The following is a 57,671-nucleotide window of genomic DNA, read 5'->3' on the forward strand; positions in this document are numbered from 1 at the left end:
CCGCCTTGCTGACAAATTTTTGCCGCCAGCTCTTCAGCGGGCTGCGCCTGGCTGTTGTAATTGATCACCACGCTGGCCCCGGCTTCCGCCAGCGCCTCTGCGCAGGCATAGCCAATTCCTGAACTGGCGCCCGTCACCAGCGCAACCTGATTTTTTAATGAAATCATCATAACTTTGACCTTCTTGTCGTGAACACGGGTGTCCTATAGTCTTGTTGAGGATCATGAACTCAGCAAATCATGCGGCAATTTTATCAGGAGAGAGCTATGCCAGAGATTAAGTCTGCCCAGTGCCACTGTGGGGCGGTCACCTTTAACGTCACGCTGCTGGACGGCTTCAACACCGTGCGCCGCTGCAACTGTTCTTTTTGCCGCATGCGCGGCGCGGTGGTGGCGTTTGCCAGTGAAATTAACATCACCCAGGGCGAGGATAAGCTGACCGAGTACCGCTTCAACAGCAAATCAGTGGCACACTATTTCTGCTCCGTCTGCGGGATTTACACCTTTCATCAGCCCCGCTCTAATCCGCAGCAGCGTGCCGTCAACGTGGCCTGCATCGACGGCATCTCGCCGTTTGATTTCTCGCCGCTGAACGTTACGGATGGTATCCATCATCCGAAAGATGGCGGCAAAGGCGGCGTGGCGGGAACGCTGAGCTATCAGCCTTCTGCCGATGAGTGCGCGCCTGAGTGAATATCCACGCGGTGTTCGCGCCCGTCATCAATCAGCTCAATATCGCCGTACGGCTGCGGCGTGCCGTCCAGGCACAGTGAAGACTCTCCGTCGCAGCGCCGCACGGTGATGCGGTAGTGGCTGCTGCCGTGCTGATAGGCGATCATCACTTCAGGCCAGGCGGCGGGCAGCAGCGGCCTGATGCTCAACTTATCGCCCTCACGGGTTATCCCCAGCAGCGATTCGGTCAGCAGGCGGTACGCCCAGCCCGCCGAACCGGTGTACCAGCTCCAGCCGCCGCGCCCGTTGTGCGGCGCCACGCTGTAGACGTCGGCGGCCATCACGTAAGGCTCGACCTTATAGCGCGCGACTGCGTCAGCATTCAGGCTGTGATTTACCGGGTTAATCATCGACCACAGCTGCCAGGCGCGCTCGCTGTTGCCCATCTGCGCAAAGGCCATCACCGCCCAGATAGCGCCGTGCGTATACTGCCCACCATTTTCCCGCACCCCCGGGACGTAGCCCTGAATATAGCCGGGGTTAGGGCCGAGACCGTCGAACGGCGGAGTGAGCAGTTTGATTAAGCCGTTATCGCCATCGACCAGCAGCTCGTCCAGGGAGCGCATCGCCTGAGCACAGCGATCCGCGCTGCCTGCACCCGACAGCACCGCCCAGCTCTGGGCTATAGCATCAATCTGGCAGGCGGGAGAGAGCTGGGAGCCGAGCGGCGCACCGTTATCAAAATAGCCGCGGCGATACCACTTGCCATCCCAGCCCGACGCGTGGAGATTTTTTTGCAGCAGGTCGGCCTGCTCGCGGCACAGCAGCGCCACGTCGGGCTGCTGTATCCGATCCGCCAGCGCGGCGAAGCGCTGTAGCACCGTGAACAGGAAGAAGCCGAGCCAGACGCTTTCGCCTTTGCCCTCAATACCGACCAGATTCATGCCGTCATTCCAGTCGCCCGCGCCCATCAGCGGCAGGCCGTGCGGACCGAAGCGCAGCCCGTGGCGAATTGCCTTCACGCCGTGCTGCCACAGCGTCTCCTCCAGCGGGGTGATGGTCGGCTGCTGGTAAACTGACTCCTCTTCCGGCCGCAGCGGGCGCGATTCGATATAGCTGACGGGCTGTTGCAGCAGCGCGCTGTCGCCCGTCACGCTCACGTAGTGGCACATGGCCAGCGGCAGCCAGAGATAATCATCGGAGCAGCGGGTACGCACCCCGTTGCCCAGCGGCGGGTGCCACCAGTGCTGCACATCGCCCGCCAGATACTGGCGTGAGGCGCACAGCACGATCTGCTGGCGCAGCCGCTCCGGCGCCGCATGCGCCAGCGCCAGCGTGTCCTGCAGCTGGTCGCGGAAGCCGTAAGCGCCGCCCGACTGGTAGTAGCCGCTGCGCGCCATGATGCGGCTGGAGAGGGTTTGGTACAGCAGCCAGCCGTTGACCAGCAGATCCACCGACGGGTCGGGGGTGGTCACGGTAATTTTGTCGAGCAGGCGGTGCCAGTGCTGATGGACGATTTCCAGCTCGTGCCGCGCCGCGCCTTCACTGATAAAGCGCGCAATCAGCCCTTCGGCCTCTGCCGGGGTTTGCCCGGTGCCGAGAACAAAAATAAAGGTGCGCTGGTCGCCATCAATCAGCGTGGTCGCTGACTGCACGGCCGCGCAGGGATCTAACCCCACGCCGGTGGTGCCCGACAGCATGTGCTGGGTCAGCGCCGCCGGGGCACGCTGCGTGCCATTACGGCCAAGAAAGGCACGCCGGTCGCCGGTCAGGGAGCAGTGGACGCCGCTGACGGCAAAGAAGGACGTGCGCTCTGAGCCGTTACTGCCGTAGAAGTTGGTGGCCAGCACGCCGCACCCGGCGGCAACGCCAGCGGGCTGCGTCATGATATGCATCGCCGATTTGCTGCGCGTCTCGCCCAGCGTCCATTCTACGTAGCCGGTGGCGGAAATTTTGCGGATCCGCCCTGAGTTATTGCTCACCGTGAGGATCGCCAGCTTGACTGGCGCATCAACGGCGACCAGTACGGTCAGCTCGCTGTCCAGCCCGGTTTCGCGGTGGTGAAATACGCTGTAGCCGAAACCATGGCGGCTCAGGTACAGCCCCTGGCCCCTGGCGGGTAGCGCCGTGGGTGACCAGAAGTGGCCGCTCTCTTCATCACGCAGATAGAAGGCTTCACCTGAACGGTCGCTGACCGGGTCATTTTCCCACGGCGTCAGGCGATATTCGTGTGCGTTCTCGAACCAGCTGTAGGCCTGCCCGGCCTCTGAAATTACCGAGCCGAAACTGTCATTGGCGATCACGTTGGACCATGGCGCAGGGGTCGGGTCCTGCTCATCAAGCAATATCTGGTATTCACGGCCATCAGGGGAGAAGCCTCCGCGCCCGTTGAAGAACAGCAAGTCATCCGTTTCAGGTTGCCACTGCAGGTGCTGATTAGCAGGCAAATCCGTCTGGATAACCAGCGGCTGTGCGGCCGCCGTCACGGGCTGCATGCGCAATTTAAGCTGTTCTTTCAGCCCACCGGCGCGATCGTCGATGACGACCCGCGCCACGCTGAGCAGCAGCAGGCGGTCCTCAGGGGAGAGATGCTGGCCGTCGCGCACAAAAATGCCCCCTGACTTATCGATCAGGCTGGCTTCGGCGCCCGCGGCAACCAGGCTCATTATCTGGTTTTGCAACAGCTGCTGATAGCCGCCGGGGCCGTCATTGAGGATCACCAAATCCATCAACAGACCTTTCATGCGCAGATATTGATGCGCCTGCACAAAGGTAGTGATCAGCGGCGTGTTTTCCGCGCGGGTGACGCTCAGGATCACAATCGGCAGATCGCCCGAAATAGCCCAGCCCCACAGACCGCTTTGCCCACGACGGTTGCGGCTGAGGATCTCCGCCCCGGCGCGTAGCTCGGGGCTGGGGAACAGCACGGCACTGGCGAGGCGGTTAAACAGTTTGGCGTCATCTTCGTTGGCGTTGATCTGCCGCAGCGCAATCTGGCTGTGCGACCAGGCCAGTTCAAAGACCCGATCGGCAATCGGCTGGTCGCGGTACTTTTCCAGCAGTTGAATACTGAGGGCGCGGCTTTCCGTCACCCCATAAACAATGTCTACCGTTACCGACTGGCCCGGTAGCAGGGTAACAGGCTGGCGCACCGCCATGATCGGGTCGAGCACCGCGCCCGCCGAGTTGCTGAGCGGCCCGCTATAACGGGACATTGCCGCATTGGCGGTATCGTTGCCGCGGCCAAGGAAGATGGCGCGGTCAGTTTCGAAGGAGGCGGTTTGCTGCGTTCTGCCATGCACCACCATCATATGAAACAGACAGGGGGTGACTTCATCCGGGGATCTCGGCCGGCGCTGGCAGAGAATGGCTTCATCCTCCGTGAGCAGTTCCGTCTGCACAAAAAGGTTACTGAAGGCCGGATGTGCCCGATCGCTGGCGGCCGGGGCCAGCACCACTTCTGCATAGGTGGTCAGCTCCACGCTGCGCGCCTTGCGGCCGCGATTGAGCAGCGTGACGCGGCGCAGTTCGATATCGTCTTCCGGCGAAACCACGATCTGGGTTTTGATCTCCAGCGTGCCCTGAGTACGGGTGAATACCACACCCGCGTCGGTAAACGATGCCCGGTAGCGATCGGCTGGCGCGCCCAGCGGCTGCCAGGTGGTGTTCCACAGCTCACCGCTCTCCACATCGCGAATATAGCAGCACGGCCCCGAGTTATCGCAGGTGCCGTCGCTGTGCCAGCGGGTCAGCGCCAGATCGCGCCAGCGGCTGTAGCCACCGCCGGCCTGCGTCAGCATCAGGTGATAGTGAGCATTCGACAGCAGCTGGACCTCCGGCAGCGGGCTGTTAACATCATTGAATTCTCGCGGCAGATAGTGAACCGGCAGTAATGCCCCTGCCTGGGCCTCAAAATGACGGCGCGGGCTGTACAGCTCAACGGCATCCGGCACCCGTTCCTGCAGCAGCAGGCGGCCGGACTGGAATGCGGCAACCGACATAAAGCGATCGGTCATGGGCGCGTTGTGCAGCAGGTGGGAGATCGCCTGAAAAGCCATCCCCTGGTGATGCGCCATCCATGAACGCACCACGGCAAAGCGCTGGCCGCTGGCCTGGCGCGAAGGGGTGAAATCCAGCGCCTCATAGAAACCGTATTCGCCGCGCGCGCCGCTTTTAGCCAGCAGCGCCAGATTCTCACAGGCTTTTTGCGGTGACACCATCAGCGCCAGGAACGTGGCATACGGGGCGATGACCATATCCTCCGCCAGCCCGCGCTTCAGCCCCAAACCGGGCACGCCAAAGGCGTGATACTGATAGTTTTGCGCCACGTCAAAGGCATAATATCCCGACTCAGAGATCCCCCAGGGCACCCCGCGCTTTTTGCCCCAGTCTATCTGTCCGTTCACCGCCGACAGGCTCATGGCGGCCAGCAGGCTGCCGGGGTAGATTGGCATCACCAGATTGGGCATCAGATATTCAAACATCGACCCGCTCCAGGACATCAGCGCGGTATTGTTATCGATAGTGGTGAACAGGCGGCCCAGCGCATACCAGCTTTTCAACGGCAGCTGGTTAGTGGCAATCGTCAGGAAGGTAGTCAGGCGGATCTCAGAGGGGAACAGGTCGTAATGGCTGTGGTCCAGCGTGCTGTTATCGCAGTGATAGCCCACGCTCAGCTGATGGTTAACGTCACTGTACAGGAAGACAAAGTCCATTCTGGCGTGCGCGTTCAGCCGCAGTTCCAGCTCGCTGATGATGGCGAGCTGCATGCGGGCCTGGACAATCGCCGAAAGGGGGGGAGAATCGGGCTGCAATGTATCAGCCTGGGAAAGCCACGCCAGCGAAGGCAGCCCGGCCGCACGCCAGTCGGGCGGCAGCCAGCCGAGCAGCGATGACCAGACCTGGCAGAAGCGCGTCAGCTGCGCGTGCAGCAGCCGCGTCCAGCGGCTGACCCCATTGTTCTCCTGCTGGCTCATTCCCTCAAGGCGAGCGCTCAGTTTGCGCATCTTCTTCAGCTCATCCTGTAACAGCGCCGGGGAGAGCTGCGCGGCGTCAACAAGATGCTTTTGCAGCAGCCGCAGCGTGGTGGGGGCATGAGCCCCCCAGCAGGTTTCCAGAATAGCCAGGGTATCTTTAAGCCCCGCCAGCATCTGGCCGATATCGATGATCGGCTGATGGCGCAGCTGACCTAAGCCCGCGCTGAGCGTCAGCAGGTGACCGGCCATATTGCCGCTGTCGACGCTGGAGACATAGCGCGGGTTAAGCGGCAGCAGCGTCAGGGTGTCGTACCAGTTGAACAGGTGACCGCGGTAGTGCTCCATTTTATCCAGGGTGTCCAGCGTCAGGGTGACGCGCCGCAGCACTTCGGTGCCGGGGATATAGCCGAAATCCATCGCGGTCAGATTAGCCATCAGCGACAGGCCGATATTGGTCGGCGAGGTGCGGTGGGCAATCATGGCGTGGGGCTGCTCCTGATAATTGTCCGGCGGCAGCCAGTTGTCGTCTGCGCAGGTAAATGTTTCGAAAAAGGCCCAAATTTCGCGGCTGCTCTGGCGCAGCAGCATTTGATGGTCGCTGCTCAGCGCGGGGGCAGAAAGTTCCGCAGGTCGGCTTAGCCAGCAGAGCAGCAGCGGGGCCAGGCACCAGAGTAATCCGGCGGGCAGGGCGAGGCTCAGCAGGGCGGGCGCCTGCAACGCGCTTAACAGAATCAATAGCAGGCCAGCCACCACGTTCAGCCACATGCTGCGGTAAAACGCCAGTGGGGAAGCCGGGTTGCCGACAGCCGAATGGTCGGCGCTGACCCACTGATTGAGGTTGCGCCGGGTAATCGCCAGCCGCCAGAGGGTGAGCGCAATGGCATGCAGGGAGTAGCCTGCCTCATGCGGCAGCGTGATGAAGTTCAGCCCGATGCGCAGCAGCCGTAGCCAGGTCCCCTTCAGGACAGCCGACACGCGGCTCAACAGAGGGCGGTTGCTCATCACCAGGTCCAGCACCACGGCCAGCACAGTGGGCAACAGCAGCACGATAGCCAGCACCGCAAGCCAGTACAGGGGGTTAGGTACCAGCAGGAAAGCGCAAAACAGCAGCGTAAGAAATGCCGGAGCTGCCAGGCTGCGGCGTAGATTATCGAATAACTTCCAGCGTGACAGGGTGGTGAGAGGGTTAGGCTCGCGCGAGCCATCGGCCCGGGTCACGCGCAGCTTCAGCCAGTTGAGGAGCTGCCAGTCGCCGCGGATCCAGCGCGTGCGCCTGGCGACATCCGTCAGGTAGTTGACCGGGTACTGCTCATACAGCAGCACCTCGCTCAGCAAGCCGGAGCGGGCGTAGCACCCCTCAAGCAGGTCATGGCTCAGCACCAGATTTTCCGGGCCAATGTTGCAGGTTGCCTGCGCGAAAACATCCACATCATAGATCCCTTTACCGACAAACGTCCCTTCGCCAAACAGATCCTGATAAATATCCGAGGACATCATCGAGTAGGGATCGTTGCCCGGTACGCTGCTGCAGATCGCCGCGTAGCGCCCCTGACCGTGGCGCGGCATCTCTTCCGCCAGCCCCGGCTGTAAAATGCCATAGCCTTTCACCACCCGGCGTTGCTGCGCATCGTAAACCGGGTGGTTGAGCGGGTGGGCCATGGTCGCGACCAGCTTGTGTGCGGTGTCGCGCGGCAGCACCGTATCGCTGTCCAGCGTGATGACATATTTGATCGGCGCGGGTAGCGCTTTTTCATTGCCGGTAATAGAGGAGAACTGCGTGCCGGGCTGCCGCAGCCAGCTGTTAAGCATCGCCAGCTTGCCGCGTTTGCGTTCATAGCCCATCCAGACGCCCTGCTGAGGGTTCCACGTGGGGGAGCGGTGCAGCAGGTAGAAAAGGGGCGTTTCACGCGCGTAGCGGCGGTTAAGATTTTGTAGCTGTGCGCTAGCCCACTGCAGCAGAGCGTCATTCTCCGGCGTGCTTTCAGACGGGGAATCGTGAAAATCGCTGAGCAGCGCAAAATAGAGGTTGGCGCTGGGATTACCGAGATAGCAGACCTCAAGGCTGCTGAGCAGCGCGTCAATCGATTTACGGCTGCCCAGCAGGCAGGGAATGGCTATCAGCGTACTGGCGGCAGGCGGGATGCCGCTGGCGTAGTCCATGCGCGGCAGTGGCATCGGGGTGCGAAAACGCGTGGTCATTTCGCCCAGCAGTTGCAGCACCAGCTGGCTGATTACCAGCGCCAGCGGCAGAGCCAGCAGCCATAGCGTCCAGCTCATTCCGTGCTGGGCAGTGCGCTGCAGCACCGCGGCGCTAACGGCCATGGTCAGCAGGCTGAGGCTACCGAGCCAGGAGAGCAGCGGCACCTGATTGAACCGATGGCGCAGCTGGGTGACTCCGCTGGTGTTGGCCGTCAGCACTTTTTCCAGCACCTGGCGTTCTTCGCCTATCAGATAGTGACCAATATGCTGCGGTGGCGAAGCGCCGCTGGCCGCCTGCGACAGCGCCAGCACCTGACGCGTGACGTCCAGCTCGCTGAAACGACTGTTGCGCGCCAGCCGCTCAATCACATGCCGGTAATGGTCGCGGGTATCAAAATGCATCTGGGGATAAATCGCGGCGGGATCCTGCCTGAGCAGCTGCTCCACCAGGCTGGCAGACTCGCAAAAATCTGCCCAGTCGGTTTCGCTCAGCAGGCGCAAACCGGCAATGCTGTTGCTGACCGAAAGCTGGCTGGTGGCCAGCTGCTGGTTGAAGCGGTTGATCATGACATCGGTCGTCATGCCACTTTCGGCCAGGCTCTGCTCGGCCCAGGTCAGCGGCAGCGCCAGTAAACTGCCGCGCCCCTGCAGCCTGCGCACCAGCTCGGCGACGAAAGCACTGCTCAACGGCGGGCGCGAGCGGGCCATATCGGCGATCACCAGCACCAGGTCAGCGGGGGTGGCCTCGGCGCAGGCAATCAGTTTATTCACCCACGAGTCTGCCAGGTTGCGCTCTTTTTGTGCCTGAGCAACCTCGCTGCTGATGCGGCGCAGGTTCTCAATCAGCGCCAGGCGCAGCATGCCGGGTAGCGCCCACAGCTCGCCCAGCGTCAGCGGCGTAACCCGCTGATAGGCCATAATATAGCCGGTTAAGCTGCCGACATCCCAGCGCCCGTCACCGTGAGCAATCGCTTCGGCGGCGATATCATAGATCCTGGGGCAGGAGTGCGGAGCTGAGAGCACGGGCAACCCTTTACCAAAATTCTTGGGTAAATGGTGGCGCACCATGCGGATCTGCTCCTCAATCAGATAGTAGTTATCCAGCAGCCATTCGCCCGCCGGGGCCATGCTGGCCTTCTCTGCGTCATTGAGTAAAAAGCAGTTGTGGGTAATCACCGCCTCGTTATTGCCCAGTCGTTTGAGCAAATAGTACGGCTGAGTTTTTGGCGACAATCGGTGTGAGCGGGCGAGCTTTTGCCCGTAAAGCTCCATTTGCAGCGCAGAAAAAATTTCCGCCTTCAGGGGAGGGTCATTGGCAGGGGAGACGTCTGCCTGCAAGGGTTTATTTGATCTGCTGGCTATGTTCGCAAACACGTTTGTCAGCCACGATTTAAAATTTATTTTCATAATTTTGCTCTTCAGGCGAAACAGACGCAGGGGAGCAGTGGTGAAAGAGGTAGAGAAACGTTTTTTGAAATGGGACGACGTTATAGTTTCAGCAGCTGCCGCAGCGAGAGGAGTAGTTAAGAATTAATGGGGTACGACAAAAAGCGATTTACAGGAGGGGCAGAGTAAGGTCTGATTCTGCCTGATTTTACTCGCCGCATGGGACGACTTATGCCCGCAAATGGGACAAATCGCTGTGGTGGTCGTGGCTTTATTTATGCGTTTCAACGCATCATCTAAAAAAGACATGGAATTGTTCCTCCGACGCGTTTATTTTCTGATGTTCAGAATGCTCTTTAATGACTTTCTATACTCTTTAGTCCAGCCGTTATAAATGTCAGTTAGCGACTCCAGATCGGTTCCTGCCGCCACATGGCGAATAAACAGTCTTGCCTCGCTCTCATTGCGATCGTAGACATAAAGGTTGGCCCATGAATCCACCATCGCTTTTTTCCCATCGACGACAATCTTAGCGTGGTCGAAATTAATCAATGGCCATTGTGCTAACTGCGAGAAAAAATGTTTCTTTTCCATAAGCCACCGTTAATTGTGTAGATATTAAGAAAGGAACAGGAAAGGTTATTTATTGTGCATAGCGACTATATACCTAACCATTGACACTGTCCTGCGTGGGGTCACCAGTTTACTAATAACCTCTGCAGACGAGGTAGATTCTGTCATTACCTCGTTTTAACCATGCTAAAGCTGCGGATTCAGCACAACTGCGAGGCCATAACCTGGCTGCCGTGCAAAATTCCAATCGGTTGATACACTTACAGGAAACGAACCGGGAGGAATAATGAAATTAGGCTTTGCCTGCAAATACCTTAATGCTGACTTACAGCAGCCGTACCCTTTTAAATCACCCACGCGCAAGCGTTTTCTTAGCCTGGATCAGGACAAGCGCCGTGAGCTGCTGCTGTCGTGTGCCAGCCATAACCTGTCGCAGCTGGCGCACATATTTAGCGAGCTGGCGCAGCTGCCGCACCAGTTAAGAATGATGCGTATCGGCAGCGATCTGCTGCCGCTGTTTACCGTTCCCGAAGCGCAGGAGCCGTACCAAAGCCTGCTGCCTGACTTATTGCCTCTGTTCGCGCATGCCGGTGCGCTGGCAAAAGAAGCGGATATCAGGCTGTCGTTTCATCCGGGCCAGTATACGGTTCTGGCTTCGGAAACGCCGGAGGTGGTGGACAGGGCGCTGGTGGACATTGAGTATCATGCGCTGTGCGCCAGATTGCTGGGTTATGGCCGTGAGTTTCAGGATTTCAAGATCAATATCCATATGAACGGGCGCGCCGGTTTTGCCGGGTTCAAAGCCGCCTTTGAGCGGCTCAGCCCGGAAGCCAGGCTGATGCTGACGGTGGAAAATGATGAGGTTTCCTGCTCGCTGGATGATGTTTTGCAGGCCAGAGATCTCTGCCCGATCGTGTTAGATATCCACCATCACTGGGTGAAGGAGAATCAGTTTATACAGCCCGACGATGCGCGCATCGCACTGGTCAAAGAGTCCTGGCGCGGGGTACGGCCGGTGCTGCACTACTCGATTTCTCAGGAGGGATTGATTCCCGAGCAGGGGTTCCCCGATCAGGAGTCGCTGGGGCTGTCAAAAATGAAGCTGCGGGCGCATTCAGACTACTACTTTAACGACACCCTGAACGACTGGGCATTGTCGTTTAGCGATTTCGATATTATGTGCGAAGTGAAAATGAAAAATATCGCCAGCGCAAAGCTGTTGCGGGTCGGGCATGCCCGACCCCTACGGGTAAATAGCGTTTAATCGTGACGTTCGCGCGCTTCCCACTCGGCAGGCGTGAGAGTTTTAATATCAAACTGATCGCGGGTGCGGGTGTAAGTATGCCCGCCCATTCGACCCACTGCGTCCATCAACTGCTGGTCGATGTGCAGGTTCTCCAGGTTGACCGCGTCACTACGCACGTAGACACCAAGCACTTCGCCAAGGATGATTTCGCGCGCCGGGCCAACCTGTAACGTAGTGTGGCGGCGGCACTCCAGGGCGGCAGGGGCCGAGAGAATACGCGGGCTGCGCACCATCTTGCCCGCAGTGGTTTCTAGCCCGGCGAGGCTCATTTCATCCACTTCCGGGCCGAATTTAATCGCGCAGACCTCCATCTGCTCAACCAGCGCATCGTCAACGATATGCACGGTAAACTCCCCGGTTTCGCGGATATTACGCGCGGTATCCTTAAAGCGCATATCCGCGTAGTTTTCCACACCAATCGCCACAATCGCCGGATCGTGGGTCAGCACGTTAAAAAAGCTGAATGGGCCGGCGCTGGGCTGGCCTTCCTTGCTCAGCGTCGTGACCAGCGCGATAGGGCGCGGGATCACAGTGCCGATCAATAGCTTGTAGCGGTCGCGCTCCCCCAGCTCGGCAAAGTCAAAATAGCTATGCCCTGGCATCGTTTTCATCTCAGGCTCCGGCGGCAATGCGGTGAGTTTCCAGCGGGGTGTGGCGGCTCAGGTTTTCAAAGCCCTCTTTGGTCACCACATACATATCGCCAATATTACAGCCTGCTGACAGCGGCTCCAGCCACTGGGTATGCATCACAAATACCATCCCTTCTTCCAGACGATCGTAGTTGTGCGAGGAGATATTAAAGCTGTTCTGCCCCCCCGCCATCCCCACGGAGTGACCGAGGTTCGGGTTATGCGGCCCGTGCGTTGCCGGGTAAACATGCATCAGTCTGCGGCCCTGAGCTTCATAATCCGCATCCGGCACATACTGCTGCGGGATGCGCCTGGCGGACCCGTCCGGCATTGGCGACCAGTTGTACGGCATGGTGCGCGCCTCCGGGGAGGCCAGCAACCCGGCTTCAATCATTGGCGCAAAAGCGGCGTTATTGATATCGCGCATCAGCGCGCCGGGCTTAATCAGCTTCTCGGCATTTTTCACCCCTGCAGTACAGGCATCCAGCACCAACTGCTGGCGCCCGGTGATCTCGCCGACGGCGATCATGCGTGCGGTCTGCGCAGTATAACCCCGCCAGGTGACGTTGGAGATATACAGGTTGATCAGGTCGCCCGGGCGCACCACATGGCCGTAAGGTTTGCCGCAGTGAGTGCCAAACTGGTTAATGCCAATCTGGTAGCCGTCGCCGGTTTCGCCGCCAAACGCCATCTGCGCCGCGGTGAAAGCCGCAAAGATTTCGTAATCGGTAACGCCCGGTTTGGCCACGTGCCAGGCGGCCTGTGTGCCGATGCCGATCAGCTGCGCGGCGGCGCGGAACATCTCAATTTCGCGCGGGGAGCGCACCTTCTGCAGGCGATCAAGGATGGCGTTATCGGCAATAAATTTGCTGCCCGGCAGCATCGACTCCACGGCAGCCCAGAAGGTCAATGAAGTGCGGTCGCCGATTTTTCCGATCTGCGCTTTTGCCAGACCAAGATCGCTCAGCAGCTGCGCGCACTTCTCGGCAGTTTTCATCACCGAGTCACCCGGGCGGTCGGCGTATTCACGTCCGATCGGACCAATCTGCCAAATCTCGTCAACCAGCAGCGGCTCGCCGCCCGGAGGCAGCAGCACCGACTGAGTGAAGAAGGAGAGCAGCACCAGCGCTTTGTCAGCATCGGTCGGGATAATCAGCACGCCTTCGCGCATCCAGTCACAGATATAGCGCAGATAGTGATTCGAGGCGTGGAACCAGCCCACGCTGCCGACATGAACGATAATCGCATCATGCCCGGCTTCCACCGCCTGGCGGCGGATTTTGCGCAGCCGCTCTTCAAACTCTTCAAGCGGCAGCGGCAGCGGAGCCGAGAAGTCGAAATCCGGTTTAAAGTCCGCCAGCAGGGCGCCGATACGATAGCCTGGCGCCTGAGTCGCATGAGTCTTCATAGTCATTCCTTGTGTTTCTTTTGATAAAGTTAAGATGCCTGCGGGCGCGGGGCCAGAACACGCCGGGCGACCAGCATGCCGAGCAGGGTTATCGCAATCAAAATGCCGGAGATAGCCGCGACGCGTACGTCAAGGGACTCCTCGATCATCGCGAACATGCGTAGCGGCAGAACCGTGGTGCTGGCATCAGCGAGGAACAGAGAAACGGTGACGTTATCCAGTGACTGGATAAACACCAGGAACGCCCCCGCCATAATGCCGGGCATCAGCAGCGGCAGCGTGACGCGGCGCAGGGTCATAAACCAGCTGGCCCCCATCGTGGTTGAGGCTTCTGCCAGCGACGGATTAATGCCCTGCGCCACCACCGATGCGGCGCGGTACATCAGCGGGCCAAATACCACTACGTGGCCAACCACGTTCAGCCACAGCGAAGGCTGGAAGCCGATAAAGTTGGCGACAATCAGCGCCGCCAGGCCATAAACCAGGCTCGGCAGCACCAGCGGGGCGAGCAGCAGTGGCTCGATGGTACTGACGCTGCGTCGCTTCATACGCGTCATACCGATGGTGGCAGGCACCGCAAACAGTATGGCGCCGAGTACCGCCAGCGCGGCGATTTTGAACGAGTTCCAGGCGGCAATTTGCTCGGTGGTCGAGCGCACCGGGTCAAGCAGCGCCTCATACCAGCGCAGCGAAAAGCCCTGCGGGGGATATTTCAGCGTCTGCCCGGAGGTAAACGACATCATCACCGCAATGACGATCGGCGCCACCAAATAGATCACACACAGCGTACCGAAGCCATAAACAAACAGCTTGTACAGCAGGGCCGGAAGCGGGTTTTCGCGACGTTCAAACATGGCCATTCAGCCTCCGGTGGCGTGAGATCATGGTAAGGGCAACCAGCAGGCAGCCTGTGGAGACCAGCAGGACCACGGCGATAGCAGAGGCCATTGGCCAGTCGAACAGGGTGCCGACTTCGCGATAAATCAGCTGCGGAACATAGACATTGCGCGCGCCGCCAATCACCGCCTGGGTAACAAATGAGCTGCTGGTACTGGCGAAGACCAGGATCCAGCCCGCCAGCAAGCCAGGCAGCATCAGCGGCAGCAGCACCGTCACCAGCACGCGCCACGGCCCGGCACCGGACACCTGCGCCGCCTCGGTCAGCTGATACGGCGTGCGAGACAGGATGGCGATCAGCGGCAGAATAATCAGCGGCAGATCAATCTGGCACATTGCCAGCAGCAGACCGGTTTCAGTAAACATCAGGCTGGTCGGCATGTTGGTCACCCCAAGGAACATCAGCGCCTCGCTGATCGGCCCCTGACGCCCGAGGATGACGATCCAGGCAAAAGTGCGCACCACGTTGCTGGTGAGCATTGGAATAAGGGTCAGAAAAATTAAAATCTGGCGCAGCGTGCGCCCGCCGTGCCAGTAAAGCAGGGCGATAGGCACCCCCAGCAGGGTGGTGCCTATCACGGTTTCAATCCCCAGTCGGGCGGTATTAACCAGTACCCGGAAGTTAAAAGCGTCGCCGAAGAAGTGGGCGTAGTGCTGTAACGTCACTCCGCCATCCCGGGTGAAACTGAAAACGATCAAAACAGCGAGCGGCGTCGCGAAGAACACCACGGAAAGTAACAACATGGGGATAACGTACGGAAAACCGCTCTGTTTCATGATTTACCTCAACTTGCGACCAGCGCATCAAACTGGCGGATCCAGCCGTCACGATTTTTATTGATAATGTTCCAGTCCGGGTAGACCAGCGATTTAACCTGCTCGCGGGTGATGTACGCCGCAATTGCCGGGGTCAACTCAACATTTTTGTTAGTCGGGAACATTTCGGTCGGCGGCTGCTCCAGTTTTGTTTGCACAAACTGTGAAATCGCGGCGTCCATATAGGCGTAAGCGGCGTCGAGATTTTTACTGCCTTTGGTCAGATGGATATTCACCGGGGCAGCAGGAGAGCCGGTTTCCGGATGGACAAACTCGGCCTTCAGACCCAGGCTTTTCAGGCGCGCCACGTTGTTGGTGCTACACATAAATACGGCGATGTTGCCCTGCTGGAACTGGGTCATCTGGCTGTTGGTGCTGTCAACAATGCTGGCCATCTGCTCAGGGTGCTTTTTAAACAGGTCAAACACTGCCTGCATATCGTCCGGACCTTTGCCGTAGATTTTTGCCAGTTCGGTGTAGGCCATCACCGCAGTGTTAGAGCCAAATCCGGTCCATGACACAAGGCCTTTATAGGCCGGGTTGTCAAACAGATCGCGATAGCCTTTCGGGCGCGGCACCAGCTCCGGGTTGTAGGCAATGCCGTTCACTTCTACCGTTACGGTCGGGCCATATTCGCCCTGAAATGCCGGGTCAAGCAGGTTCCAGTTTTTCAGGCGGGAAGGGTCGATCTTCTGAATCAGCCCCTTTTCTACTGCCACCGTCATTTGGCCAGGCGACATTAACAGCGTGTCGTACGGCGGGTTACCCGGGCTGGCCATCACTTTTGCCAGCTGATCCTGCGCCATTGCCGGGGAAATGGTCAGACTAAAACCCTGCTCTTTAAGGATCGGAGCTAGCGTATTGCGGTAAGCATCTTCCCAGTTACCGGGGAAGGTGGCCGCAACTGCCGTCCCGCCGCCGGCAGCGAACGCGCGCAGCGAGATGGGCAGCATGGCGGAAGCCGCAACGCCTGCCATGATCTGACCAAACCGACGACGACTGATTTCAAAATCTTTCATGGTGCTTACCTCTGTTTTTCATTCATGGGTTGCGGTTCAGCTGGGAAGGCGTGACAGCGTGCAGTATCAATCTCAGCGTAAAGTTGCGATCCGGGTTGCGGGATAAAGGTTGACGGTCCGCGCACTTCGGAGGCGCGTAGCGTGGTGCCATCATCCATCGCCAGATCATGGACCAGCGTAGGACCAAGCGGCAGTGAAACGGTCATCCGCACCGGCTGGGTGTTTTCACCCGACTGCTTTGCCAGCCGCACCTCTTCAGGGCGGAAGGTGATCGTGACCTTCGAGCCAGTAGTAAAGTTGAGACGGCGCGGCAGGCGCAGCGTGTGCTGACCCGCTAAACCAATCAGCGTGGTGTCGTTATCAAAACGCAGCACGGTGCCATGCAGTTGGTTGGTCTGGCCGATAAAGGTGTTAACGAACAGCGTTTTTGGTCGGTCATATACCGCCATCGGCGTGTCGATCTGCTCAACATTGCCTTTATTCATCAGCACCAGACGGTTCGCCAGGCTTTGCGCCTCTTCCTGATCGTGGGTGACGATCAGCGTGGTGATACCCAGCGTTTTTTGCAGGTGTAGAAGTTCCACCTGCAGGTCGAAACGCAGCGCCCGATCGAGTGCGCCAAATGGCTCATCCAGCAGCAGCAAAGAAGGGCGACCGGCAATGGCGCGCGCCACGGCAACGCGCTGCTGCTGACCGCCGGAAAGTTCACGCGGCAGGCGGTTACCGTATTCATCCAGCTGCACCAGATTCAGCATCTCGGCGACGCGCTGTTTCCGCTCAGCGCGGGAAACCTGCTGGCACGCCAGCGGATAAGCGATATTTTCGGCAACGGTCAGGTGCGGGAATAACGCATAGTTCTGGAACACCATGCCAATACCGCGCCCTCTGGCCGACACCGCGGCGAGATCCTGATTTCCCAGCACGATTTTTCCCGCTTTTGGCTGAATCAACCCCGCAATGGCACGCAGCACGGTCGATTTGCCGCATCCGCTCGGGCCGAGCAGTGCGACGATTTCGCCCGGATCAATGTTAAAGGAGACATCGCTGATAGCGTTGCTGCTGCCGTAGCTATGGGTCAGGCCCTGAACGCTGAGCCGCTTACTTTCAGCGGTGTTGTGCATATCTGGCATAAGGTGCTTCCCTGGTTTTGAGTAGCGGTCACAAGACGTTTAGAAACTTGTGAAGCATTCTGCAAGCCGCATGCCAGGTTAGTTATTCCTGGTTCGGATCCACTTCAATACATTGAAATTTATGCCATAAATATGAATTTATTATATTCGCAAATTTGTGCGAAATAACTTAATCCTTATCATCCGAAAGGAATTCCCACATTTAGACAAGCCATTTTGGTGCAGCAATATCGTCATTTTGGTGCAAAAAAGCGACTAAAAACCCTGTCAACGTGAATGTTCTTATGCCGCCAGACGTTCAATTTGTGAGTAACAATCTACGCCAGCGCCCGTGAGGGCGGACTCTTTTGGGAATATTCACTGCTTGAGCTATTTGCCATGACAGAAAGAGTAAAGTCGATTAGCATCGTTATTCGCAAATATATTCGACAATATATTATTTTAAATATTATTTATAAAAATCATATTGATAGGGAGGTTTTTCACGCTAAATTTTGCAACTGGCATGCGCCTTGCAACAGCGGCTGGTGCTCAAACAGCAAATCAGAAAGCAATTAAGGAACAGGTTATGAAATTAGGCATTGATGGGTTGAAGCTGCCCGAAGTGAAGAGACAGGGTCCGCTGGCCAGTCTCGATCGTGTAGGGGCGCTGGGATTGCAGGGGATCTTCTTCAGTACCGTGCTGGATATGAGCCCGACGCTCGACAGCGGCGAGCTGCGCGATATCCGCGCCAAAGCTGACGACCTGGGGCTTTACCTGGAAAGTGGCCTTGGCAAAATTAATCCTTACTGCAGTGCCGAAGCGCCGGAGCTGCGCGCCATCGGCAACGGCGACATTGTTGCCGGGCTGACCCGCATGATTGAGGCCAGCGCTGCTATCGACTGCCGCGAGATGTGGGTTTCGCCGGGCAACTTCAAGGCACAGTATCCGGGCCGACTGGCGGTGGACCGTTTTCGCACTGACGTCAGCTGGCAAGAGCAGCTGCTGGCGATGGAAAAGGTGCTGCACAAAATGGCCCCGGTGGCGCGTGCTCACGGAGTGCATATGAATATCGAAACCCATGATGAGATCACCTCGTTTGAGATCCTGCGATTGATTGAAGCGGTAGGTGAAGATTGCGTTGGCGTGGTACTGGATACCGCCAACATGGTGCAGCGCGGCGAACATCCGGTACTGGCCGCGCAGCGCCTGGCCCCGTGGGTGCGCCAGACGCATATCAAAGATGCCTATATCGGGCGGGCGCCCGGCGGCATTGATTTCCAGCCGCGTCCGTGCGGAACCGGCGTGGTCGACTTTGCCGCGATTCTGACGATGCTGGCGAAGGTTAACCCCGAGATGACGCTGTCGCTGGAGATTGCACAATCTACTGATGATAATCGCCGCCGCGCCAACCCGCGCCAGTGCATCGAGATTGATGATCCGATCTGGCGCGCGGGGCATCCCGACCTCAACGCAGGGGAACTGGAAGCCTACTTTACGCTGGTGGACAGCTATGCGCAGCGCGTGGCAGCAGGAGAGGTTGAGGACTGGGAAAGCTATGAGAGCTCACGCTATGGCTACCCAACATATCAGAAGCAGAATTATGGCTATAAAGAAGCGATCGACTTTATCCAGCAGTCGGCCAGCCACATTCGCGCCGTTTGCGCGCAGCAGGGCATCACTTTATCCTGACCGTTACGCAGAAAGATACGCACAAAGATAAATCACCCGTAAGAGTGCTGTTGCGGTAAATTATCAGGCAAGCGTCAACATTCACCAAAATGATACAGAGGACAGGGAGAGAGCCATGAAAAAAACGCGCGTCAGAGCGACGCCTGAAGCCAAAACCGAGGGCAGCAGTGCCGATCACAGTGAGGATGTTTCTGAGCGGATTCGCACCACGCTGGCTGCTGCTATTGGTGAAGGGGCGCTAAAACCCGGTAGTAAAATACTTGAAGAAGCCATCGCCGAGCATTTCGGCGTCAGTCGTACCGTGGTACGTGGCGCACTTGGCGTGCTGGAAAGCGACCATCTGCTGGAGAGAAAGCGAAATCGTGGCACTTTCGTGGCAGAGCCGAGCATTGAGCAGGCAAAGCACCTGTTTGAAGCGCGACGCCAGCTGGAAGGGGTTCTGCTGGAGTTCGTGGTGGTGCGAGCCAGCACCGAACAGCTGGATGCGCTGGCCCGTCTTGCCGACGAGGAGGAGCAGATCCATCATCACGGCGACGAGAAATCTAAAACGGTGCTTTCCGGTAAGTTTCATATTGTGCTGGCCGAGCTGGCGGGTAATCCCGTTCTGACCGAGATGCTGGCTAAAATTGTTGCTCGCCTGTCACTGGTAATGTCGCTTTACGAAGAGGAGCGCAAAGACGACTGCGGCGCCGATCACCACCGCCAGATTGTCAGCGCCCTGAAAGCGAAAGATCTGGCCACCGCCCGCCAGCTGATGGAGCACCATCTGGCCGATATTGAAGGGCGGGTTCGCCTGACGGAAGGCCACGGCGATCGGCATTCGTTTATTTCAATGCTGGAGAACTTCTCCTGAGGTCCTTTTCATCGCCATCCGGTGCCCCATGCGGAAGAACAGCAGGCCAGCAGCAGAGAAGGCGATTAAGGCAAAAAACATTACCGGCGGTGCCGTGTAGCTGAGCAGGAAGCCGCACAGCACAGGGTTAATGGCACCGCCGATGTTGCTCAGGTTCTGCATGCCGTAGTAGCTGCCTTTCATATGGTCCGGCGCAATAAAGTCGATAAACATATACTCCACCGGGATCACAATCAGCTCGCCAAAGCTGAAGATGGTCATCGCGATTATCCACAGCAGTACCGAAGTGCCGGCCAGCATAAAGCCGGCTAGCCCGAGGATGAAAAACAGCGTGCCGAAAAACAGCCACTTCAGCAGGTTATTCTGTTTCATGCCGCTGCTCATGACGTACTGAAAAGCGATAACAATTATTGCGTTGGTGATCATGATGGCGCCGATGATCTTATAAGCCTGTGCGGCGTCTGAGATAATGATCAGATACTGCGACAGATAGCCGGTGAACTGGCCAAACACAATCGCGCCAAAAGTGCTGCCGAGAGTGAAATAGACCAGGCAACGGTCGCGCATCAGGATAGCTAACGTCTGGCGCAGGTCAGGTTTTTCCAGCGGCTTTAGCTCAATATCGTTGCGTGCCGGGCTGTTGGGGATATGGCGTAAGCCCACCGTCAGAGCAATGACCGTGCCCAGCGCCAGGCTACCGGATATCATAAACGGTAGCTTAGGATCAAAGCCCGCCAGCCACACTCCCAGCGATGAACCAATGGCCCAGCCGACATTAATTAGCGTGTAGTTTATCGAAAATGCTTTTACCCGCTTCTCCACCGGCAGCCAGGCGGCAATGCAGGCTTTAATGGTAATACTCAAAAGTGCATAGGAAGCGTTAAGCAGGGCAATCACCATCACCACGCTACTGACCTGCGGCAGGACAGGCAGCAGAAAAAAGCTCAGCGCGAAGAGGCTGATAGAGAGGGTGATTAAGGTTCGGTGGTTAAATTTGTCGACCAGATAGCCGCCATACAGGCTGCTGAAAATACCGATAGCCAGGCTGGCGCCCATAATAATGCCGACGCTTTTCGGCAACAGCTGGTAATGCTCAGTCAGGTAGATAGTGAGGAACGGCAGAGTGACGCCACGCCCAATCGTCAGAACCAGTGAGCCAGCAAGCAGGGCGAGGATAATTGGCGGCATCCCTTTCATTTACGCTACATCCATCGATCAAGAAGTTAAAAATCAGACCGTTTACTCTATCCGCTTATTGGGGATTTTTTGTGTCGTAGAATCATCATGTTTCAAGGTGTTGTGATGAGAAAACGCTACAGAAAACTCTTATTATGGCAGGGAATACTGCGACAGCGGACTGTGACGCAAAGCGCGCTCAGATTAACCCTCGGGCAGCGTGGTGAAAATTTGTTTTTACCTTGTCTATATGAAAATTCTGTTTTTTGTCAAAAACAGTCAATAAAGGACGCAGACTACAGCTTAACCGGAGATGTCAGACTGAACATGTCCGATTCGTTAACGTCTGGGGCAGCCTTGGCCAGCAGGCTGGCAGTAGCCAGTACCGCGACAGCAGTGCGGCGGTGGGCGTTAAAATCAGTTTCTGATAACAGGCGCAGCCTGCTGTAGTGCAATATAAGTCATAAAAAACGGGCAGAGAATTCTGCCCGTTTTTATTTGCGCAAATAGCACTGGACAACACCGCAAGGGATTCTGTTAATGTAAGCCTTTAAAAGACCAGTATTGCGGAATTTTTATGTTATCTACCCTCATCTATCGCAGCCATCTTTCCGATAATGTTCCGCTAAGCTCGCTGGACAAAATTGTACAAAAGGCAAATAAAAACAACCAGTTAATTGGCGTTACCGGCATTTTGCTGTTTAACGGCACGCATTTCTTCCAAGTGCTGGAAGGCCCTGAACAAGCAGTCAGTACGCTTTATGAACATATCTGTCGCGATCCCCGTCATCATAATGTCGTGGAACTGATGCGTGACTACGCGCCATTCCGGCGATTTGGTAATGTCGGCATGGAGCTGTTCTCGCTTCATGAGTTTGATAAAGCATCGGTGCTGCAGGCAGTACTGGATAAAGGCACATCCGAATTTCTGCTGACCTGGGATGATCGCGCGCTTCAGTTTCTGCGCACCTTTGTCGAATCCTGGGAGAAAGAAAACTATTTCGAAATCCCACCTGCCGGTCAGTGGGAATTTATCGCCACGGACGATCTACCCTTAACCGATGCTGACTTTGCACCAGGCGAGGAGATTAGCTTTGCCTTCCAGCCGATTATCGACCCGCTGGCCGGAACCATCGTCTCCCTTGAAGCCCTGTTGCGCAGCGCACAGGGGCTTTCACCGCTGGATTATTTTGCCAGTTTGCCGCGTGAGGAGCTTTACCGCCGCGACCTGGAATCCAAGAGCCGGGCCCTGGCTCTGGCAAAAGAGCTGCAAATTGATGACATCACCTTCTCGATTAACCTGCTGCCGATGACGCTGGTTGAGATCCCGAATGCCGTGGATTACTTGCTGGGTGAGATTGCCCGACACGGACTGGTGCCTCAGCAGATCGTGGTAGAGGTGACTGAAACTGAGGTGATTTCGAATATCGAAGCATTCTCCAGTGCGTTGAAACATCTGAAAGCGGCGGGTATCAGTCTGGCAATAGATGACTTTGGTGCCGGCTCCGCCGGTCTGCTGCTGCTTTCACGCGTGCAGCCGGAGAAAATCAAGATCGATCGTAATATTATCAGTGATGTGCATAAAAGCGGCCCTAAACAGGCAATCGTCCAGGCCATTATTAAATGCTGTTCTTCGCTGGAAATAGCCGTTATTGCCGAAGGCGTGGAAAAACCAGAAGAGTGGATGTGGCTGGAAGCAGCAGGCATCTGCCAGTTCCAGGGGTTCCTATTTGCCAAACCGCTGCTCAAAGGCATCCCACCTGTTGCATGGCCTGAATTGAAATAACCGGTTTTTGCTACGAGGCGGTGAAGCTGGTGTTTAATAACCAGGGGGAATATGCCCCCTGACATTTATACGTCTTGCGGGGCAGGGTGCTGCTATCAATAGGCTGCAATATTTATACCTCTAAATCCCTCTTTAAGCGGAGCATTGCCCCATCAAACCCTCTCTTTACAGAATAATAACAACCTTTAAGAGCCGAAAATAATATTTTAAGACTTGCTATATTCGAAATGCGCATGCGACTTTTATTTAAAGTGATAAAGGTGAATACGCGCCGAAAATAACTCAATGTTTACGAACACTATAATATGAGTTAGCAACATATCTGTTAGCAAAAAAAACGAACAATCCAGTTAACCCAATCAAACATAATTATCTTTCGCTGTGTGCCAGGCTTATCGGGTTGCATACGTTTTTCGAAATAATTCTTATATGAGGTTAATTATGACAATTAAAACGCTGGAAGATCTCTTTATCCATGAATTATCAGATGTCTATAGTGCAGAAAAGCAAATCTCGAAAGCCCTGCCTAAAATGGCCAGAGCTGCAACTGATGAAAAGCTGGTGGCGGCCTTTCAGCAACATCTGGAAGAGACGCGTGGTCAAATTGAACGTATTGACCAGCTGGTTGAAAGCACTGACGGCGTGAAAATTAAAAGGATGAAATGCCACGCGCTGGAAGGCCTGGCGGAAGAAGCGCAGGAGATTATCGACTCCGTTGAAGCCGGGCCGGTGCGCGATGCTGGATTAATTGGCGCAGCTCAGAAAGTGGAGCATTACGAGATTGCCACTTACGGCACGCTGCATGCCCTGGCACAGAAACTGGGCTATAAGGCAGCCGCTAAACTGCTGGCCGAAACGCTGGATGAAGAGAAGGCCACGGACGAAAAACTGACGGCGATTGCCGGGCAGCAGTAAAGACCTCTTCTGGAAGATGCGCCCGGTCGCAAGCTTTAGTCCTCTCTAAGTACTGCTATAGCCTCCCGCAGGAGGCTATGTTACAGCAACTCAATCAGTTGAAACTCTTCTGCCACAAGATCCATTTCACTTCCTTATTTATCAGGGGGGATTATTTTTTCCGCGTCAGCGTGATGCGCGTCAGTTCTGACGGGCGTCCCACGCGTACCGCCATTCCCGGCCACAGCGCCGTGCCGTTATTCACATACAGCTGCATGCCATCAACATCATAAAGCCCGGATACAAAGCCGCCATTCGGTTTGGCAAACAGGCGGTCTAAGCCGACGATTAAGCCGCCGTGAGTATGGCCGGACAGCTGAATATCGACCCCGTGTTTCGCATTTTCACGAGCGTTCTTTGGCTGGTGGTCGAGTAACACCACCGGCGCGTTGTCAGGGGCATCACCCAGCGCTTTAGCCAGATCGGGGCCGTTACCGCCCCGGCCCGGTGCAGAAGTATCGGGCAGCCCGGCAATCACCAGGCTGGCGTTGCCGCGGGAAATGACCGAATGACTGTTTAGCAGGGGCTTCAAACCTAAAGATGCCAGATGCTCGGTCCAGGCCTGCTGCTCAAAGAAATATTCGTGATTGCCGGTAATCGCCAACACGCCATCGGGCGCATGCAGATTGCGCAGCGGCTCCACGTCCTTAATGCGATTTTTAAGCGTACCGTCAATAACATCCCCGGTAACGACAATCAGGTCTACGTTCAGCTCCAGCGCGCGCTTGACTAACGCGGCACTCCAGCTGGCGTTAAAAAGCGGGGTAATGTGCATATCGGTTAACTGGAGCATTTGGTAACCCTCAAACTCCTGCGGCAAATCAGCAACCTGAATTGTCACATCTTTAAGAGGGGGAACGCGGATTGCCTGCTGCACGCCCCAGCTGGCCAGGCCGAATGCCAGCAGGGCAGCCAGGTAGCGCACGCCGGGAGCAATCTCCAACGGATGGCGCATCAGCATCGCAACAAGCGCAACCACATCAATCAGGATCTGGGTGAGGGCGAGGAACAGCACCGCGCTATATACCCAATTGAACAGGATAATCACCATTCTTGGCATCTCCGGTGAGAAGATGCTGCCAGAAGTAAAGCGGCTCACCAGCAGGTATTGTGAGGCAAGCAGCGCCAGTAGAGAGAGTATGATTTTTAACGCCAGTGGCATGGAAAGCGGAATGATAAAACGGGCAATAACATACCAACTCGGTATGCTGAAAATGAGGTGAAACATGGCGATTTTCCCTGTTAAACGTGCCGATAATTAGCGCAGAAGTAGGATTAAATGGATAATGCGACGCTTCTATTTTAATACAGCAGATTATCATACGGAGAAAATGTGCTGCATAACACCCCAGGTACTGGCCTGAATGTGCCTTTCAGCTCAGCCTGCGCCCGTTTTTATCGACAACTTCTTCCCCGTCTTCTTTGCTGAATTCGCCGCGCTGAGCCGCTGGCAAAATATCTAAAACTTTCTCTGATGGGCGGCACAGCCGGGTTCCGAGCGCAGTGACAACGACAGGGCGGTTCATCAGGATTGGATGTGCCAGTATCGCGCTGATGAGCTCATCATCAGTGAAAGCAGGGTTATCTAGCTTCAGGTGCTGATAAGGATCACTGTTTTTCCGCAGCAGTTCGCGCACGGTAATTCCCATATCAGCAATCAGCTTAACCAGCTCGGAACGGGTTGGCGGCGTTTCCAGGTAGAGGATTACCGTTGGCTCCATGCCGCTGTTGCGGATCATTTCAAGGGTATTGCGCGACGTGCCGCAGTCGGGATTATGATAAATCGTCACCTGGCTCATTTTGTTACTCTCTTTTCTCTATTATCCGGCCCCCGGCATGGCTATGCAGGGGTAAGAAGTTAAACGATGGACAGCCGCAGCGCCAGTGCGGACAGCGTAATAAATAGCACCGGAATCGTCATGACGATGCCGACACGGAAGTAATATCCCCAGCTGACTGTGATGTTTTTCTGCGCTAAAACATGTAGCCACAACAGCGTGGCAAGGCTGCCAATCGGGGTGATTTTTGGCCCCAAATCACTGCCGATTACATTGGCATAAATCATTGCTTGTTTAATCACTCCCGTGGCCTGGCTGCTTTCTATCGACAGCGCGCCAACCAGCACGGTCGGCATATTGTTCATCAAAGAGGAGAGGAACGCCGTCAGGAAGCCGGTGCCCAGAGTTGCGGCCCACAGTCCGTGTTCAGCAAGCTGATTCAGCAACGAGGAAATATACAGGGTCAGCCCGGCGTTGCGCAGGCCATAAACCACCAGGTACATGCCAAGGGAGAAGATAACAATCTGCCAGGGCGCACCGCGCAGTACCTTAGCGGTATTGATCGCATGGCCTTTTTTTGCCACGGCAAGCAGGAACACTGCTCCCACAGCGGCCACCAGACTTACCGGGACGCCAAGGGGCTCAAGTGCGAAGAAGCCGACTAGCAGCAGAACCAGAACCAGCCAGCCGGCTTTAAACGTGCTGCTATCGCGAATGGCCTCTTTTGGCGCCTTTAGCAGCGAAATATCGTAAACAGCCGGGATCTCTTTACGGAAAAACAGGTGCAGCATGAGCAGTGTAGTTGCGATAGCAGCCAGGTTGACTGGCACCATCACGGCGGCATACTGGGTAAATCCAAGCTTGAAAAAGTCAGCTGAGACAATGTTAACCAGGTTCGAGACAATCAACGGCAGGCTGGCGGTATCGGCAATGAAACCTGCGGCCATCACAAAAGCCAGGGTTGCAGCCGGGCTGAAACCCAGCGCCAGCAGCATGGCAATGACGATGGGCGTCAGGATCAGTGCAGCACCATCATTGGCGAACAGCGCGGCCACCATCGCACCCAGCAGAATAATCCAGCTAAACAACAGGCGGCCACGGCCTTTGCCCCAGCGGGCAACGTGCAGGGCAGCCCATTCAAAGAAACCAGACTCCTCCAGCAGCAGGCTGATGATGATCACTGCAATAAAGGTGGCTGTCGCATTCCAGACAATGTGCCAGACCACCGCAATATCAGAGATATGAACAACGCCCGTCATCAGCGCCAGGCCTGCACCCAGCATGGCGCTCCAGCCAATACCCAGCCCTCGGGGTTGCCAAATAACCAGGATCAGCGTCAGTAAAAATATCGCACTTGCCAGCAACATTACACACTCCATTTATATTCATTTAAGCGTATGTATTACGCATACTCAACAGACAACTGACGGCGCATTTCTAAGTTTTTTTTGTATATGCTCGCGCTCGCAGTTCCACGCAGAATCGATAATAGCTACAGCCCAGGCGGGCATGTGCGGCGACAAACGGTAGTGTACCCATTTGCCTTCACGGCGATCGATCACCAGCTCCGCCTCACGTAATAGCGCCATGTGGCGTGATATTTTCGGCTGAGACTCTGCGGTAATGGCACAGATATCACAGACACAAAGCTCGCCGGACTCGCGCAGCAGAATCACCACCTTCGAGCGTGTTTCATCGGCAAGCAGTTTAAAAAGTTGTACGGGTCGCAGCATTGTTAACCTCGATAGTATTTGACATTACATATGCTAATTCATATATGATAAATTGCAAAGCACCGTTTCTAACAAGCAGTCCTTATGCAGCACTCACCCGCATTTTTAAGTCGCATACCCATTACTTGGCCGACCGCTACAGCGGAAGGAAAGAGAGCTAACAGGAGTTATCCAGCCGGGTAAATCAGAACAAAATTTGATAAAAAGCCGCGACGTACTGACCTACGGGCCAAAATTGTGCACCTCAGGTATGGCGCCGCAACGGATTTTAATTCTGTCGGGCGGAAAGTGCGTGATATTGTTATCTATTCACGTTGGCGCGGGGCGGTGGTACAGCTCGCGCTGTCGTCATGATAAATCACGTTGTCTGGAGGAAAGATGGAATTGGAAACTGCACGGCTGCGTCTGGAGCCATACCAACACGCTCATTTTGATGGACTGCGCGAGATGGAAAAAGATCCGGAAATGATGCGCTATATTAGTCCAGGCGAGGTGAGGACGGAGGATGAAACGCGTGAAAGCATCGAACGGGTGATGCTGCGCTGGCAACAGCGTGGCTTCTCTTGGTGGGCACTTATGGAGAAGCAGTCAGGTGCGCTGGTCGGTGCCGCCTGTCTCCAGCATTTAGCCAATGACGACGGCGCACCGCTGGAGCTAGGCTGGCGCCTGAACGCCAGTTATCATGGCCAAGGGTACGCGACGGAAGCGGCGCAGGCGATTGTGAAATTCGCGGTTGAACAGGTCGGCGCGCGCTATCTGGTTGCGGTGGCGCATCCGGATAACAGTGCCTCACATCGGGTGATGCAGCGCCTGGGCATGACATACAAAGGCATTGAGCAGCACTACGATACGCAGTGCGTGGTGTATGAGATGCACGTTGGCGAATAACATCAGGCAAATCGCCTCAGCCAGGCTGTCTTATCGCTACCTTACGTCGGCAGACTGGCCATTTTTTCTTGCTTATTTAGACGATATAATGCCAGCCTGAGACTGGCAAAAATAAAGTTAGAAAAAATAAGTAGCGCGATAATATCTGACAGAATTATCTATCCAGCGACCAGCATCCGGCTTCTTTTAACGCAGCGCTGCCACTATTTGCAAACAGCATGATGGCGCGCTCTCCCGGCTGCGGATAGATTCGGCTGCTTAAACAGGCTTCGCCTTCATTGACAAAGACTTCCACGGATGAACGGTCAATGAAAATTCGCAGTGAAAGGATATCGTCCTCTGGCAGGGGAATGCTGCGCGTTCCCACAAGCGAAAAATCAGGATAGCTTCGCTCTAATATTAAGCGCTGGGCCTGATTATCAACGTAAATACGCAGCCCATCTCCCAGCATCATGCCATACTGTTCTGCCTGCGACCTGGCTCGCTCCCATTCCAGTGATAATTCCATGGCTTCAGCATCTGCTGCGACAAGCATTTGTTGACTACTCAGACAACGTGCAGTGACAGGAATATAGCTGCCTCGCAAAGCGGTCACTTCGGCGATGGGTTTCATCATCAGGCGATTATTATCACCTAAGCTCAGTTCGCGCGGCAGGGAGAGCATACCAGCCCAACCATCCTGTTGCTCCGGCATCGGTGATTCCCACATATCCAGCCAGCCAATAACGATTCTGCGCCCATCCGGACTGAGAAACGTTTGCGGGGCATAAAAATCGTGACCGTTGTCCATTTCAATAAATTGCCCGTCATGGCTGAACGCCTGACCTGGCTGCCACTCTCCCAGTAAATATCCACTCTGGAAGAGGTTACGGTTTTGATAGCCTTGTGCCACCATTCCTTGTGGAGAGAACATCAGCACACGCTGGCCGTTCAGGGTAAAGAAATCAGGGCATTCCCACATATAGCCCATTCCATCTTCAGATTCAGCCAGAATACCTTCGTCATGCCATTTGTGAAGGTCCGTGGAACGGTACAGGCGGACCTGGCCGGTTTCCGCCACGCGTGAACCGACAACCATGTACCAGTATTCACCCTCACGCCATACTTTCGGGTCGCGGAAATGATGCAGTCCTGGAGGGGTATCAATCACCATTCCTTGACGCTCGAAATGAACTCCGTCACGACTGGTTGCCAGACATTGCACCTGATACAGATTGTCATCACTTTCTGGCGAACCGTGAAATTTATGACCGGTGTAAATCAGTGCCAGCGTATCTCCGTCCACCACTGCGGAACCGGAAAAACAGCCGTCTTTATCTGCCGGCCCTTCCGGTGCCAGTGCCACAGGCAGATGTTCCCAGTGAACCAAATCTTTACTGCGGGCATGCCCCCAGTGCATGGGTCCCCATTTCGTTGAATAGGGGTGATGTTGATAAAAGGCATGATACCAGCCGTCGAACCAGACCAGCCCGTTAGGATCGTTCATCCAGCCGGCTCGTGCGGCAAGGTGATAGCGTGGATACCAGCGGCGGTTAATTCCGGCTTGTGCTTCTTCAAGCATCTCTTCAGCCTGTTTTAATAAAGATGTCATTATGCTTTCTCCCGAAAATTACACAGCATCTTGCTGTAAAAAGGGGTGTTCAGTTGTGGGTTTATTTGGGCGCAAAAGGAAGATGGAAATAAACGTGGTGCAGAACACCATAATGCCCATTATCAGATAGGATTGAGCGAAACCAAATTTTTCGTAGCTGAAACCCGCCAGCGGCGATAACACGGTGCCAATAACTGAACTGGTACAGGCAAAACCCACCAGATAAATTGTGGAAGACAAACGCTTGTCGAAGTTCAGGCTGTTATATTTGAAAATGGCAACCAACAGTATCGGCAATTCCAGGGCATGTAGCAGTTTTGTAATAGAAATGAGCAGGGGTCCTTCAACCAGCCCGGAAGCGATCATACGCAGAGCCATTACCATTCCGGCGAATATCAGGCCATTTTTGGCACCAATTTTGTTAACCAGCCAGGGTGCGCAGAACATGCCTGCCGCTTCCAGAAGTACCTGGAAGGAGTTTAAATAACCAAACATCGCGTTCCCTTCGCGCAAGGTAGGAAACTGTGAGGAAAAATAAACCGGAAATTGCTGGTCGTATACACCGTAAATACAGGTTCCAATCACGAAGAAAATAAGTGCCCAGAAACGCGGTAGCGTTAGCAGCCGGATAGCATCTTCCAGAGAAACCTTTTTAGCCCCAATCTCCAGTTTTTCCATGCTCGCCGGTGCCGCAATTTTTAATCGGGCCAGCATGAAAAAGAAAACCAGGCCAGAGCATGACGCCACCAGGAAATTAAGATTGGGGTTAATGTTAAACAGCAGTCCGGCGAAAAACGTGGCAACGGCCCAACCGAGAGAACCCCACATGCGGGCCCGTCCAAATTCAAAGGTACTCTGACGCGCAACGCGCTCGGTATAGGATTCCAGCACGCCTATACCGCCATTAAACGTCAGACCAATAAACAGGCCACCAAAAACACTTCCCAGCAGAATATTGAGGTTGAGCAAATAGCTGAAGAAGAGATACGCAGGCCCGGAGAGGATCAGCAGGGCGGCCATAAACCACAGCAGGTTTTTGCGCAGACCAAGACGATCCTGAATGAAGCCGTAAAAGACCTGAGCGAAAAGGGCTGATACTGATAAGACGGAAAAGATAATACCCGTCTCGGAGGCTTTTAAACCCACTTCCTGGTGGAGCCAGATAGAAAGAAGGGAGCTGGACGAAGACCATGTGACAAAGAAAAAGAACAGCAGGGCGCTGAGCAGCATATAGCTGCGGGAAGGCTTTTTTTTCATCTGAGCAATCTCATAGCGATTTATATGCGCACATGGTAACGTTAACATTATACGCCGGCACCGAGTTTTATGGCAATATCCGATGTTAATCACAAAAGTTAACGTTAACATTGGTATTGTGAGATCTGTATCAAATTTCTTTGCCAAATTCCCAAAATAACAGGCTCAAAGCTTAGAATAGTGGGTTCAACTCTATGGATAACTTGATTACGGCTGTTCGCTTGCGGCGCAATGAAGTATCCGGATTTTCGCAAAATGGAAGGTTATGGCGTCTTTGAAAGATGTGGCCAGAATGGCCAATGTATCGTTAATGACAGTTTCGCGGGCGCTTAATTACCCTGAACGCGTAAAGCCCGAGACCCTTGCACGCGTGCAGGAAGCGATTCTGCATTTGAACTACGTACCCGATTTGTCGGCAAAACAGATCCGCAGTGTGGGGACTAAAAACAAGACGATTGGCGTACTGGCATTGGATACGGTAACCACACCCTTTTCCGTCGAAATCACGCTGTCAATCGAGGAGACCGCGCGCGCACACGGTTGGAAAAGCTTCGTGGTTAACATGTTCTCTGATGATAATCCGGACGAAATTGTCGATCTGCTGCTTGCTCATCGGCCCGGTGGCATCATTTTCACTACCATGGGGCTGCGTGAAGTACGCATACCGCCCAAGCTGCTGACACATCCCTGTGTTCTGGCAAATTGCGAGAATAAAGACGAGCCCGTTGCCTGTTACATACCCGATGACGAGAAGGGCCAGTACACTGCAGTTAGAGCCTTGTTGGCAGCAGGATATCGTCGGCCTATCTGTCTGCATTTACCCGCCAACCACCTGGCGACGTCCCGTCGCCAAAAGGGAATGGCGCGCGCCTGTCTTGAGGCAGGCATCGATCCCGGTACGCTGGATCATTACTATATGCAGCTTGGCGATGAGCACTACCGTGACATTCCCGACCTTCTCATGGCTCATATTCGTCAGGGGATACCTCAGTTTGATTCGGTGATTTGCGGGAATGACCGCATCGCATTTATGGTGTATCAGACGCTTTTGGCTAAAGGAATTCGTATCCCGCAGGATATCGGGGTTATTGGTTACGATAATCATGTAGGCATTGGCAACCTGTTTTTGCCGCCGTTATCTACGGTACAGTTACCGCATTACGAAATTGGTCGACTGAGTACTTTGCATATCATTAACGGTGATGACAGCAAGGCGAGGGTACTGGTGGATAGCCCCTGGCTGTCTCGCGAGTCATTTAGTCGCTGCACCTGACATTCAGTCAGCCCGAGTGGTGAAGCAGCATCACGACGTCGCAGGCATTTTTTCATCAAAGGCCTGGATCACCGCAAGGCGGTTAAGAACTCCCCAAAGCAGCGGCAGGATCGCCGTTGCAGGGCGACATGGTGACCAACCTAATAGTGATAATCCTGGCTGCCTGAATAAGAACAGGCTAACCGGAGTACGACATTTTAACTTTGCTAGAACAAGACGTTATCGCTTGGGACTGACGTTATCGCTTGGGACTGACGTTATCGGTGCGTATAATGTATATTATGTTAAATAAGATATCAGGTAGTTAATCCGTCAGGGCTTTCTGACCAGCCTCATTGCCCTGCTCTTACGGATGTCAATTCAGGCAGCGCTACGTGAATTCTACGAAATTGTGTGGGCTCTCCCACGCCAGGATTTACGTAGCGTTGCCTGTAAAACGCACTCACGATCAACTGCCACCTTTTGCCTGTGTCATGATGCATTCACTCATCACCCACAGGAACGGCTCATGTCAGACAATGATGTTGGATTTAGTCATCTGGCTTTACAGGTGAAAGACCTGTCGAAAAGCGTCGAATTTTATCAGCGTTACGCAGGCATGCAGATTATTCATCAGCGTGAACCCGGGATTGCTGAAGCACAAAAAGTGGCGTGGCTGTCTGACCTGACGCGGCCGTTCGCGCTGGTGCTGGTGCAGTCAGAAATCAGTAATGACACACCGCTGGGACCCTTCGGTCATATTGGCGTGGCCTGCGGTAGCCGCGAGGAGATCGATGCCAAGGTCAAACTGGCTGAGCAGGAAGGCGTTTTGCGCCGTGCAGCGCAGCAATCTGCTGCACCGGTTGGCTACTGGGCTTTCTTTGCGGATCCTGATGGCAATACGCTGGAGCTGTCATATGGTCAGCAGATCGGCATGGAAGTTATCACCGCGCGCCTGTCGTCATCGACCGGCTAAAGCAGTGATTTACTCATGCGGTAGTTGATAAAGTTCTGGCCACGCACCTGCACCTGTTGTGCTGCGAGCAGTTGGTACCCTCGCCTGCTGAAAAATGGCTCAGCCGTGACGCTGGCCTCAGTAAATATCTCCGGCAACGCCATGGCAATAACGGCGTACTCCAGTTTTTCCAACAGCGCACTGGCCACCCCGGTGCGCAGATACTCCGGATGGGTGAACATCAGATCGAGATGACCATCAAACTCTACGTTGCCAAAACCCACTATCTTATCCTCGATGCTGGCAACCCAGCAGTGACTGTCGAGCAGCCGCTTTTGCCAGGACTCCCGATCAACCTGTGCCCAGGCTGCAATCTGTGCAGGATTATAATCGTGTGAGGCTGTCTCGCACACAGCGCGTTCAAACACCGTAATCACCCCTTCGAGGTCAGAATGTTGGTACGACCTCAGCTTAAATGTCTGACTATGCACTATTCCCCACTCCTTATCCATTTGAAGCAAAAGAGGGTCATCGACACTCCGTAACTTCCTATCCTATTGAATATAAAGTAAAATATAAAACAGATCGCGCTACGTGAATTCTGATGTTTTTGCAGTACTGTGATACAGGAAGATTGACGTAGCACCGTTAAAAATGTCCTCCTGAACGGCCTGCAGCCTCAATGATAGCGCGGTAGTTACAGATGACACACTCATAGTTATATCTGTACGTTGTAACTAAAGTACCACATTATCGATGATTTAAATGCCGCGACAGCCGATCGCCGCACAGCTGTAATACCGTAACCAGCGCCACCAGCACGATTATCACCGTGAGCATCACCTGCGAGTCAAAACGCTGATAGCCGTAGCGGTAAGCAATATCCCCCAGCCCGCCCGCACCAATCGCGCCCGCCATTGCCGAAGCATTAATCATGGTGACCAGCGTAATGGTAAATCCGCTGACAATCCCCGGGCGCGCCTCTGCCAGCAGCACATGCCAGATGATATGCCGCCGATGGAAGCCCATCGCCTGCGCCGCCTCCACCAACCCTTTATCCACCTCGCGCAGGCTCACCTCGGCAATACGCGCAAAGAACGGCGTTGCAGCCAGCGTCAGTGGGACAACGGCGGCCCACACGCCATAGGAGGTACCCACCACCAGTCGGGTAAAGGGGATCAGCGCAACCATCAGGATCAGAAATGGCACCGAGCGGAACAGGTTGACGACCCAGCCCAACAGGCGATTAAGCAGCGGATTGGCGAAGAGATTATTGCGATCGGTAATCACTAATATCACCGCCAGCGGCAACCCCAACAGCAGCGCGGCCAACGAGGAGGCTCCGACCATCATCAGCGTATCGAGCAGCCCCTGCCATAAACGTTCAAGCTGGAGTGACATAGCCCAGCACCTCCACGCGGTCAGCCAGCGTCTGCGGAATGCTGGCAGGATTAAACGGCAGCGGCTGTCTGGCCGCCTGCAATACGATATGGCCAATCTGTCGGCCCTGCACCCACTCCAGCGCACTCTGGATCAGGATAACCTCCTCACCCAGTAGCCCGAGCTGCGGCACCGCCCCCTGACCGGTATAGCTCAGGCGCAGCAGCGGCTGGTCACTCTGCGTCTGGGGAGCGCGATGCAGGTGCGCCAGCAGCGCTTCCGGCAGACCGCTATGCTGAGGATTGAGCAGGATGCGGGTGGTCGGCTGCTGCGGATCGCCATACACCGCCCACACCGGGCCCTGCTCTATCACCTTGCCCTGCTCCAGTACCGCCACCTGGTGGCACAGATCGTGGATCACATTCATCTCATGGGTAATAAGCACGATGGTGATGCCCTGCCGCTGATTAATCTCGCGCAGCAACGCCAGAATCGAGGCGGTAGTCTCCGGGTCAAGTGCCGAGGTGGCTTCATCGCACAGCAGCAGCTGCGGCTGATGCACCAGCGCCCGGGCAATCCCTACCCGCTGCTTCTGCCCGCCGGAAAGCTGCGCTGGCCAGGCGTGCTGGCGTTCTTCCAGCCCGACCAGCGCCAGCAGCTCATCAACCCGCTTTTTGCGCAGCGGTGGAGAAACGCCCGCCACCTTCAGCGGTAGCTCGATATTCTCACGCACGCTTTTCGCCGACAGCAGGTTGAAGTGCTGGAATATCATGCCGGTGCCGCGCCGCCATTCAACCAGCTCACGCTGAGTCAGGCGGTTAATATCGACACCATCCACCACCACGCGCCCCGCCGTGGGCGTTTCCAGCCGGTTAAGACAGCGGATCAGCGAGGACTTGCCCGCGCCGCTGCGCCCGATAATACCGTAGATAGCCCCGCGCGGGATCGTCAGGTTGATATCGTGCAGCGCATCCAGCGGCTGGCCGGAATAGCGTTTCACCAACCCCTGAATCGCCACATGCGTCGAGCCATCCGGGCTTACGGCATCAGCTTCTGTTAGCTCATCCCACGTCATCGTCGCCATGCTTACTGCTGCCAGCCAGGCTGATAGAGCTTGCCGTAAAACTTATCGAGGCTGGCGCGCACCACCGGGGAGTGCTGATAGATATCAACAAACTTCTTCAGGCGCGGATCGTCCTGGTGCCCGTCGCGGATAACAAACTGAATCACATATTCCGGGTGCTCCAGCCCGTCAAACAACAGCGCGTTATTCGGGTCAATCACGCCGGAGGCGCGCAGATAGTGCGGATAGCCCTGTGCGAGATCAACCTCCTCCAGCGAGCGCGACAGCTGCACCGCTTCCACTTCAATAATCTTCAGGTGCTTCGGGTTAGCCACAATATCGTCAACGGTAGACTTCAGCCCCGCGCCGGGCTTTAGGGTTATCAGCTTCGCCTTTTGCAGCAGCAGCAGGCCGCGCCCGCCGTTGATGGGGTCATTGGCAATCGCCACCGTGCCGCCGTCAGGGATCTGATCGAGACTGCTGTGCTTTTTCGAGTACAGGCCGACATTATTAATAATCGCCGGGGCGTACTTCACCAGATGAAATCCGCCCTGCTGATTGGCGTTATCAAGAAACGGCTGATGCTGGAACAGGTTAACGTCGATATCGCCGTTTTCGACGCTGACGTTAGGCGCCGTCCAGTCGCTGAACTCAATCAGTTCCACCGCCAGCCCCTGTTTCTTTGCCTCTGCCACGGCGGTTTCCAGTGGCGGTGCGAAGGCCGAGGTGGTGCCGACTTTGAGCGGCCCGCTGTAATCGGCCGCCAGCGCATTTCCGCTGAGCAGCGCGGTCAGTAACAGTGTTTTAATTATTTTCATGATGACCCCTTTATATGTCCCAGATGTTCAAAGATCGCGACGCCACCGGGCGGCCGGATGGCGCAGCGGCAGGCGGTCGTGGTGGAAGAGTTTGTGGCGCAGCGTGCCGGGCTGATAGGCGGTTTTATAACGCCCGCGCTGCTGAAGTTCCGGTATGACCAGCTCGATGAAATCGATATAGCTCTGCGGATTGACGATGCGCGTCAGGTTAAAGCCGTCGATATCCGCCTCATCCAGCCAGTGAATAAGCTGGTCGGCCACCTGCGACGGGCTGCCAACAATCAGCGGATAGCGGCCACCGAGGGCGTGCTGCTCCAGCAGCCGCCGCCGTGTCCAGCCGCTGAAGGTTTTGCTGACCGACTCGATGGCGCGCCCGGAGCCGCTGTCGATCGGCTCATCCAGCCCGAAGCGGGCGAGATCGATGCCGATAGAGCTGGAGAAGTGGGCAATCCCCGCTTCCGGGCTGGCATAGCGCAGGTACTCCTGATGCTTCTCCTGCGCCTCCTTTTCCGTGGGCGCGACAATCACCGACACGCCCATAAACACCTTCACATCACCCGGTTCACGCCCGGCATCGCGCGCGGCGCGGCGCAGCGTGTCCACCTGGGTGCGCATCGCCTGCGGGGTGCTGCCGTTAACAAAGCTACACTCCGCGTGGCGGGCGGCAAACTGCACGCCGCGTGCCGAACTCCCGGCCTGAAACAGCAGCGGCGTGCGCTGCGGTGACGGGGAGCTGAGATGGTACCCCTCCAGCTGGTAATACTTACCGTGATGGCGCACCGGATGAATTTTTGCCGCATCGGCGTAGCGGCGCTGCTGGCGGTCGGCGAGCACTGCACCCTCTTGCCAGCTGCCCTCCCACAGCTGGTAGCTGACGTCGAGAAACTCGTCCGCCTGGTCGTAGCGCTCGTCGTGGCCAAGCAGCTGCGGCTGCCCCATCGCCCGCGCGGCGCTGTCGAGATAACCGGTAACAATGTTCCAGCCCACGCGGCCATTAGTGAGATGGTCGAGGGTGGAAAAACGGCGGGCAAACGGGTATGGCGCCTCGTAGCTCAGGTTGGCGGTCAGCCCGAAGCCGAGGTGCTCGGTGACGCTGGCCATCGCCGACACCAGCATCAGCGGATCGTTAACCGGCAGCTGCACCGACTCGCTGGCGGTCAGCGTAATCCCCTGCTGATAGACGTCATACACGCCGAGGATATCGGCAATAAACAGCCCGTCAAACAGGCCGCGCTCCAGGGTACGCGCCAGGTCCAGCCAGTAGCGTAAGTCGTTAAACTCGGTGGAGCGGTCAAGCGGATGGGTCCACATGCCGTGATGGATATGCCCGACGCAGTTCATATTGAAGGCGTTAAGCAGGATTTTTTTGCTCACAGCGTCCCCCTGCGGGCGGGTAACGCACCGTTTAACAGATAGTTGCCGATCGCCGGATACTTCCAGCGCACCGGGTCGTGCAGCGTATGGGTGCGGGCATTGCGCCAGTGTCGGTCAAGGTTATGCTCGCGTAGCGCGGAGCGGGTGCCGGAAAGCTCAAACAGCAGGTTGGATGCCTCCAGCGCCAGCTCGGTGGTCCAGGCGCGCACGATGGCAACGGCAATCGAGGCCGCCGCCACGCTGTCGGCATCCGGGTTACGCTGCGCGGCGTCTACCGCTTCACCCGCCTCCTGCAGGAGGGCGTCACCGGCCTGCAGGCGTGGCGCAATCTGGCCCACGCGATCGATGGTCAGCGTATCCTGCGCGGCGTGATCCACCCCGGCATCGGGCCACGGGCGCGCACGGCTGTTGATAAAGTTCAGCATGTCGTTAAATGCGGCGCGGGCGATGCCCTGTTCGATGGCGGCATGCATGATCTGCGCGAATGACCCCACGGTGGTCGGGCGCTCAAAGGCGCTCTGAAACGGCACGATATCCTGCGGGTCGACCCTGACGTGATCAAAGGTGACCGTGCCGCTGCCGGTGGTACGCTGCCCGAATCCGGACCAGTCGTCGATCACGCTGACGCCAGGCTGAAAGCGCGGGACAAATACCAGCTGTTCCCTGCCGCTGGCATCACGCGCCGCAGTGGGAATGCGGTCAGCATACAGCGCGCCGGTGGCGTAAAACTTCTGGCCGTTAAGCAGTAAATCCGCACCCTGCGGCAACACCGCCGTACAGCGCTGATGGGCCGCCGCCGAGCTGAACTCCGCCAGCGCGTTGCCGAGATGCACGCCGTCCAGCACCTCCTGATAAAAACGCTGCTGCTGCGCCGGGCTGCCGTTGACGCGCAGTACCTCCAGCGCATAAAAGTGGTTCTGCGGCACCTGACCAATCGCGGCATCGGCCTCACTCAGAATGGCGATCGCCTGCGCCAGCACCGCCGAAGAGAGCGCAGCGCCGCCGAATTCGGCCGGTACGGTAATCGCGCCCAGCCCGGAGGCAAACAGCGCCTGCAACTGCGCGTGCGGCAGTTCGCGCTCGCGGTCCCTGCGTGAAGATCCGCTGCGAAACTCCTGCGCCAGCTGCTGAGCAACCTCGATAGCCTGCTCAGCACTGTGAATGCGGCTGGCGGGATTTTTGGCCTGAACCTGACTGGTTGGCATGACGTGCTCCTTATATCCAGGCATGGCGCACCGGAAAGACACCGTTGAGGTAGTAGTTGCCGATGGCGTGAAACTTCCAGCGGATCGGGTCGTGCAGCGTATGGGTGCGCGCATTGCGCCAGTGGCGGTCAAGGTTATGCTCAGCGAGCGTGGCGCGGCTGCCGCCCCACTCCAGCAGCTTCTCACTGGCCCTCAGCGCCGCCTGGGTCGTCAGCACTTTGGCCTCCGCCACCACGATGGAGGCGCGCGCCGCCGTGGCCGCATCCAGGCTGGCAGGGTCGACCTCATCGAGAAAGCGTGCCGCCCGGCGCAGCAGCGCATCCGCCGCGGCAATCTCGACCCACACGCGCCCGACGTCGGCCTGCAGGTGCGGGTCGTCGCTGTTGCGCTCCACTCCGGCATCCACCCACGGCCGGGAATGCTGGCGCACAAAGGCGCAGGCCTCATCAAAGGCGCCGCGGGCAATTCCGCCGTCGATAGCCGCCTGGATCAGCTGCGATACCGGGCCGCGCAGCGACGGTTTATCGCTGGCGGGCGTGGGGATCACCAGCGCAGCCTCCACCGCCACCTCATCCAGATGGATAGTGCCGCTGGCGGTGGTGCGCTGCCCGATGCCGGACCAGTCATCAACGATCTCCAGCCCGGCGGAATCGCGGGGCATAAACGCCATCACCGGCTGGCCGCTGTCGTCGATAGCGGTGGTAACAATGATGTCGGCGAACAGTGCACCGGTGGAGTAGAACTTACTGCCGGAGAGCCGCAGCCCGCCTTCACGCTGCCGCAGCCGTGCCTGCACGTCCCGGGTGTGCCGGGTGTTCTTCTCCGGGCCACCGTTGCCTAAACGCTGCCCCTGCACTACGGCAGAAAACAGGCGCTGCTGCTGTGCGAAGGTACCCTCATCGCGCAGGAACTGAATCAGTCCGAAGTGGTTCTGCGGGATCTGCCCGAGGGACGGGTCGGCGGCCGAAATAATGCGGAATACTTCCGCCACGGTGCGGTAAGAGAGCCCGCCGCCGCCGAATTCGCGCGGCACGGAGATACTGCCGAGGCCGGAGCGGCTGAACAGCTCCAGCGCCTCCAGCGGGTAGATGCGTTCGCGGTCACGAGTGGCGGCATCGCGCAGCGCCAGATCGGCCACCGCACGCGCGGCGCAGAGCGCCAGCTCATCGCTGAGGATCACCCTGGCCGGAGGATTTTCTGGGCGTGTAAGTGCCGCAGTTTGTTGCGCTGACTGGCTCATGATTTCCCTTAATTAACAGGCAAAGCGATGCCGGATGGCACAGGCCATCAGCAACAGGATTTGTCGAATTTAATTAATATAATCAGAGCGATAATAATTAGTAAAGCGCCACAATTATGACAAATATGGCGTTTGATTGCTGATATTCAGCTAAGGGAACTCACTGTATCGGGTTGACCGAAAAAGAAGGTCAACCCCTACGGAAATAACCGTCCGACACATCAATCGTAGGGGCCGACCGCTGTTCTGGTCGGCCCTTATATAAACGGGCTGACCGAAAAAGAGGGTCAGCCCCTACGGGTAACAATCATCGGGCACATCAACCGCAGGGGCCGACCGCTGTTCTGGTCGGCCCTTAATTTTCCCTACCGCCCCATTGACTTAATCTGTATACATCGTACATTTACCGCCATGCACACTTTCCTGATTATCGTCCCCGATGGGGGCATGCTGTTTGAATCCGCAGGCGTCGCCGACATTCTGATGCAGGCTAACCGCCAGCGCGCGCACGCCGACGCTTTTTATCACATCACCGTGGCCACCACGCAGCCGCACCGGGTGATCCACGGCCAGTCCGGGCTGAACCTGCTGGCCGACCAGCGCCTGCTCGATCTCGACCCGGGTGAGCAGCGCGATACCATAATGGTGACCGGGCGCGGATTAACCGAGGAGGAAAATGCCGGGGTAGCTGACTGGCTGCGCCTGGCGGCACCGCACGCCGGGCGCGTGACATCCGTGTGCGGCGGCGCGATGCTGCTGGCGCAGGCGGGCCTGCTGGAAGGACGGCGTGCCACCACCCACTGGCGGCTGATGGAGGCCCTGCAAACCCGCTTCCCGAACGTCAGCGTGCAAAATGGCCCGCTGTACGTGCAGGATGGCACGGTCTGGACCTCCGGCGGGGTCAGCTCCGGTTTTGACCTTACGCTGGCGCTGGTGGAAGACGACCTCGGATTTGACCTGGCGCGCTGCGTAGCGCAGGACCTGGTGATGTATCTGCGCCGCCCCGGCGGCCAGGCCCAGTTCAGCCGCTACCTGCTGAACCAGGCCGCCGATGGCCCGATTGCCGGGCTGCAAAGCTGGATGGCGGCTAACCTGAAAGCAGATCTGTCGGTGCAGAGCCTGGCAGAACGGGTGGCAATGAGCCCGCGCAACTTCACCCGGGTATTTACCCGTGAAACCGCCATCAGCCCGGCAAAGTATGTTGAGGAGCTGCGTTTAAGCGCGGCACGTCAGCGGCTGGAGCAGACCCGCGACGGCGTTGAACAGATTGCCTGCCTGTGTGGCTTTGGCAGCGCGCTCAATCTGCGCCGGGTGATGGAGCGCAATCTGCACCTCACGCCGGGTGAATACCGTCAGCGCTTCGCCATGCGCACAATGGCGTAAATTGATCTAAATTTGTCATTTACGCCATTCAGAAGCCAGTCCAGACTGAACTCATTACTCATAATAAGGAGTTCACCATGGTAAACATCGGTATTAACGGCTTCGGCAGAATCGGACGTAACGTGCTGCGCGCCGCCCTTGGGCGCAGTGATTTTCAGGTAGTGGCGATCAACGACCTCACCGACAGTAAAACCCTCGCCCACCTGCTGAAATATGACTCGCTCTCCGGCACGCTGCCCGTCCCTGTGGAAGCGGGCGACGGCGAACTGTGGGTTGACGGCCAACGTATTCAGGTCTTTTCCCAGCGCGACCCGGCGACCATTCCGTGGAGCAGCGCCGCAGTGGATATCGTGATCGAGGCTACCGGTTTCTTCACCGATAAAGCGCAGGCCGAAGTGCATATCACCCACGGCGGCGCCAAACGGGTGATCATCTCTGCCCCGGCAAAAGGCGACGACCTCACTATCGTAATGGGCGTTAACCACCAGCAGTACGATCCGGCGCTGCATAAAGTGGTCAGTAACGGCAGCTGTACCACCAATGGGCTGGCCCCGGCGGCGCAGGTACTGCATCAGCACTTCGGCATTAAGCACGGACTGATGAACACCACGCACGCCTACACGAATAGCCAGGCCCTGCACGACCAGCCAGAGAAAGATCTGCGCGGCGCGCGTGCCGCCGCCGAGTCCATCGTCCCCTATTCCAGCGGCGCTGCGAAGGCGATTGGCAAGGTGATCCCGGAACTTGATGGCCGCATGACCGGCTACTCGCTGCGCGTCCCGGTGCCGGTGGTGTCGATCGTTGACCTGACGGTGAATCTGGATCGTGACGTGACGGTGGAGGAAGTCAATGCCGCATTCCGCCAGGCGGCGGAGTCCGGCCCGCTCAAAGATATTCTCGGCTACAGCGAGGAGCCGCTGGTCTCCAGCGACTATCGCGGCGACGCGCGTTCCTCGGTAATTGACGCCCTCTCAACGCTGGTGATTGGGGGCAACATGGTGAAAATCCTCGCCTGGTACGACAACGAATGGGGCTTCTCTAATCGCCTTGTTGACCTCGCGCTGCTGATGGAACAGCGCGGCCTGTAGCCCCAACAGCATAACTAAGAGCATCATAATGATGCTCTTTTTTTTCTTAAGCTTCATGGTGGTATGATGCCTGCGCCGCTGAACACTCCATGGAGTCATTAATGTCCACACTGCGTTTGCTGTTATCCGATTCTTACGATCCCTGGTTTAACCTGGCGGTCGAGGAGTGCATTTTTCGCCAGATGCCCGCCACCCAGCGCGTACTGTTCCTGTGGCGCAATGCCGAAACCGTGGTGATTGGCCGCTCGCAGAACCCGTGGAAAGAGTGCAACACGCGCAGAATGGAAGAGGACAATATTCGCCTGGCGCGGCGCAGCAGCGGCGGTGGCGCGGTGTTTCATGACCTCGGCAACTGCTGCTTTACCTTTATGGCTGGCAAGCCGGAGTACGATAAAAGCGTATCAACGGCGATTATTCTCAACGCGCTTAACGCGCTGGGTATTCCGGCGGAAGCATCAGGGCGCAACGATCTGGTGGTGAATACCGCCGACGGGCTGCGTAAAATTTCTGGCTCTGCCTATCATGAGACCCACGATCGCGGCTTCCACCACGGCACCATCCTGCTTAATGCTGACCTGTCCCGGCTGGCAGACTACCTCAACCCGGATGTGAAAAAACTGCAGGCCAAGGGCATTACCTCGGTGCGCTCGCGCGTGGCGAACCTGGAAGAGCTGGTGCCCGGGATTAGCTTTGAGCAGATCTGTGGCGCGGTAACGCAGGCATTCTTTAGCCACTTTGCCGGGCAGTGCCAGCCGGAGATTATTTCACCGAGCGCACTGCCCGACCTGCCGGGCTTTAAAGAGCAGTTTGCTAAGCAGAGCAGCTGGCAGTGGAATTTTGGTCAGGCTCCGCACTTCCAGCACCTGCTGGATACGCGTTTTAGCTGGGGCGGCGTGGAGATCCACTTTGACGTTGAGCGCGGCAAGATTAGCCGCTGCCAGATATTTAGCGACAGCCTGAACCCGGCGCCGTTAGAGCAGCTGGCACAGAATTTACACGGCGTGGAGTATCGACCGCAGGCGCTCGGCCAGCAGGTGGCGTTGCTGACAGCGGCGTTTCCCAACCAGCAGACAGAGTTGACACAGCTGCAGGCGTGGCTGGTCAGCAGCGTTAGATAAACCGGGCGGACCGCAAAAGAAGGTCCGCCCCTTGCAGGATAATGTTAACTTTCCAGCACCACCACGCACTGGCCGGCGCGCACCGCGCAACCGGGCTGGACGCGCACCTCGCTGACAATACCGTCGCAAGGCGCCAGCAGCGGGATCTCCATCTTCATTGCCTCGATAATCACCAGCACGTCGCCCTGCTTTACCGCATCGCCCGGCTGGAACTTCACCTGCCACAGATTGCCGGCAATCGCGCTCTCTACCGCCTGCTGCCCGGCCTGCAGCGGCTCGTCATCCGGCGCCGCGCTTGCCTCCTCCTGGCTGTCGAAGTGCGCCTGACCGCTGGCGATCCAGCGCTCGCGCTCGGCGTTAAAGGCCGACTGCTGGTGCGTACGAAATGCCTCAATGCCCCCACTTTCGCGCTGTAAAAACTGCTGATAGTCGGCCAGCGCCAGCTCGGTGTGCTCAATGCGCAGCGGATAGCGCCCCAGCGGAAAATCACGGCGGATAACCTGCAGCTCGTCGGCGGAAACCGGATAGAACTTTATCTGGTCGAAGAAGCGCAGCAGCCAAGGTTTGCCGTTGAAATCGGCGACCTCACGATAGCGGTTCCACATCTGCAGCGTCCGCCCCACAAACTGATAGCCACCCGGCCCCTCCATGCCATAAACGCACAGATACGCCCCGCCGATCCCCACCGAGTTCTCCGCAGTCCAGGTGCGCGCCGGATTATACTTGGTGGTGACCAGCCGGTGGCGCGGATCGAGCGGCGTAGCGACCGGAGCGCCAAGGTAGACATCGCCCAGCCCCATGACCAGATAGCTGGCGGCAAACACCGTTTTGTAGACCTCATCAATATCCGCCAGGTCGTTGATGCGGCGAATAAACTCAAGGTTACTCGGGCACCAGGGCGCATCGCGGCGCACGGTGGTCATATATTTATCAATCGCCAGCTGGCAGGCGGGGTCATCCCACGACAGCGGCAGGTAAACCACGCGCGACGGCACGCGCAGATCCTGCTGCGCGCATACCGTTTGCCACAGCCGACCGACCGTTGCCAGCAGCTCGCTCAGCGGCAGCGCTTCAGGGCGATAGTGAACCTGCAGCGAGCGGATGCCGGGCGTCAGGTCGATGACTGCCGGATGGTTAATGGCCTCCAGCGCCTGCATTAGCGCATGAGCGCGAAAACGCAGCACCAGGTTCAGCTCCGGCGCGCCAATCTCCAGCAGCAGATGGGTATCACCGCTCAGCCGCGCGACCAGCTGCGTATCACCCGTGCCGCACTCCAGCACCACCGGGGAATTCAGCGGCACAGGCTGCCAGACGGAATCAACCGGCGCCAGCGCCTGCAGCTCCGCCTCACGCTCTGCGGCCAGCTGGCGGGCGGTCGCCACGTCCACCGCGACAAACTTCAGGCGATCGCCCGCTTTCAGCTGCCCGACCTGCCAGAGATCGGCCTCAATCACCGTCACCGGGCAGACAAATCCGCCAAGGCTCGGGCCGTCGCGCCCGAGGATCACCGGCATATCCCCGGTGAAATCCACCGCGCCGACCGCATACGGATTATCGTGGATATTCGAGGGGTGCAGCCCGGCCTCGCCGCCGCTGTCGCGCACCCACTGCGGTTTTGGCCCAATCAGCCGCACCCCGGTGCGGCTGGAGTTGAAATGCACCTGCCACTCGGTGGCGAAAAACGTCTCAATGTAGCCGGCAGTGAAATACTCTGGCGCAGCGTGCGGGCCGTAGATAACCCGCAGCTCGCGCAGCGCTGGCAGATCGCTGCACAGCGCGTCAGGCAGTGCCTCCCCGGCGCGGGCATCGCGCAGTTCGCTCAGATGCAACACGTCGCCCGTACGCAGCGCGCGCCCCGCATGGCCGCCGAACTGCCCGAGGGTAAAGGTGCTTTTACTGCCGAGGTACTCCGGCACCGCGATCCCGCCGCGCAGGCAGAGATAGCTGCGCACGCCGCGGCCAGCGATGGTGCCGAAAGTTAAGGTGCTGCCTGCCGCGATCGCGAAGGTCTGATTCATCGCCAGCGGCTGGCCGTCAAGCGTGAGCGGGATCGCCGCCCCCGTCACCACCGCCACGCTGGCCGTATTGAAGCGCAGCGTCGGGCCGCTCATGGTGATCTCCAGCGCGGCCGCCGTCGGGTCGTTATCCAGCAGGCGGTTGCCCAGGCGTAAAGCGCGGTCGTCCATCGGGCCGGACGGCGGCACGCCCACCGCCCAGTAGCCAAGGCGGCCCGGGAAGTCCTGCACGGTGGTTTGCGTTCCGGCGCTCAGCACCTCAACGGTGGTGGCGCGGTAGTGCAGCTTCTCAAGGCAACGCGTCCACGGCGAGCCGCTGGTGAACGGCTGCGACGCGAGGATCTGCTGCAGGTACTGGCGGTTAGTCTCAACGCCGTACAGGCGGGTTTCTCCCAGAGCCTGGCTGAGCGCTGCTGTCGCCTGTTCGCGGCTGGCTGCAAAGGCAATAACCTTCGCCAGCAGCGGGTCGAAGAATGGCGGGATCTCACAGCCGGACTCTACCCAGCGGTCAATGCGCAGACGTTTGCCGTCGGCGGGTGGGAAAAACACCTCGGTCAGCAGACCGGGCGACGGTTGAAACTGGCGGCCAGGGTCTTCGGCGTAAACGCGCGCCTGAATCGCATGGCCCTGCGGTGACAGTGTCACGCCAAGCTCTGCCAGCGGCGGCAAATCCCCCGCCGCAAGGGCGATCATCCAGCGCACCAGATCCACGCCCCATACCTGTTCGGTGACGCCGTGCTCTACCTGAAGACGGGTATTAACCTCGAGGAAGTAAAACTGTTCGGCGGCGCTGTCGTAGACAAACTCAACGGTTCCGGCGCTGCGGTAGCTGACCGCCTTCGCCAGTTTGATGGCGGCGGCACAGAGCGCATCGGCCATGCCCTCTGGCAGATTGGCTGCCGGCGTCTCTTCAATCACCTTCTGGTTGCGGCGCTGCACCGAGCAGTCGCGCACGCCGAGCGCAATCACCTCGCCCTGGCCGTCACCAAAAATCTGCACCTCAAGGTGGCGGGCGCGCTCGATAAACTTCTCGATAAACACGCCCGCATCACTAAAGTTATTCTGTCCGAGGCGCTTAACCGCTTCAAACGCTTCGCTCAGTTCAGCAGCGCTGTAGCAAACGCGCATGCCGATGCCGCCCCCGCCTGCGGTGCTTTTCAGCATCACCGGATAGCCGACCTGTTCGGCGGCCATCAGCGCAGCGCCAACACTCTCCAGCAGCTCCGTTCCCTCCAGCAGCGGTACCTGATGCTGTTTCGCCAGCGCACGCGCGGTGTGCTTCAGGCCGAAGAGGCGCAGCTGCTGCGGCGTCGGGCCGATAAAGGCGATGCCGGCGGATTCACAGGCTTCGGCGAAGGCGGCGTTTTCGGAGAGAAAACCGTAGCCGGGATGGATAGCGTCTGCCGCGCTGGCGCGTGCCGCCGCAAGGATCTTCTCCACCACCAGATAAGTGTTGGCCGCCGGGCCATCGCCAAGGCTGACCGCTTCATCGGCCTCGCGGATGTGCAGGCTACTGGCATCGGCTTCGGCAAACACCGCCACGCCGCTGACGTTCATTTCGCGCAGCGAGCGCAGGATCCGGCTCGCAATCGCGCCACGGTTAGCAATCAGCAATTTTTTAAACATAGGTCAGACTCACACCAGGGCGGGCCGTCCCGCCAGTCTTCAGGCCGCCCGGGGTCGTCCCCGGGGGAAATCTCAGGATTTTCGGCGGCTCAGTTCCACACCAGCACTTCGGCGGCGGTCGGGTTCCAGCCGTTACACGGGTTGTTAAGCTGCGGACAGTTGGAGATCAGCACAATCACGTCGCATTCGGCGCGCAGCTCAACATATTTCCCGGCGGCGGAGATACCGTCTGCAAAGGTCAGCCCGCCCTCCGGCGTCACCGGCACGTTCATAAAGAAGTTGATGTTGGCGGCGATGTCACGCTTGTGCAGGCGGCCATCGTGGATGCAGACGCAGAGGAAGTTATCGCGGCAGCTGTGCATGTAGCGCTTATCGGCGTGATAGCGTACGGTATTGCTCTCCTGGGCGCAGGCACCGCCAAGGGTGTCGTGGCGCCCGCAGGTGTCGGCAACAATGGTCAGCAGCGGGTTGCCAAGGTTGGAGTAAAGCACGCTGCCGCTGGTCAGGTAGGCGTTATTCTGGCGGCGCAGCGTGCGCTGGGCGTCATAGCGCTCGCGCGGGTTGGCAGCGCTGTAAAACAGCGTATCAACGGCCTGATTGCCCTCCAGATCGTGCAGGCGCACGGTCTGCCCCTTCTTCACTTCAAACAGATAGGGTTCACCCGCCGGAATGGTGTGGCGCAAAACGGCATCGCTGGCCTGCTTAGCGCTGGTAATTAAAGTCATCAGACGGCTCCTGTCACGTTAAAGCGTTCGATATTCTGCAAGGCGCGCAGGTTCTCCGGGCGCGAGGTTTTACAGCCTTCCAGCATCTGTTCATCGTGGGCATCTCGCAGCGCCAGCTGCACCGGGCGCGGCGCATAGTGCGGGTTCGGGTCCATCGGATGCTGCAGCGCGGTGAGCACCACCAGCGTGTTCATCGGGGCGTACAGCTCAACCACGCTGCCCGGCGCGGAGTGGTTCTGATGAAACTGGAAGCTGCCCGCTTCATCAACGCTCACTTTACTGAACAGGTTAAGCACCATCAGCAGGTCTTCCAGCCGCAGGTCCCACTTGCCCAGCTCCACCAGCAGATTATCGCTGCCGTTGCGGTAGAAGCCGTTGCGCAGCTCCTGATAGCGGCCGTCGCCGTATTTCTCTGCCACTTCTGCCGCATTCAGCACGCCGCCAAAGCAGTCGTGCCAGCCGCAGGTATCGGTCACCATGGCCGCCAGCACGCGCCCCATATCTGAGTAGAGGCAGTGCCCGGCGGTCAGTCTGGCGGTGTGCTGCCCTTTCAGCGTATCCGGCAGGTTCAGGCGTTCACTTTTCTCATCGGCATTCAGCAGCATCAGGCTGACGTTGGCGCCGCCTTCAAGATCGGTAAGGCGCAGTAGCTGGCCCTTTTTTATCACCAGTGAGGTGTGGCCGCCGCCGGGTAAGGTCTCTTCATAGAGGTGCGTCATGGGAAATCTCCTGAGTGGATGGGTGGGCGAAAGCCGTTGGGTGCATCAGCACTTCAGCGGGCTGACGGCGCTGCCGCAGTCGGGTTTCGTTCAGCGGCAGGTCATAAGTAATGCGTGCGCCCCAGGCGTTGGGTTCGTGCGGGTCAATGCGCACTTTGTCGAACACCAGCAGGCGCGTGCCGAGGTTAAAGCCCTCCGACAGGTCATGCGTCACCATAAACACCGTCAGCGCGGTTTCCTGCCACAGCTCCAGCAGCAGGCTGTGCATATCCTTACGGATGCCGGGATCGAGTGCGCCAAAAGGCTCATCGAGCAGCAGAATGCGCGGCTGCATGATGAACGCCTGGGCGATCGCCAGCCGCTGCTGCATGCCGCCGGAGAGCTGCGCCGGATATTTCTTTAACGCCTGCCCCAGCCCCACGCGCTCCAGCATCGCGGCCGCCTGCTGGCGCGCCGCCTGTTTACGCCTGCCGAACAGCCGGCCACAGAAGCGCGCAGCGGGCAGCTCCAGCCCGATGGCAACGTTATCCAGCACGTTAAGGTGTGGAAAGACCGAATAGCGCTGAAACACCACGCCGCGGCTGGCGTCCGGTTCCGCAGGCAGGGTTTCGCCCTGTAGCGTGATGCTGCCGCGGCTTGGCTTCTCCTGGCCCAGCAGCAGGCGCAGGAAGGTCGATTTACCGCAGCCGGAGGCACCGACCATGGTGCAGAACTCCCCTTCGTTGATGCTCAGGTTGAGGTTCTCCAGCACCACGTGGTTGCCATACTCCTGCCAGATGTTGTTGATGTTGATAAAGCTCATGATTTCTCTCCCTGGGCCCACGGGAAGCACCAGCGGTTAAGGCGGCGCAGGCCAAGGTCCATCAGCCAGGCCAGCAGCGTGATCCAGAACACATAAGGCAGGATCACATCCATCGCCATATAGCGGCGCACGAGGAAAATGCGGTAGCCCAGCCCGGCAGTCGAGGAGATCGCCTCCGCGGAGATCAGGAACAGCCACGCGGAACCCAGCAGCAGGCGCAGCGAGGTCAGCAGCCGGGTCAGCAGCTGTGGCAGCACCACGCGCAGCACCACCGTCCAGCTATTGGCCCCCAGCGTTTGCGCTTTAATCAGGATCTCCTGCGGGATCTCCCGCGCCCGCTGTTCAAGGTCGCGCGCCAGCATCGGCGTAATGCCAATGACGATCAGCATGATTTTCGACAGCTCATCGAGTCCGAAGACGATAAACAGCACCGGCAGGATAGCCAGCGGAGGCACCATCGACAGCACGGTCATAAACGACGACAGCGGCGAGCGCCACATTGGAAACACCCCGGCGGCAATGCCGAAGGCCAGTCCGAGCAGCGAGGCGATGCCCAGCCCCAGCAGCAGGCGGCCAAGACTGACGGAGGTATCCATCCACAGCAGATAGTCGCCGCTGCGCTTGTCCGGGGTGAACGCCATGCGCTGCACCGCGTCGATCATCTGCCCGAGTCCTGGCAGCAGTTTGTCGTGCGGGTTGGCATCCAGCCGCACGGCGGAGCCGATGAAATAGGCGGCGATCGCCAGAATAAACGGCAGCAGCACCAGCATCAGATGCATGCCTCTGTCGGGATGACGATTCATTTGCCGCATGGCGTTGGCTCCTCTGTGTGGGGTTATAGCTTGCCGTCGGCGGCCATCTTCAGAAAGCTGTCGTCAAAGCGCAGTTTGACGTTGCTGCTGTCGCCCTGGGTGACGTTGCCGGGGAAGCGCATGCCGATAAAGTCAGCACTCTGCGCGCCGTCGCCAAGCAGCCCTTTCTCAAATGAGAAGCGGGCCACGCGCTGCATGGTTTTCGCCAGTTCGGCATCGCTAATAAATTTCAGGTTGTCGGCGGGGGTGTAAAACAGGTGGGTGGTTTTCAGCTGCGCCTGGTAGCCTTTCAGATCAGTGCCGGAAGCGGCTGCCATTGCATTCAGGGCATCGCTATCACCCGCTTTCATTTTGCTCATCATCTCGTACCAGGCCCCGGTCAGGGCTTTGCCAAGCGCCGGGTTATCCTTCAGCACGTCACTGTTGACTACCATCATATCGATCAGCTCGCCCGGCACCTGCGAGGACTCAAATACTTCCGTGGTATCCGGCGTGGCTTTGATAGCGGAGAGCTGAGGGTTCCAGGCCACGGCCGCCTGCACGCTGCTGGTGGCAAACGCCGAGACGATATCAGCATCAGAGGTGTTTACCACCGTGACATCTTTCTCGGCCAGGCCCGCTTTCTCCAGCCCGCGCACCAGCAGATAGTGTGATACCGACAGTTCCGGCAGGTAGACCTTCATCCCTTTCAGATCGTTGAGGGTCTTGCCCTTGCCTTTCAGCACGATGCCGTCATTGCCCTCAGAGTAGCTACCCAGGATCAGCGCGGTACTGTCAACGCCCCCGGCGGCAGGAATGGTAAGCGCATCCATGTTGGTCATGGTGCAGCCATCAAACTGCCCGGCAGTGTACTGGTTAATGGATTCGATATAGTCGTTAAGCTGGGTGACGTGGATTTTAATGCCATATTTAGCCGCCCACTTGTCGATGATGCCAGAGGTGGCGATCTGGCCCCACGGCATCCAGCCGGCGTAAATGGTCCAGCAGACGTTGAACTCTTTTTTGGCGACAGCCTGTGAGGGAATGCTGGCCAGCGCGGTAACGCTGAGAAGGCAAATGCTGAGGATGTGAGAAAGTTTCATTGTAACCTCGGTTTTTGACGGAAAAGGGGCAGCGCGACACCTGTGGTGTTGCTGTCTCCCGGGCTTTTCTCCCGCCGTGTAACCCCAACCGAGGTCGCCAGCTCTCGGACCAGTCATCCACCTGCGTGGACCGGAACCCTAGCCTGCTATTGTGTTCAGTTATCTGTGTAACGCTGCTGCTATCATTACCTCAGCAAGAGTTGTGCCAGCTTTAAAAGTCCCGGTAATCAGTGAATTCGCGTTTTCGCAGGTTATACGCGTTCCGCATTGGGGCATCATTTTCTGGCAGGCTGCATCAGCGCGGTGCAGGCTTCAGGGACGGGCATGCCCGTCCACTACGAAAAATGTGCTCGGTGCAGGCGTCAGGATGGATATGCCTGTCCCCTACCAAAACTCGCTTGCCCGACGGGAAGCGGGTAACTACCCTTGATGTACTCTGTTTTCCCGGAAGGTAAAAATAACAATGACAAAGCCTGAGCAGTTAAGAAAGAAAGCGCTGGTGGCGGGCGCGGTGGGTAACTTTATTGAGTGGTATGAGTTTGCCGTGTACGGCTTTCTGGCCACGGTGATTGCGCAGAACTTCTTTACGCTTCAGGGCGAATCGGCGATGACGGGTATCATCCTGACCTGGGCTTCTTTTGCCGTTGCCTTCTTCTTCCGTCCGCTCGGGGCGATTATCTTTGGCCGCATCGGCGACAGAATCGGCCGCAAGCCGACGCTGGTTGCGGTGTTGATCCTGATGACGCTGGCGACCGCCGCGATCGGTTTCGTGCCGGTTTATGCCTCGATTGGCGTCGCCGCCCCGCTGCTGCTGACCCTGTTACGCATCCTTCAGGGGCTGTTCGCCGGCGGCGAGTACGGCGGCGCCGTCTCCCTGATGACGGAGTTTGCCCCCAAGGGCAAGCGCGGGCTGTATGGCGCCTGGCAATCCCTGACCGTGGCGTTTGGCCTGCTGGCGGGTGCGGCGGTGGTCGCCACGCTCTCTGCCGTGATGAGCCCGGAGTCACTGCATGCCTGGGGCTGGCGCATCCCCTTTATTAGCGCGCTGCCGATGGGGCTGGTCGCACTCTGGCTGCGTATGCAGCTGGAAGAGACTCCGACCTTTAGCAATACGCAGCGTGCAGCCAGCCCACCCACGGCAGCGCGCAGCGGGCTGGTGCTGAGCGTCATTCTGCTGGGTATCGGCCGCGTTATGGTGTGGTCGGCGGCGGGTTATACCTACCTGGTGGTGATGCCCACCTACCTGCAGTCGGTGCTGCATACCGGGCTGAATCAGGCGCTGGTTATCGCGGTGCTGTCGAATATCGGCTTCGCCCTCACCATCCTGCCTGCCGGCATACTCAGCGACCGCATCGGCCGCAAACCGGTAATGATTGCGGCCAGCGTGCTGCTGCTGGTGTGCGCGTGGCCGCTGCTGAAGGTATTGCAGATGCCGGATATTGGCCTGCTGGTGAAATGCCTGATCGTGCTGTTTGCCGGGGCGATGGTCGGCATGCTTGCCGGTCCCGGGCCTGCCATGCTGGCGGAAATGTTCCCCACCCACGTACGTTATACCGGGCTGGGGCTGGCTTACTCCCTCTCCAATGCGCTGTTTTCCGGCTGTGCAGGCCTGATTATCAGCGGGCTGATTAAGCAGACCGGCAACAACGATATCCCGGCTTACTATGTGATTGTGACTGCGGCCATCAGCATTCTGGCGCTGATGAGCCTGCGGCGCGACGATCATCTGCGTTCGCTGGAGTAATCGCCAGCGGGTCAGGCATGCCTTACCCCGGCAAACAGGTGCCGGCGTCGTAGGGGTCGGGCATGCCGACCCGCTCGCCTCCTGTAAAAACCCCCCTCTCCGGTAGCGGTTAAAGATGCTGTTTCAGCACCTTTCCGAGGGTCGCAATCCCTTTAACTATGTTCTCGTCGCTGTGCGTCGAGTAGCTGAAGCGGGCGAAGTTATGGCGCTGCAGCGTGGGGAAGAAACTCCCGCCAGGCACATAGGCGACTTTCGCCTCGGGTATCGCATGGTGCAGCATAAACTGCGCGGTATCGACCCCTTGCGGGAACTCCAGCCAGGTAAACAGGCCACCGTCGGGGTTGGTGAAGCTGATGGTCTGCGGAAAGTGCGCCTTGATCGCCGCCAGCATGGTCTCTTTCTTACGCAGATAGCGTGCTTTGATGGTCTGGATATGCTCGTCGATGTCATGACGCTCCAGATACAGCGACACCGCCGCCATATTCAACGTGCTGCACTGCGTGTCGGCGGCCAGCTTCAGCAGGCCGAGCTTCTCGGTGATCTCCTTCGATGCCACCGACCAGCCCAGGCGCAGGCCCGGTGCCAGAATTTTCGAGAAGCTGCCGAAATAGATTACCCGCCCTTCCGTATCCATACCTTTCAGCGTGGCGACTTTCTCGCCCTGATAGCGCACTTCACGGTACGGCGAATCCTCAAGGATAATAAAGTCGTACTGATTAGCGAGCGCGATCAGATGGCGGCGGCGCGCCAGCGACAGCGTGATACCGGTCGGATTATGGAAATCGGGTACGGTATAAATGAATTTGATACGCTTACCGGCCTGCAGCTCGGCTTCCAGCACCTCCGTCATCATGCCCTGTTCGTCCATCGGCACGGCCAGATACTCAGGCTGGCAAGTGTTGAAGGCCAGCAGCGCACCCAGGAAGGTCGGCGCTTCGGTGGCAACGATATCGCCCGGGTTCAGCAGCAGGCGCGCCGCCAGGTCCAGCCCCTGCTGGCTCCCCTGTAAAATCAGCACATTGTCGTCGCTGCAGGCAATACCTTCGCGCGCCATGCGGGCGGCGATCTGCTCGCGCAGCTTAGGCATACCGGTCGAGTGAGTGTACTGCAGGGAAGCTTCACCCGGGCCGGAGAGCAGCTCGGCGTAGATATCCTGCAACGCCTGCGCCGGAAACAGGCTGGAGTCCGGGTAACCACCGCCAAAGGAAATAATGGAAGGGTCGGCCCCTAACTGTAATAACTGTCTGATTGCTGAAGGCTTGACCAGCTCCATTCTGTCGGCGTAACGCGTGCTCATTAAGTATTCCCTGCGATGTTTTTTATTGGAAATCCACGTTATGAGAGTGAGTAAGTTATGTCAATAAAGGGCCGGGCAAAAAAACTCGGCCCCTGCCGCTATGCCTGGATGACGACCTTTTTATCCGCCGTGCGCGCCATTCCGATCTTCATCAACACCAGATAGCCGACCGCACCCGCCACCAGCCCGATCGTCGCTTCGCCAAACTGCGGAAACCAGATATGCGCAGCCACCGCACACAGGCTGCCGAACGCCCAGCCGGCAAAGGCGCTGCCGCGAATACGCTGAGTTTTACGCTGGCCGCTGAGGCGCGACATAAAGATCAGGTCAACAATCATCACCGCACCAAATGGCGGCACCACCACGCCGAGCAGACTGAGCCACTCCAGGAAGTAGTGCCACACTCCGGCCAGCGCCAGCGCACCGCCCGCCGCACCGAGGATCAAGGTCCAGATGCGCATTTTGCTGCTGAAGATATGGCTAAAGGCCACCGCGCCGTTGTACAGGCAGTGGGTACACACCGAGCCAAGGTTGATAAAGACAAACAGGCAGGCCACGGTACTGAGCAGCACGCCGTGCCCCATCAGCAGCGGCAGGAAGTTGCCGCCGTTGTTGAGCGGATCCACCGCTGCGCCCAGCGCCACAATCACCACGCCGAACAGGTAGGAGATGCCATTGGCCAGTGGAAACGCGGAGAACGCGGCAAATACGGCGGATCTGCCGTTTTTCGACCTGCGGGTAAAGTCTGCCGTCATGGTGCCGGAGTCGGCAAAACCGGCCACAACCATCGTCACGGCTGTACCCAGCGTCATGCCGCCCGCTACGCTGGCGCTGCCTTTAAACTCAGTGACAGTGCTGAAGTCATGATTTTCTGACACCAGCCACAGCGCCACCAGCCCGAGCACCACATATAGCGGCGCAGCGATGATGCCCAGCACTGACAGCGCGCGCACGCCGAGGAAGGTGATGGCGGTATAAAGCACCATGGCAAACGCCGTTACTGCCAGCGCATTCCAGCCAAAGGTCTGGTTGATCACCAGCCCGGTCAGCCCGGTCTGGAAGGCGTACCAGCCGATCACCACGATGGAGAGAAACCCGGACACCAGAATATAGCCCTGGGTACCGAAAGTCCGTTTTGCCTGCAGCGCAAAGTTCATTCCGCTATTGCCGGCAAACCAGCTCAGCGCACCGACATAGGCAAACAGCACCAGGTTGCCGAGCAGGATAGCGATAATTGCCGGCCAGAAACCGAGGTGCCAGGTAATGATGCCGCCGAACAGCGCGTTGGTGAGGATCATCGGGAAGCCAAACCACACCGCCGAGACGGAGCGCGTAGAGTGACGATGGCTGAGCGGAACCGGCTGGTGCTCAAATTCCTGATGCAGACTGTCTGATGATTTTTTCACGGGTGTTCCTCAGAGTTCAGGCGCGAACCGCGCAGGTTGGTGGTGTTTCCACGGCTGGAGACGTTCAAACGCGGCGCTGGCGGCCAGCACGCGGGCATCGTCGAGATGGCGGCCAACGATCTGCAGCCCGACCGGCAGCCCTTCGGCGGTAAATCCGCACGGCACCGAGGCAGCAGGCTGGCCGCTGAAGTTGAACGGGAAGCAGAATGACAGCCAGTGATCGCTGCTCACCCGGCGGCCGTTAATCTCTTCCGGCCCCTGCATCCCCAGCGGGAATGGCGGTGCGGCCAGCGTGGGGGTAATCAGCAGGTCGTAGCCCTGCATAAAGCGCCACAGCGTATTCACCAGCCTCTTGCGCGCCGTCATGGCATCGGTAAATTCGGCGGCCTGCCACGGCCGTTGCAGCATGGCAACCAGATGCGCGGCCATCTGCCCGCCGAACTCAGGCAGCTGCGCGCGCATGCCGCTCAGGTCGGTTTCCAGCGCGACTATGGCGCGAAATGACTCAACCTGGTCGCCAAATGGCGGGTCGACGAGCTCCACCGTGCAGCCGAGGTCATCGGCAAAGCGCTGGGCGGCGCGGCTGACCAGCGCTCTTACCTGCGGGTCGAGCGCCACAAAACCAAAATTGGCGCTGAAGGCTACGCGTAGCCCGCGCACTGGCTGGCGTAACGAACCGAGCCACTCCACGTCGCTGCAGGGAATCGAGTGGCGATCGCGCATATCCGGTCCCGCCATCACCGACATCATCAGCGCCGCATCGCGCACGCTGCGCGTCATCGGGCCAATGTGCTCCAGCGACTCCCAGCTTGAGACCCCGGGATAGCGATCGTCGCGGCAGCCGGGCCACAGCGGCACGCGCCCCATCGACGGTTTAAAACCGTAAATCCCGCAGTGCGCCGCCGGGATACGTACCGACCCGCCGCCGTCGCTGCCGAGCGCCAGCGGGCACAGTCTTGCAGCCAGCGCCGCCCCGGACCCAGCGCTGGAGCCGCCGGGCGTCTTGCTGAGATCCCACGGATTACGCGGCGTGGGAAACAGCAGGTTGTCCCCCACGCCGCTGTAGCCGAACTCCGGCGCGGTGGTTTTCCCCAGCATCACCGCACCGGCGGCCATCAGGCGCTCAACGCAGATATCATCTTCATCCGGCACGAAATCGCGATAGATAGCCGAGCCGGAAGTGGTTTTTACCCCGGCGGTAGAGATCAGGTCTTTTACCGCCAGCGGCACCCCGGCCAGCGGCGGCAGCGTCTCACCGCGCGCCCGCCGGGCATCTACCGCCGCGGCCTGCGCCAGTGCCCGCTGCGGCGTGGGGGTACAAAACGCGTGAATCTGCCCGTCGCGGCTCTCCATGCGGTCAAGCGCGGCGCGGGTAATCTCCAGCGCCGAGACTTCGCCGTGGCGAATATGCGCCGCCAGATTGGTCGCATCGCCATCCAGTAAATCGTCAAACATATTTCACCCCACCCTGATTGCTAGCACTGAGGCTATCACTGCATAAAGCGGGCCAGATATGAGTAGATCAGGTAAATCGTTGCTGAAGAGGCGCCGGGATAGGATGCGGGATACAAATCGGAAACCCCTGCGCGTGGATCAGAGCAGGAGATGCACAAAAATAAGGCGGGATTGCACTATAAAAGCGGTCGACCATTAAGGCCGATCTGATGTAGGGGGCGACCGCTTTTTGGGTCGACCCGCGGTATAGAATAAACCAAAAGGCCGACCGGAAAAGAGGGTCGGCCACTACGGTAGGGGTCGGGCATGCCCGACCCGAAGGCTTACGAATTCTCCAGCTTCTGCCGCCGCCTCAAATGCGGGAACAGCGTCATCCACACCGCGACCACCACCAGGGTGCCGACGCCACCGAGC

General features: G+C 57.9%; 47 protein-coding genes and 1 riboswitch (2 of these 48 running past the window's edge). Of the genes, 13 read left to right on the plus strand and 34 right to left on the minus strand.

The annotated features are described in order from the left end of the window. A protein-coding gene (locus tag ID864_RS03735) for an SDR family oxidoreductase (protein ID WP_048914692.1) crosses the window boundary here: on the minus strand, positions 1-170 show its 5' portion. It extends 631 nt beyond the left edge of the window; the window shows 170 of its 801 coding nt (coding positions 1-170); the start codon lies at positions 168-170; its stop codon lies off the left edge, out of view. 96 nt (positions 171-266) lie between these two features. Here ID864_RS03735 and ID864_RS03740 point away from each other — a divergent pair, with 96 nt between their 5' ends. Beyond that, on the plus strand, positions 267-692 hold the full coding sequence (locus ID864_RS03740) for a GFA family protein (protein ID WP_099753815.1): 426 nt from the start codon (positions 267-269) through the stop codon (positions 690-692). Here the strand turns inward: ID864_RS03740 and ID864_RS03745 are convergent. The 3 genes from ID864_RS03745 to ID864_RS03750 all read right to left on the minus strand — a co-directional run bounded on the left by ID864_RS03745 (position 659) and on the right by ID864_RS03750 (position 9,826). Further along, complete coding sequence (locus ID864_RS03745; RefSeq protein ID WP_191149417.1) at positions 659-9,253, minus strand: GH36-type glycosyl hydrolase domain-containing protein; 8,595 nt, start codon at positions 9,251-9,253, stop codon at positions 659-661. The two genes, ID864_RS03740 and ID864_RS03745, sit on opposite strands and share 34 nt — an antisense overlap. A 123-nt stretch (positions 9,254-9,376) precedes the next feature. Then, a complete protein-coding gene (locus tag ID864_RS23685; protein ID WP_222941354.1) occupies positions 9,377-9,541 on the minus strand; it encodes a YnfU family zinc-binding protein in 165 nt (54 codons plus the stop codon). Between the two features lie 21 nt (positions 9,542-9,562). Beyond that, positions 9,563-9,826, minus strand: coding sequence for a hypothetical protein (locus ID864_RS03750; protein ID WP_191149418.1), 264 nt, complete (start codon positions 9,824-9,826; stop codon positions 9,563-9,565). Between the two features lie 265 nt (positions 9,827-10,091). Between ID864_RS03750 and ID864_RS03755 the strand changes: the two genes are divergently transcribed. Next, on the plus strand, positions 10,092-11,069 hold the full coding sequence (locus ID864_RS03755; protein WP_191149419.1) for an apurinic/apyrimidinic endonuclease family protein: 978 nt from the start codon (positions 10,092-10,094) through the stop codon (positions 11,067-11,069). Here the strand turns inward: ID864_RS03755 and ID864_RS03760 are convergent. From ID864_RS03760 to ID864_RS03785, 6 genes are read right to left on the minus strand one after another with little or no spacing between them, the layout of a single operon-like run. Beyond that, on the minus strand, positions 11,066-11,722 hold the full coding sequence (locus ID864_RS03760; RefSeq protein ID WP_224750368.1) for a flavin reductase family protein: 657 nt from the start codon (positions 11,720-11,722) through the stop codon (positions 11,066-11,068). The two genes, ID864_RS03755 and ID864_RS03760, sit on opposite strands and share 4 nt — an antisense overlap. A 1-nt stretch (position 11,723) precedes the next feature. Continuing rightward, positions 11,724-13,148 carry a M24 family metallopeptidase gene (locus ID864_RS03765; RefSeq protein ID WP_191149420.1) on the minus strand — a complete coding sequence of 475 codons (1,425 nt, stop codon included), beginning with the start codon at positions 13,146-13,148 and terminating at the stop codon, positions 11,724-11,726. 29 nt (positions 13,149-13,177) lie between these two features. Continuing rightward, positions 13,178-14,008, minus strand: a complete 831-nt coding sequence (locus ID864_RS03770; protein WP_224750369.1) for an ABC transporter permease — start codon at positions 14,006-14,008, stop codon at positions 13,178-13,180. After that, positions 13,995-14,822: an ABC transporter permease gene (locus tag ID864_RS03775; protein WP_191149421.1), complete on the minus strand. Its 828-nt coding sequence runs from the start codon at positions 14,820-14,822 to the stop codon at positions 13,995-13,997. Before ID864_RS03775 ends, ID864_RS03770 begins: the two co-directional genes overlap by 14 nt. A gap of 8 nt (positions 14,823-14,830) precedes the next feature. After that, entirely contained in the window at positions 14,831-15,880 is a 1,050-nt protein-coding gene (locus ID864_RS03780; RefSeq protein WP_191149422.1) for an extracellular solute-binding protein, read from the minus strand. A gap of 5 nt (positions 15,881-15,885) precedes the next feature. Beyond that, entirely contained in the window at positions 15,886-17,010 is a 1,125-nt protein-coding gene (locus ID864_RS03785) for an ABC transporter ATP-binding protein (protein WP_191149423.1), read from the minus strand. A gap of 568 nt (positions 17,011-17,578) precedes the next feature. Between ID864_RS03785 and ID864_RS03790 the strand changes: the two genes are divergently transcribed. Next, positions 17,579-18,682, plus strand: coding sequence for a sugar phosphate isomerase/epimerase family protein (locus ID864_RS03790; protein WP_191149424.1), 1,104 nt, complete (start codon positions 17,579-17,581; stop codon positions 18,680-18,682). Between the two features lie 115 nt (positions 18,683-18,797). Further along, positions 18,798-19,535, plus strand: a complete 738-nt coding sequence (locus ID864_RS03795; protein WP_191149425.1) for a GntR family transcriptional regulator — start codon at positions 18,798-18,800, stop codon at positions 19,533-19,535. Here ID864_RS03795 and ID864_RS03800 read toward each other — a convergent pair. Then, positions 19,512-20,732: an MFS transporter gene (locus ID864_RS03800; protein WP_048917962.1), complete on the minus strand. Its 1,221-nt coding sequence runs from the start codon at positions 20,730-20,732 to the stop codon at positions 19,512-19,514. The two genes, ID864_RS03795 and ID864_RS03800, sit on opposite strands and share 24 nt — an antisense overlap. A gap of 556 nt (positions 20,733-21,288) precedes the next feature. On the opposite strand from ID864_RS03800, the gene ID864_RS03805 reads away from it, so the two are divergent. Further along, positions 21,289-22,497 carry a diguanylate phosphodiesterase gene (locus ID864_RS03805; protein ID WP_191149426.1) on the plus strand — a complete coding sequence of 403 codons (1,209 nt, stop codon included), beginning with the start codon at positions 21,289-21,291 and terminating at the stop codon, positions 22,495-22,497. Positions 22,498-22,938: 441 nt separating this feature from the next. Next, positions 22,939-23,412, plus strand: coding sequence for a YciE/YciF ferroxidase family protein (locus ID864_RS03810; RefSeq protein ID WP_187498970.1), 474 nt, complete (start codon positions 22,939-22,941; stop codon positions 23,410-23,412). A 151-nt stretch (positions 23,413-23,563) separates the two neighbouring features. On the opposite strand, the gene ID864_RS03815 is transcribed toward ID864_RS03810, so the two are convergent. The 4 genes from ID864_RS03815 to ID864_RS03830 form a co-directional block, all read right to left on the minus strand. Further along, positions 23,564-24,679, minus strand: coding sequence for a metallophosphoesterase (locus ID864_RS03815; RefSeq protein ID WP_048917964.1), 1,116 nt, complete (start codon positions 24,677-24,679; stop codon positions 23,564-23,566). A 145-nt stretch (positions 24,680-24,824) separates the two neighbouring features. After that, entirely contained in the window at positions 24,825-25,250 is a 426-nt protein-coding gene (arsC, locus tag ID864_RS03820) for a glutaredoxin-dependent arsenate reductase (RefSeq protein WP_048917965.1), read from the minus strand. Positions 25,251-25,309: 59 nt separating this feature from the next. Further along, the gene (locus tag ID864_RS03825; RefSeq protein ID WP_191149427.1) at positions 25,310-26,596 is read right to left on the minus strand and encodes an arsenic transporter; all 1,287 of its coding nucleotides are present in this window, start codon (positions 26,594-26,596) and stop codon (positions 25,310-25,312) included. 45 nt (positions 26,597-26,641) lie between these two features. Further along, positions 26,642-26,962, minus strand: a complete 321-nt coding sequence (locus ID864_RS03830) for a metalloregulator ArsR/SmtB family transcription factor (RefSeq protein ID WP_191149428.1) — start codon at positions 26,960-26,962, stop codon at positions 26,642-26,644. Between the two features lie 378 nt (positions 26,963-27,340). Here ID864_RS03830 and ID864_RS03835 point away from each other — a divergent pair, with 378 nt between their 5' ends. Continuing rightward, positions 27,341-27,850 (plus strand): GNAT family N-acetyltransferase, encoded by a 510-nt coding sequence (locus ID864_RS03835; RefSeq protein WP_191149429.1) that lies wholly within the window; start codon positions 27,341-27,343, stop codon positions 27,848-27,850. A gap of 154 nt (positions 27,851-28,004) precedes the next feature. On the opposite strand, the gene ID864_RS03840 is transcribed toward ID864_RS03835, so the two are convergent. Then, positions 28,005-29,441 carry a glycoside hydrolase family 32 protein gene (locus ID864_RS03840; RefSeq protein WP_191149430.1) on the minus strand — a complete coding sequence of 479 codons (1,437 nt, stop codon included), beginning with the start codon at positions 29,439-29,441 and terminating at the stop codon, positions 28,005-28,007. Between the two features lie 18 nt (positions 29,442-29,459). Continuing rightward, on the minus strand, positions 29,460-30,698 hold the full coding sequence (locus ID864_RS03845; protein ID WP_099753822.1) for an MFS transporter: 1,239 nt from the start codon (positions 30,696-30,698) through the stop codon (positions 29,460-29,462). 265 nt (positions 30,699-30,963) lie between these two features. On the opposite strand from ID864_RS03845, the gene ID864_RS03850 reads away from it, so the two are divergent. Together ID864_RS03850 and ID864_RS03855 are read left to right on the plus strand one after the other, a co-directional pair. Further along, a complete protein-coding gene (locus ID864_RS03850) occupies positions 30,964-31,971 on the plus strand; it encodes a LacI family DNA-binding transcriptional regulator (RefSeq protein WP_191149431.1) in 1,008 nt (335 codons plus the stop codon). A 508-nt stretch (positions 31,972-32,479) separates the two neighbouring features. Continuing rightward, the gene (locus ID864_RS03855; RefSeq protein WP_048917967.1) at positions 32,480-32,926 is read left to right on the plus strand and encodes a VOC family protein; all 447 of its coding nucleotides are present in this window, start codon (positions 32,480-32,482) and stop codon (positions 32,924-32,926) included. On the opposite strand, the gene ID864_RS03860 is transcribed toward ID864_RS03855, so the two are convergent. From ID864_RS03860 to ID864_RS03890, 7 genes are all read right to left on the minus strand, one after another. Then, positions 32,923-33,333 carry a GNAT family N-acetyltransferase gene (locus ID864_RS03860; protein ID WP_230048468.1) on the minus strand — a complete coding sequence of 137 codons (411 nt, stop codon included), beginning with the start codon at positions 33,331-33,333 and terminating at the stop codon, positions 32,923-32,925. The genes ID864_RS03855 and ID864_RS03860 overlap by 4 nt on opposite strands. Positions 33,334-33,655: 322 nt before the next feature. Further along, complete coding sequence (locus tag ID864_RS03865) at positions 33,656-34,306, minus strand: methionine ABC transporter permease (protein ID WP_048917969.1); 651 nt, start codon at positions 34,304-34,306, stop codon at positions 33,656-33,658. After that, entirely contained in the window at positions 34,290-35,369 is a 1,080-nt protein-coding gene (locus ID864_RS03870) for a methionine ABC transporter ATP-binding protein (protein ID WP_048917970.1), read from the minus strand. The genes ID864_RS03865 and ID864_RS03870 overlap by 17 nt, the downstream gene beginning before the upstream one ends. Before the next feature lie 2 nt (positions 35,370-35,371). Then, complete coding sequence (locus tag ID864_RS03875; RefSeq protein WP_062818536.1) at positions 35,372-36,166, minus strand: MetQ/NlpA family ABC transporter substrate-binding protein; 795 nt, start codon at positions 36,164-36,166, stop codon at positions 35,372-35,374. Between the two features lie 27 nt (positions 36,167-36,193). Further along, a complete protein-coding gene (locus ID864_RS03880; RefSeq protein ID WP_288497739.1) occupies positions 36,194-37,540 on the minus strand; it encodes an LLM class flavin-dependent oxidoreductase in 1,347 nt (448 codons plus the stop codon). Then, positions 37,537-38,745, minus strand: coding sequence for an SfnB family sulfur acquisition oxidoreductase (locus ID864_RS03885; RefSeq protein ID WP_191149432.1), 1,209 nt, complete (start codon positions 38,743-38,745; stop codon positions 37,537-37,539). Before ID864_RS03885 ends, ID864_RS03880 begins: the two co-directional genes overlap by 4 nt. Positions 38,746-38,755: 10 nt before the next feature. Further along, on the minus strand, positions 38,756-39,985 hold the full coding sequence (locus ID864_RS03890; protein WP_048917973.1) for an SfnB family sulfur acquisition oxidoreductase: 1,230 nt from the start codon (positions 39,983-39,985) through the stop codon (positions 38,756-38,758). A gap of 411 nt (positions 39,986-40,396) precedes the next feature. On the opposite strand from ID864_RS03890, the gene ID864_RS03895 reads away from it, so the two are divergent. The 3 genes from ID864_RS03895 to ID864_RS03905 all read left to right on the plus strand — a co-directional run bounded on the left by ID864_RS03895 (position 40,397) and on the right by ID864_RS03905 (position 43,574). Further along, complete coding sequence (locus tag ID864_RS03895) at positions 40,397-41,368, plus strand: GlxA family transcriptional regulator (RefSeq protein ID WP_191149433.1); 972 nt, start codon at positions 40,397-40,399, stop codon at positions 41,366-41,368. A 77-nt stretch (positions 41,369-41,445) separates the two neighbouring features. Next, positions 41,446-42,456 (plus strand): type I glyceraldehyde-3-phosphate dehydrogenase, encoded by a 1,011-nt coding sequence (gap, locus tag ID864_RS03900; protein WP_191149434.1) that lies wholly within the window; start codon positions 41,446-41,448, stop codon positions 42,454-42,456. Positions 42,457-42,557: 101 nt separating this feature from the next. Beyond that, the gene (locus ID864_RS03905) at positions 42,558-43,574 is read left to right on the plus strand and encodes a lipoate--protein ligase A (RefSeq protein WP_048917976.1); all 1,017 of its coding nucleotides are present in this window, start codon (positions 42,558-42,560) and stop codon (positions 43,572-43,574) included. Positions 43,575-43,618: 44 nt separating this feature from the next. Here the strand turns inward: ID864_RS03905 and uca are convergent, their stop codons facing one another. From uca to ID864_RS03935, 6 genes are all read right to left on the minus strand, one after another. Continuing rightward, complete coding sequence (gene uca, locus ID864_RS03910) at positions 43,619-47,215, minus strand: urea carboxylase (RefSeq protein WP_191149435.1); 3,597 nt, start codon at positions 47,213-47,215, stop codon at positions 43,619-43,621. An 89-nt stretch (positions 47,216-47,304) separates the two neighbouring features. Next, positions 47,305-47,940: an urea amidolyase associated protein UAAP2 gene (locus ID864_RS03915; RefSeq protein ID WP_191149436.1), complete on the minus strand. Its 636-nt coding sequence runs from the start codon at positions 47,938-47,940 to the stop codon at positions 47,305-47,307. Further along, positions 47,940-48,659, minus strand: a complete 720-nt coding sequence (locus tag ID864_RS03920; RefSeq protein ID WP_048917979.1) for an urea amidolyase associated protein UAAP1 — start codon at positions 48,657-48,659, stop codon at positions 47,940-47,942. The genes ID864_RS03915 and ID864_RS03920 overlap by 1 nt, the downstream gene beginning before the upstream one ends. Continuing rightward, positions 48,643-49,461: an ABC transporter ATP-binding protein gene (locus ID864_RS03925; RefSeq protein ID WP_048917980.1), complete on the minus strand. Its 819-nt coding sequence runs from the start codon at positions 49,459-49,461 to the stop codon at positions 48,643-48,645. Before ID864_RS03925 ends, ID864_RS03920 begins: the two co-directional genes overlap by 17 nt. After that, positions 49,458-50,273 carry an ABC transporter permease gene (locus ID864_RS03930; protein WP_191149437.1) on the minus strand — a complete coding sequence of 272 codons (816 nt, stop codon included), beginning with the start codon at positions 50,271-50,273 and terminating at the stop codon, positions 49,458-49,460. Before ID864_RS03930 ends, ID864_RS03925 begins: the two co-directional genes overlap by 4 nt. 23 nt (positions 50,274-50,296) lie before the next feature. Then, positions 50,297-51,355, minus strand: coding sequence for a putative urea ABC transporter substrate-binding protein (locus ID864_RS03935; protein WP_191149438.1), 1,059 nt, complete (start codon positions 51,353-51,355; stop codon positions 50,297-50,299). A 53-nt stretch (positions 51,356-51,408) separates the two neighbouring features. Beyond that, positions 51,409-51,508: riboswitch (guanidine-I (ykkC/yxkD leader) on the minus strand. Positions 51,509-51,818: 310 nt separating this feature from the next. Here ID864_RS03935 and ID864_RS03940 point away from each other — a divergent pair. Further along, entirely contained in the window at positions 51,819-53,099 is a 1,281-nt protein-coding gene (locus ID864_RS03940) for an MFS transporter (RefSeq protein WP_048917983.1), read from the plus strand. 109 nt (positions 53,100-53,208) lie between these two features. On the opposite strand, the gene ID864_RS03945 is transcribed toward ID864_RS03940, so the two are convergent. The 4 genes from ID864_RS03945 to ID864_RS03960 all read right to left on the minus strand — a co-directional run. After that, the gene (locus ID864_RS03945) at positions 53,209-54,396 is read right to left on the minus strand and encodes an aminotransferase-like domain-containing protein (RefSeq protein WP_099753841.1); all 1,188 of its coding nucleotides are present in this window, start codon (positions 54,394-54,396) and stop codon (positions 53,209-53,211) included. Between the two features lie 98 nt (positions 54,397-54,494). Next, complete coding sequence (locus ID864_RS03950; protein ID WP_191149439.1) at positions 54,495-55,802, minus strand: purine-cytosine permease family protein; 1,308 nt, start codon at positions 55,800-55,802, stop codon at positions 54,495-54,497. Between the two features lie 9 nt (positions 55,803-55,811). Then, entirely contained in the window at positions 55,812-57,257 is a 1,446-nt protein-coding gene (locus ID864_RS03955; protein ID WP_191149440.1) for an amidase, read from the minus strand. Positions 57,258-57,580: 323 nt separating this feature from the next. Continuing rightward, positions 57,581-57,671: the final stretch of an MFS transporter gene (locus tag ID864_RS03960; RefSeq protein WP_048917987.1), read on the minus strand. 1,139 nt of this gene lie beyond the right edge of the window; the window shows 91 of its 1,230 coding nt (coding positions 1,140-1,230); its start codon lies beyond the right edge, outside the window; the stop codon is at positions 57,581-57,583.

Origin of the sequence: Erwinia aphidicola, assembly GCF_014773485.1 — a bacterium.
In the GTDB taxonomy this organism is placed as follows: domain Bacteria; phylum Pseudomonadota; class Gammaproteobacteria; order Enterobacterales; family Enterobacteriaceae; genus Erwinia; species Erwinia aphidicola.

What these genes read in the sequence shown, in the direction of transcription:
- ID864_RS03885 (WP_191149432.1), bottom strand. Translation starts at nt 38,745, where the DNA reads ATGCCAACCAGTCAGGTTCAGGCCAAAAATCCCGCCAGCCGCATTCAC.
- ID864_RS03810 (WP_187498970.1), top strand. Translation starts at nt 22,939, where the DNA reads ATGACAATTAAAACGCTGGAAGATCTCTTTATCCATGAATTATCAGAT.
- ID864_RS03740 (WP_099753815.1), top strand. Translation starts at nt 267, where the DNA reads ATGCCAGAGATTAAGTCTGCCCAGTGCCACTGTGGGGCGGTCACCTTT.
- ID864_RS03800 (WP_048917962.1), bottom strand. Translation starts at nt 20,732, where the DNA reads ATGAAAGGGATGCCGCCAATTATCCTCGCCCTGCTTGCTGGCTCACTG.
- ID864_RS03745 (WP_191149417.1), bottom strand. Translation starts at nt 9,253, where the DNA reads ATGAAAATAAATTTTAAATCGTGGCTGACAAACGTGTTTGCGAACATA.
- ID864_RS03825 (WP_191149427.1), bottom strand. Translation starts at nt 26,596, where the DNA reads ATGTTGCTGGCAAGTGCGATATTTTTACTGACGCTGATCCTGGTTATT.
- ID864_RS03780 (WP_191149422.1), bottom strand. Translation starts at nt 15,880, where the DNA reads ATGAAAGATTTTGAAATCAGTCGTCGTCGGTTTGGTCAGATCATGGCA.
- ID864_RS03795 (WP_191149425.1), top strand. Translation starts at nt 18,798, where the DNA reads ATGAAAAAAACGCGCGTCAGAGCGACGCCTGAAGCCAAAACCGAGGGC.
- ID864_RS03755 (WP_191149419.1), top strand. Translation starts at nt 10,092, where the DNA reads ATGAAATTAGGCTTTGCCTGCAAATACCTTAATGCTGACTTACAGCAG.
- ID864_RS03855 (WP_048917967.1), top strand. Translation starts at nt 32,480, where the DNA reads ATGTCAGACAATGATGTTGGATTTAGTCATCTGGCTTTACAGGTGAAA.
- ID864_RS03845 (WP_099753822.1), bottom strand. Translation starts at nt 30,698, where the DNA reads ATGAAAAAAAAGCCTTCCCGCAGCTATATGCTGCTCAGCGCCCTGCTG.
- ID864_RS03805 (WP_191149426.1), top strand. Translation starts at nt 21,289, where the DNA reads ATGTTATCTACCCTCATCTATCGCAGCCATCTTTCCGATAATGTTCCG.
- ID864_RS03840 (WP_191149430.1), bottom strand. Translation starts at nt 29,441, where the DNA reads ATGACATCTTTATTAAAACAGGCTGAAGAGATGCTTGAAGAAGCACAA.
- uca (WP_191149435.1), bottom strand. Translation starts at nt 47,215, where the DNA reads ATGTTTAAAAAATTGCTGATTGCTAACCGTGGCGCGATTGCGAGCCGG.
- ID864_RS03790 (WP_191149424.1), top strand. Translation starts at nt 17,579, where the DNA reads ATGAAATTAGGCATTGATGGGTTGAAGCTGCCCGAAGTGAAGAGACAG.
- ID864_RS03765 (WP_191149420.1), bottom strand. Translation starts at nt 13,148, where the DNA reads ATGAAGACTCATGCGACTCAGGCGCCAGGCTATCGTATCGGCGCCCTG.
- ID864_RS03895 (WP_191149433.1), top strand. Translation starts at nt 40,397, where the DNA reads ATGCACACTTTCCTGATTATCGTCCCCGATGGGGGCATGCTGTTTGAA.
- ID864_RS03930 (WP_191149437.1), bottom strand. Translation starts at nt 50,273, where the DNA reads ATGCGGCAAATGAATCGTCATCCCGACAGAGGCATGCATCTGATGCTG.
- ID864_RS03850 (WP_191149431.1), top strand. Translation starts at nt 30,964, where the DNA reads ATGGCGTCTTTGAAAGATGTGGCCAGAATGGCCAATGTATCGTTAATG.
- ID864_RS03785 (WP_191149423.1), bottom strand. Translation starts at nt 17,010, where the DNA reads ATGCCAGATATGCACAACACCGCTGAAAGTAAGCGGCTCAGCGTTCAG.
- ID864_RS03935 (WP_191149438.1), bottom strand. Translation starts at nt 51,355, where the DNA reads ATGAAACTTTCTCACATCCTCAGCATTTGCCTTCTCAGCGTTACCGCG.
- gap (WP_191149434.1), top strand. Translation starts at nt 41,446, where the DNA reads ATGGTAAACATCGGTATTAACGGCTTCGGCAGAATCGGACGTAACGTG.
- ID864_RS03920 (WP_048917979.1), bottom strand. Translation starts at nt 48,659, where the DNA reads ATGACGCACCTCTATGAAGAGACCTTACCCGGCGGCGGCCACACCTCA.
- ID864_RS03905 (WP_048917976.1), top strand. Translation starts at nt 42,558, where the DNA reads ATGTCCACACTGCGTTTGCTGTTATCCGATTCTTACGATCCCTGGTTT.
- ID864_RS03925 (WP_048917980.1), bottom strand. Translation starts at nt 49,461, where the DNA reads ATGAGCTTTATCAACATCAACAACATCTGGCAGGAGTATGGCAACCAC.
- ID864_RS03915 (WP_191149436.1), bottom strand. Translation starts at nt 47,940, where the DNA reads ATGACTTTAATTACCAGCGCTAAGCAGGCCAGCGATGCCGTTTTGCGC.
- ID864_RS03875 (WP_062818536.1), bottom strand. Translation starts at nt 36,166, where the DNA reads ATGAAAATAATTAAAACACTGTTACTGACCGCGCTGCTCAGCGGAAAT.
- arsC (WP_048917965.1), bottom strand. Translation starts at nt 25,250, where the DNA reads ATGAGCCAGGTGACGATTTATCATAATCCCGACTGCGGCACGTCGCGC.
- ID864_RS03865 (WP_048917969.1), bottom strand. Translation starts at nt 34,306, where the DNA reads ATGTCACTCCAGCTTGAACGTTTATGGCAGGGGCTGCTCGATACGCTG.
- ID864_RS03870 (WP_048917970.1), bottom strand. Translation starts at nt 35,369, where the DNA reads ATGGCGACGATGACGTGGGATGAGCTAACAGAAGCTGATGCCGTAAGC.
- ID864_RS03890 (WP_048917973.1), bottom strand. Translation starts at nt 39,985, where the DNA reads ATGAGCCAGTCAGCGCAACAAACTGCGGCACTTACACGCCCAGAAAAT.
- ID864_RS03770 (WP_224750369.1), bottom strand. Translation starts at nt 14,008, where the DNA reads ATGGCCATGTTTGAACGTCGCGAAAACCCGCTTCCGGCCCTGCTGTAC.
- ID864_RS03750 (WP_191149418.1), bottom strand. Translation starts at nt 9,826, where the DNA reads ATGGAAAAGAAACATTTTTTCTCGCAGTTAGCACAATGGCCATTGATT.
- ID864_RS03955 (WP_191149440.1), bottom strand. Translation starts at nt 57,257, where the DNA reads ATGTTTGACGATTTACTGGATGGCGATGCGACCAATCTGGCGGCGCAT.
- ID864_RS03830 (WP_191149428.1), bottom strand. Translation starts at nt 26,962, where the DNA reads ATGCTGCGACCCGTACAACTTTTTAAACTGCTTGCCGATGAAACACGC.
- ID864_RS23685 (WP_222941354.1), bottom strand. Translation starts at nt 9,541, where the DNA reads ATGTCTTTTTTAGATGATGCGTTGAAACGCATAAATAAAGCCACGACC.
- ID864_RS03760 (WP_224750368.1), bottom strand. Translation starts at nt 11,722, where the DNA reads ATGAAAACGATGCCAGGGCATAGCTATTTTGACTTTGCCGAGCTGGGG.
- ID864_RS03815 (WP_048917964.1), bottom strand. Translation starts at nt 24,679, where the DNA reads ATGTTTCACCTCATTTTCAGCATACCGAGTTGGTATGTTATTGCCCGT.
- ID864_RS03945 (WP_099753841.1), bottom strand. Translation starts at nt 54,396, where the DNA reads ATGAGCACGCGTTACGCCGACAGAATGGAGCTGGTCAAGCCTTCAGCA.
- ID864_RS03835 (WP_191149429.1), top strand. Translation starts at nt 27,341, where the DNA reads ATGGAATTGGAAACTGCACGGCTGCGTCTGGAGCCATACCAACACGCT.
- ID864_RS03940 (WP_048917983.1), top strand. Translation starts at nt 51,819, where the DNA reads ATGACAAAGCCTGAGCAGTTAAGAAAGAAAGCGCTGGTGGCGGGCGCG.
- ID864_RS03775 (WP_191149421.1), bottom strand. Translation starts at nt 14,822, where the DNA reads ATGAAACAGAGCGGTTTTCCGTACGTTATCCCCATGTTGTTACTTTCC.